We start from the raw sequence: 50,742 nt of genomic DNA on the forward strand, positions 1-50,742 counted from the left end.
CGGGGGCGGCGGGGGTGGCGGGGGGGCCGCCGGGCCGGGGCCGGCCCCCCCCGCCGGGGGCGGGCCCTACCGGGGGGTGGGGGTGGTTGTCTCGCCCCCCCCCCCCCCAACCCCGTTCTCGGCGGGGCGGGGACTCAGCCCGCGGTCGGCTCGTCCGTGTGCTCGACGACGTAGCTGCGGCCGTCGGGACCCGTCACGTACTCGAAGCGCGTCTTGAGCTCGCGGTCGCGCTCGGCCTCGGCCGCGGAGACGCCGCGACCGGGCGAGCCCTGCTTCCCGACCTGGGCGGGGCCGAAGATCGGCAGGAACGTCTCGGTCATGCGCAGGCCCAGGGGGCGTCGTCGCTGCTTGTCGGCCATGCGCCTCTCCTCACGAGAACGGTGCAGTTGCATGGTGCACCAATGATTGGTGTACCAAGCATAGGCGAAGCCTGGCTACCATGGCGACATGACCACCTCGACCGAGAGCGCCGGACGCGCAGCCCAGGCACCCTCGACCGCTCCCCGCGAGGAGACTCCCGCCGCGGGCCGCGAGGGCTCCCGCGCTCCGCGCGACAGCTACGACCCCCTCGCGCTCGAGTCCCAGGTCTGCTTCGCGCTGTCCGCGGGGGCGCGCGCCATGGTCGCCATGTACAAGCCGCTGCTCGAGCCCTTGCGTCTGACCCACCCGCAGTACCTCGTGATGCTGGCGCTGTGGCAGGACGCGGCCGCGGGCGAGCCCACCACGGCGACCTCGCTCGCGGACCGGCTCCACCTGGACCCGGGCACGCTCTCGCCGCTCGTCCGCCGCCTCGAGGCCACGGGGTACCTCACCCGGTCGCGCAACGAGCACGACGGCCGCGTCGTCGACGTCACGCTGACCCCGGCCGGTCGCGAGCTGCGCGACCAGGCCGAGCACATCCCGCCCGCGATCACCGCGGCGACGGGCCTGAGCCTCGAGGAACTCGTCGAGGTCCACGCGGCGGCGTCGAAGGTCGTGGCTGCGGCGCTGCGGGCGGGTGTGATCTAGCGGGCTCAGACGGTCGCGCCCTCGCCCTCGCCGCTGCGACCAGGTCCACGGCGTGCCTAGGGTGCGGTGATGAGTGCACCTGCAGTCCCCGACCGTCCGGCGCGCGTGAGGACCGTGGCGACCGCGGCGCTGAGGCAGTGGCATCTCCATCCGCGATGGGCCATGGCGGTGCGCGGTGCCGTCGCTGCCGCCGCCGCATGGCTCGTGGGGATGGTCCTGCCGGAGCCGTTCTCGGACTACCCCTACTACGCCCCGCTCGGTGCGGTCGTCGCGACGACGAGCACGGTCGCCCGGTCTGTCCGCGAGTCCCTGCAGGCGGTGGGCGCGATCCTGGCGGGAGCGGTCATCGCTCGTCTGGCCGACCTGCTCCTCGCCCCCAGCGCGCTGTCGATCGCACTCGTCGTCGCGGTCGCGATCCTGGTCGCGGGCTGGGGCATCCTGGGTGACATGGGCTCGTGGGCCGTCACCTCGGCCTTGTTCGTCCTGATCATCGGCAACGCGGACAAGGTGGGGTATGTCGGGGCCTACGCGGGGCTCGTGGTCGTCGGGGCCCTGGTGGGGATCGGGATCAACCTGCTGTTCCCTCCCCTCCCGCTCGCTGCCTCGGACGTCGCGCTCGGCAGGCTGCGCGAGGCGCTCGCCGACCAGCTCGACCACCTGGCCGAGGGCCTCGACCGGGGCGCAGCCCCGTCGCCCGAGGAGTGGGACGAGCGGCGCCTGACGCTGGGTCCCGTGATCGACGTCTCGCGGCAGTCCGCGGCGCACACGAAGGACGCGTTGCGCGCCAACCGTCGGGCGAAGCGGTACGCCGAGACGTCGCGCACGCAAGGAGCCCAGGCCGAGGCTCTCTCGCTCACGTCGTCGGTCGTGGGAGACCTGACGCGCCTGATCACGAGCTGGGAGACGCAGGACCGGGAGGACCTCGCCTTCGGAGAGCCGCTCCGCCCTCTGGCGAGGGACACCCTGCGTGCCTACGCGGACGCGGTCCGGTCCATGGCCGGGGCGGTCGCGGACCCCGAGCGACTGACACGCGTCGAGCAGGCGACCGATGCGCTGCGTCAAGCGGTCCGCGACGTGCGGAGCGGTTCGGAGGAGGACTACTTCGTCGCGGGAGCGACGGTACTCGCGGTCCGGCGGGGTGCCGCGGTCATCGACGGGAGGTAGCCCGAGCGTCAGGCGTCGGTCACGCTGATCGACCCGTCCTGCCCGACGGCGAAGCGCACCTCGTCGAGCCCGCTCGCCCCCGCGTCGGGGGCCACGGAGGCTCCGGCGAGCTGCGCGAGCGTGTGCGTGCCCTCGACGACGAGCACCGCGCACCCGGCAGCACGACCCGCGGTCACGCCGGCAGGGGCGTCCTCGACCACGAGGCACCGCGACGGGTCGACGCCGAGCCGCTCGGCACCGAGCAGGAACGGGTCGGGGTCGGGCTTGCCGTGCGCGACGTCGTCGGCCGTGACGACGACCGCGGGCGGCACGAGGCCCGAGGCCGCGATGCGTGCCGCGGCGAGCGGACGCGTGCACGAGGTGACGATCGCCTGCCGGGTCGCGGGCAGCGACGCGAACGCGTCGACCGTGCCGGGCAGGATCCGCACGCCCTCGTTGTCGTTCAGCTCGAGGTCGTGGATCCGCTCGTACGCCTCCTCGACCTGGTCGACCGGCAGGAGGCGCGCGATGAGGGTGCGGGCGGGGGTGCCGTGCTCGATCTGGAACGAGTCGGCGTCCGACAGCCCGTACTCGTGCGCCCACCGGCGCCAGTTGCGGTCGACGGCCGGCACGGAGTCGATCAGCGTGCCGTCCATGTCGAACAGGATCGCGTCGAACGTGCGCCCGGCGAACGCGGCGCCCGGCGTGGGGAGCACGGGAGGCTCGGGGAGGTCGGGGCCGGGGACGGGGAGGACGGACATGCCCCGAGGCTACCGGCCGTGCCGGGTCGCCCGACGGGTGTCAGGCGGCCCGACTATCGTGGGCGCGTGAGCACACCCGGTTACTTCATCTCGTTCGAGGGCGGCGACGCCGTCGGCAAGTCCACCCAGTCCCGCCTCCTGGGGGAGTGGCTGGGGGACCTGACCGGCCGCGAGGTCGTGCTGACGCGCGAGCCCGGGGGCACGGAGCTGGGTGTCGAGCTGCGCCAGGCCGTGCTGCACGGCCGGGACATGGACGCTCGCACCGAGGCCCTCATCTACGCCGCGGACCGTGCGCACCACGTGGCCCACCTGGTCCGGCCCGCGCTCGAGCGCGGCGCGGTCGTCGTGACGGACCGGTACCTCGACTCGTCCGTCGCCTACCAGGCGGGCGGTCGGGAGCTCGGTGTCGACGAGGTCGAGCTCATCTCGTTGTGGGCCGTCCAGGGGCTCATGCCGCACGTGACCGTCCTGCTGGACCTGGACCCGGCCGTCGCGGCCGAGCGCCTCCAGGGGAAGCCGGACCGTCTCGAGAGCGCAGGGCTCGACTTCCACCGCCGCACGCGCGAGGCCTTCCTGTCGCGCGCGGCGGCGGACCCGGAGCGGTGGGTCGTGATCGACGCGACCGCCTCGATCGAGGACATCCAGGCACAGATCCGTGTGGACCTCGCGGCCCGGCTCGAGCTGACGCCCGTGGTCGAGGAGGCAGAGGACACGGTCGAGGCGCTGCCCGACGACGGTTTCGACGACTCCGACTCCGCGATCGGCTACGCCCCGGACCTCGCGGACCTGCCGCTCACGCCTCCCGTGACGCACCCCGCCCACCCGGCCCCCGGCTCGGCCGAGCGGACGAGCGCCCCGTGACGGTCTGGGACGACGTCGTCGGGCAGGAGCACGCGGTCGAGCTGCTCTCGACCGCGGCCACCGACCCCGCGGCCATGACGCACGGCTGGCTCCTGACGGGACCGCCGGGCTCGGGCCGGTCGAACGCCGCGCGAGCCTTCGCGGCCGCGCTGCAGTGCGAGCAGGGCGGCTGCGGGGTGTGCCAGGCGTGCACCACGACCCTCGCGGGCACCCATGCGGACGTGACGGTCGTCGCGACCGAGAAGGTGACCATCGCGATCAGCGAGGTGCGTGACCTCGTGGGCGTCGCCAGCCGCCGGCCCTCGCAGGGACGTTGGCGCGTCATCATCGTCGAGGACGCGGACCGCATGGCCGAGCGCACCACCAACGTCCTCCTCAAGGCCATCGAGGAGCCACCGCCACGCACGGTCTGGATCCTGTGCGCCCCCAGCCCGCAGGACGTCCTGGTGACCATCCGCTCGCGGTGCCGTGGCGTGGCGCTCCGGGTGCCTCCGGTCGAGGCCGTCGCTCGTCTGCTGGTCGCACGGGACGGCGTGGACCCGGTCGTGGCCGAGGCCGCGGCGCGCGCCGCGCAGAGCCACATCGGCCTGGCGCGCCGTCTGGCCCGGGACGGCAAGGCGCGCGAGCGCCGGTCCTCGGTCCTGTCGATCGCGCGCCGGATCCGTGGCGTCGGGGATGCCGTGGTCGCCGCGGGCGAGCTGGTCGAGGTCGCCCAGGCCGAGGCCAAGGCCGCGACCGAGGAACGCGACGCGGTCGAGAAGGCCGAGCTCCTGCGCGCGCTGGGCGTCGAGGCGGGCGGCGTCATGCCGCCCAAGCTGCGCTCGCAGCTCACGGACCTCGAGAAGGACCAGAAGCGCCGCGCGACCCGTCACCAGCGAGACGTCCTGGACCGCGCGATGCTGGACCTGCTCTCGCTCTACCGTGACGTGCTCGTGGTGCAGCTCGGTGCCCACGTGGACCTCGTGAACACCGAGCTCGCCGAGACCGTGCAGGCGCTGGCCGAGGACTCGACGCCCGAGCAGACCGTGCGCCGCATGGACGCGATCGGTGTGGCCCGTGAGCGCCTCGACGGCAACGTGGCACCGTTGCTCGCGCTCGAGGCCATGGCGATCGCCCTGCGCCCGCAGGGCTGACTCGATGGCCGAGCCGCAGTCCTGGGAGGGCCTCGACCGGCTCGCGCTCGCACTGCTCGTCGGCAGCCCGTACTCGGTGGACGGCGTGCCCACGCCCTTGGTGGCCGCGACGTGGCCGAGCGACGGGGAGCACTCCCGCAGGGCCGGTGCCGTGTGCGAGCGGGTCGTGGACATGGTCGGGGCGGGTCAGGTCTCGCTCCTGGACATCCGGTACGCATCGGACCGGGCGACTGCCGCCGCGACTCGGCCGATCCCGGTCCACGAGATCGCCCGGGACGCGGTGAGACTGTTCCCGGCCCGGCCTGTGGATCCTGCAGCGGCTCGCGGCGACGTCCCGCACCTCTTCGCCGAGGAGGCCCTGGGCCTGCTGATGTGGCCCGACGGCGCGTCGGCCGCTCCTGACGGCGAGGGGCGGCAGCGCCTGATCGAGGATCTTGGTCGGCTCCACGCCCTGAGTCTCGCCGCGAGCGCGGTCGGCTGTCCGGCCGCTGATCTCGACGTCGATCTCCTCGCGCTCCTCGACGTGCTCGCGAGCGCGCGCTTCGTCGGGGCCGAACCGCCCGATCCCGCCGTCTCGAGCGTGATGCTGCTGCTCTCCGCAGTCGCCGGCGCGGGGGAGGCGGACGTGCTCCTCGAGGCGGCACGGGTGCTGACGTTCCTGGCGGGCCGGACCGGATGGGTGCCCTCCGCGAAGCCCTGGGCGTCACCCGCAGAACTGTTCGGGGCCGACGCCTGGCTCACGTGCCGTTGAGCGTCCCGCGTCTCAGACCGCAGATGCCTCGCGGGCCGCGGCGATCCGCTCGCCGTTGGCCTCGGACCAGGCGCGGATCGCGTCGACCGGGCCCAGGAGCGAGCGCCCCAGGTCCGTGAGCGAGTACTCGACCCGTGGGGGCACCTCGGCGTAGACGGTACGGGTCACGATCCCGTCGCGCTCGAGCGAGCGCAGCGTCTGCGTGAGCACCTTGGGGGTCACGGCACCGATCTTGTCGCGCAGCTCCCCGAACCGCAGGATCCCGGTCCGCAGCGCCATGAGGACGAGCAGCGTCCACTTGTCACCGAGGCGTTCGACCACGAGCCGCGACGGGCAGGTCGGGGAGAAGACGTCGGGGACCTCGTCGACCGTTCCCACAGTATCCATGAGGTAATAATGGCACGTTGAAGTCATTGGTACCCGTTGGATACCGTTGGGATCGACGCGACGCACCGGGCGTCGTCGGCACCCCGCAGGGGTGGGTTCGAGGAGGCTGACGTGAAGGTTCTGCTGACGGGTCGCACGGGATTCGTCGGGTCCGCGGTGCTCGCGGCGCTCACGGCGCGGGGGCACCGGGTGACCGCGCTCGTCCGCAGCGAGGGGTCCGCGCGCACGGTCGAGGCCGCGGGCGCGACGGCTGTCGTCGCCGACCTCACCGACACCGCGGCGCTCGCCGCGCTGCTTGAGGACGCCGACGCCGCGGTCCACACCGCGGCCGCGAGCGACGGCACGAGCCCCGCGATCGACGCCTCGGTCGTCGACGCGGTCCTCGCGACGTTCGACGGCACGGCCCGGCCGTTCGTCCACACGAGCGGGATCTGGGTCTACGGGAGCGGCGACGCGATCGCCGAGGACTCGCCCCTGGACCCGCCCGCGATCGTGGCGTGGCGTCTCCCGATCGAAGAGCGCCTGCTCGCTGCCGAGGCCCGGGGGCGCGTGGTCGCCTCGGTCGTCGTGCCGGGCATCGTCTACGGCCACGGCGCGGGCATCCCGGGGATCGTCGCGGGAGCCCCGCGCGGCGAGGGGCCCGACGGCGCATCCCTCACCCTCGTGGGCAGCGGCACCCAGCGCTGGGCGACGGTCCACGTCGACGACCTCGCCGAGCTCTACGTGCTCGCGGTCGAGCAGGGACTCACGGGGCGCCTCCTCGGCGCGGCCGGCGACAGCGTCTCGGTCGTCGACCTCACGCGTGCGGCGAGCCGGGCCGCGGGGCTGGGTGGCGCCGTCGGGCCGGAGAGCGACGACGCGACCCGTGAGCGCCTCGGCGCCCCCTTCGCCGACGCCCTGCTGCTCGACCAGGGCGTCGCGGACGTGACGCGCTCGCTCGCCCTGGGCTGGAACCCTCGCCGCCCGTCGCTCGTCGAGGAGCTCGAGACGGGCAGCTACGCCCCCGCGGCCTCGCCGCGCTGAGCGTGGCCGGCCCGGCAGGGCGTCCACGCGGCGTTCACCCGATCGTCGCGCGGGCGCCCGGTGGGGGACATCGCGACGCAGCGGACCGGGGCTAGTGTCGCGAGCGACAAGACACCGGAACACCGGAAAGGGCACTACGACGATGACCCTCACTCTCACGCTCGTCCGCCACGGGCAGACCGTCCTCAACGCACGCCGCCACCTCCAGGGAGCGTGCGACTCGCCGCTCACGCGCACCGGGCGAGCCGGGGTGCGCGTGACCGCGCAGCACCTCGCGCGCCACGACTTCGACACCGCGTACTCCTCGCCCCAGGGCCGCGCGGTCCTCACGGCCATGGAGATCCTGCGCCACCACCCCTACCTGCCCATCACGGTCGACGCCGACCTGCGCGAGCTGTCGTTCGGCTCGTTCGAGCGGCGACCCGAGCACGAGCTCGACGCGGTCGTCCCGTGGTCGGAGCTCGTGCCCGCGGTGCTCGCCGGGACGCACGCCGGGGTCGGCGGGGGAGAGCCGGGGGCCGAGTTCATGGCCCGCGTGCGTGGGGTGTTCGGGCGCATCGTGGCCGCGCACGACGACGCCACGGCATCGGGGGCCGGCATCGACCGCAACGTGCTCGTCGTCGGGCACGGGTTGACGCTCGGTGCCTACCTCGCGACGATCGACCCGACCGGGCTGGCGGCGCTGCCGAACGCCTCGGTCTCGACCGTCGAGGTCACTGACGGCCTCGCGCGCGTCGTGGCCGTGGGGGTCGACGTCGCGGGGCACGGCGCGGTCGCGGCGCGGCCAGCGCCCGTCTCTGCCTGACAGGGACCGGGGTAGGCCCGGCGAGGGGCCAGCCCGGGGCTGGGGCCGGCCCGGGGCTGGGGCCGGCCCGGGGCCGCCACGATCCCGGCGGCGTGCCCTCAGCGCCGCTGAGCCTGTGCGACGGTCGCGGCCGCGGTCTCGGTGAGCGAGAGCCCGTCCTGGTCGGAGCGGCGCACGAGCTCGTCGTAGGCCGCAGCCATGTCGACGCCGAGCTGGTAGGCCAGCACACCCTTGGCCTGCTCGACCACGACCCTGCCCTCGAGCGCCCTGCGCAGGCTGGCGAGCAGGTCGACCTGGTCGACCTGGACCGGCTGGACGATCACGAGCGCCGCGACGTCGGCGAAGGTCTGAGCGAGCTGGCGGGCGGAGTCGTCGAGCGGGGCGTCCGTGGCGGCGAAGAGGTTGAGCCCCCCGATCGTCAGACCGTGCCACCGCAGGGGGAAGGCGTAGACGGAGCGGAAGCCCGCACCGGTGATCTCGGGGCCGATGCGCGGCCAGCGCCGGTCGACCTCGCCCGCCCCGACGACCTCGATCGACCGGCCCGTGCGGACGACGTCGACGCATGGACCCTCGTCGTGCTGGGCCTGGTAGAGCTCGAGCTCGGTCGCCCGGTGGGACGTGGCGCTCAGGACCTCGAGCACGTCGCCCTCGCCCTGCAGCAGGAGCCCGGCGGCATCCGCGGGCACGAACCGGGCGCTGTCCTGCACGAGCTGGGCGAGCAGACCGGTGACGTCGTGGTCCTGCAGCAGGGCCGACGTCACGGCGGCCAGTGCCTGGGCGGACGTGCGCGGGTTCATGTCTCCTCGTTTCCTGGCGTCTCGTGCGAGACGATGCCGTCGGTCAGGTCGTCGTGCCGCGCGAAGTTCAGGCGACCTGAGATGACCACCTCGGCGACCTGGTCGAGAGTCTGGGACTCGGCGTAGGCCGTCGCGCGCAGCAGCGCGAGCGCGTCCTCGGGGGCGACGCCGAGCTGGGCCACGATCATGCCCGTGGCCTGGTGGACGCGTGCGCGCTCGGGCCAGGTGGGGAAGGCCAGGGCGTCGACCGAGTCCGGGTCTCCGAGCAGTGCGGCGCCCACGGCGTCGGCGAGGAACTGGGCGTCCTCGATGCCGTGCGCCAGCGGGCCGCGGACCGTGTAGAGCGTCAGGACACCGAGGGTCTGCCCGGCCGGACGCATGGGCACCGCGAAGAGCGTGACCGGCCCGGTGATGCCCTCGGCGAGGTCGCTGAACACGGGGAAGCGGGCGCTGTCCGACCCGTCGACGACCTCGATCACGGTCCGGCCCTCGGTGTAGGCGACCTGGCCTGGTCCCTCGCCCAGGACCTCCTGCAGGTCCTCGAAGCGCGCCGAGTTCCCGTTCGAGGTGCTGACCGTGAGCCGCTCGGGCGTGGTCGAGGACAGCGTGAGGGCCCCGCCGTCGGCCTCCAGGATCTCCACGCACGCCCTGCACAGCCGCACCGCGAGCGGCGCGGACGTGTCGCCGCGCGCGAGCGAGCGCGCGAGCAGCCCCAGCATCACTGCCTTGCCGTCCATGTCGCACCCGCTCCCGGTCCTGTTCTGCTCCTTCCAGTCTTGCATCGTTCGGACGTTCCGGACCCGCGCCTCGCGACCGTGAGATCGCAGGTCGTGGCTGTGCACGTGCCCAGTGGGGCCACCTGCGAGGCCTGGGCAGGGGAGAGGGACTCCTCTATCGTGGAGAGAGGTCGAGACGAGGCCGTGGAGTTCGTGCCCGCGCACGCGGGCAAGGTGCGAGGTCCTGCGATGTTTCCCAAGATCGAGACGTTCCACGAGGACAGCCGGTGGAAGAACCGCCGGGCCGGGACAGCCCAGGTGTTCGCGGTGTTCGACACCAAGGCGGAGGCCGTGCTCGCCGGGCGCGACACCGCACTGCGTGAGGGGGCAGAGCACGTCGTGCGCGACGCGGGCGGGCGCATCGAGCAGATCATCTTCCCGGGACAGCGGCCGTGGGCGGGCACAGGCTGAGCCGCGCACCCGTCTTCGGGCGCGGGCCACGGCACCGCCGGGTGCTTCGGGCGACGAGGTGGGATGCTGGGGAGGTCGTGGGCCCGTAGAGGGGTGTTCGCAGGGAGATTCGACGTGACGACACAGGACAGAAGAGCGGGGGACGACCGCAGGCTCGAGGCGGTCCTGCTCGCCGGGGGGCCGCAACCGGTCGCGAGGTACGTCCTGGACGTGCCGTCACAGAAATGGTGGTGGTCGGACGAGCTCTTCGAGATGCACGGGTTCGCACCCGGTGAGGTCGTCCCGACGACCGCCCTCATGCTCGCCCACAAGCACCCCGACGACCTCGCTCGGGTCGAGGACGTGCTGGCCGACGTCACGAGCACGGGCGCCCCGTTCAGCTGCACGCACAGGATCATCGACGCCAGGGGACGGACGCGGGTCCTGGGGGTCGTCGGGCAGGGAGATGTCGACGGGGTCACGGGGCAGGTGACCCGGGTCGTCGGGTACTTCATGGACCTCACCGAGGCCCAGGAGGCGCTGGTCCAGGAGCAGGCGACCCGAGCCATCAACGCCTCGGCCGAGCGCAGGGCCACGATCGAGCAGGCCAAGGGGGCCCTGATGGTGGTCTACGGGCTCGACGACGACGAGGCGTTCGAGATCCTCCGGCACCACTCGAGCATCACGAACGAACCCGTCCGCGACCTGGCCGCGAGGCTCCTGGACAGCTTCGTCGGCGGCCCGGCGGGGACCTTTCCCTCGCGCGAGGACCTCGACCACTTCTTCGAGACCCCTCGCCAGGCCCGGCAGGGACGCTCGGCGCGCTGAGCGCGCGGGCCGCGCTCCGTCGTCGGGCCGCGTCGCCGGGACGCCGCAGGCGCCCGTCAGGTGCCCGACGGCGCCGCTCGCCGCGAGCGCGCCACGTCGCCGAGGATCACGGCGAGGAGCACGCCGTTCGAGATCCAGTTGATCGCGAGCGGGGACAGCACCGGGTAGGTCGCGTAGAGCAGCCCGAGGGCCGCGACGCCCGCGACGTGCGGCAGCGACCAGGAGCCGCCCGTCGCGCGACGGAACAGGGTGTTGCCCACCAGGTAGACCATGCCCGCGCCGCAGATCAGCCCGGCCGTCCACGGGTCGGCGTGGCCCGAACCCTCGTGGCCGAGCGGGTGCAGCAGGACCAGCTCGTCGGCCACGGCCGTGAGCACGATCCCGACCACGAGCAGGTACGGCACGTAGGTGTAGGCGGTCTGGGCGATCATCCCGGTCGACGCCGACCCGGCGAAGTACGCGGTCGCGCGCCGTTCCGAACGGTCGAAGTACAGCAGCCACATGAGCACGGTCGAGGCGAACGCCGCGAGGAACGCGAGGACCACGGTCGCGGTCAGCTCCAGGTCGCCGAACGCGGTGCCCGTGACGATGATCGACTCGCCCAGGCTGATGATGATGAACAGGCCGACGCGCTCGGCCATGTGCTCGCCCCGCACGACCCACGTCGACGGGTCGGTGGGGCCCAGCACGGGTACCCGGAAGAGCGCTCGCGGTCCCGAGTAGTCGATGAGCACCGCGACGATCCACAGGATCAGGCGCCACGAGTCGTCGGGCACCAGGGCACCCGCGATCCAGAAGACGCCCGACGTGACCTGCCACACCGTGATGCGCACGAAGTTCGTGCCGTTCTCGGGCCAGTGCCGGTGGAGCGCGTACGTCGTCCAGGCCGAGCGCCCCACCTGGATCGCGACGAACGTCCCCGCGAACAGCAGGGCCTTCTCGCCGAACGCCTTCGGGATGGCGCTCGACATGAGCAGGCCCAGCAGCATGAGCACGAGGAGCATGGTCCGCACCGGGAGGCGCTCGGGGTCGAGCCAGTTGGTGACCCACGTGGTGTCGATCCACAGGTACCAGACCGCAGCGCCCAGGATGAGCGTCTGGACGAGGGTGGTGCCGTCGGGGTGGGCGATGAGCGAGTGCGAGAGCTGGGTGACCGCGAACACGAACACGAGGTCGAAGAACAGCTCGATGTAGCCGACCTTGTCCGAGTCGTGCCCGTGCCCGTGACGCAGGACGTCGGTGCGCATGCCCCACGTGCCCGGCGTGCGGGCGTCGGGCCGGCGGGTGCTGGGAGCGCTCATGGGCGCGATCCTCGCACGCCGCGTGGGCGGCGGCGCGCGCTCACTCGACGGTGAACGCCTTGTCCGGCCAGTAGGCCCACTCCTCGAAGTCCGCGACGCGGCCGTCGTCCGCGAAGCGCAGGATCCACAGGTCCCGGTACTCCTGAGGTGAGGGGCCGCCGTAGCGGACCTCGAGCCGCACGACGGCCGTGGCCCCCTCGACCGCGACGGGCGCGGCCGTCAGGGTGAACGTCTCCCCGGCGTCGACGAGCCAGAAGTCCCGGATCTCGCCGTGACCGTGCAGGGGCTCGTCGTAGGGCGAGCGCGCGTAGCGGGCGTCCTCGGTGAACAGGGCCTCGACCGCGCGCAGGTCCTCGTCGCGCCAGGCCGCCTCGTACGCCGCGACCCAGGTCATGACGGCCTCGTGGTCCATGCGTGCCTCCGCTCGTCGGTCCCTCGACCGTAGTCCGGGCCGTACGCGCCCGCATTCGCCTGGTCGTGGGGGCTCGGTCCCCGGCACAATGACTCTCGGCGGGCCCGGTCCTCGCGACGCGCGCGCCACCCGACGAGAAGGAGACCCGGCATGGTCGGCACGGCAGCGGTCCTGGGCATGACGGCGGTCGCCCTGGGCATGGTCCTGACACCTGGGCCCAACATGGTCTACCTGGTCTCGCGCAGCATCAGCCAGGGCTGGCAGGCGGGCATGGTCTCGCTCGCGGGGACCGCGACAGGGTTCGTCGTCTACATGACCCTGGCGAACGTCGGGCTCGCGGCGGTCTTCGTCGTGGTGCCGTGGCTGTACGTCGGCCTCAAGGTCGCGGGTGCGTGCTACCTCCTCTACCTCGCGTGGAAGACGCTGCGCCCGGGCGGGCGCTCCCCGTTCGAGGCGCAGGACCTCCCGCGCGACTCGCGCGCGACCCTCTTCCGCATGGGCCTGCTCACGAACCTGCTCAACCCCAAGGCCGCGATCATGTACCTCGCGCTCATCCCGCAGTTCATCGACCCGACCGCGGGCAGCGTCATGGGGCAGGGGTTCGTGCTGGGCGGCGTGCAGATCGGGGTGAGCATGGTCGTCAACGCGGGGATCGTGCTGGCCGCGGGCAGCATCGCGGTGTTCCTGCGCTCGCGACCCACGTGGATGCGCTGGCAGCGTCGCGCGACCGGCACGCTGCTGGGCGCCGTGGGGGTCAAGCTCGCGATCGACGCACCTGCCCCGGCGACGGCGTGAGGACACGCCGCGACGAGTGGGTCGTGGACAGCGACGGTCTCGCCGACGAGGAGCGGGTACGCACGACGCGCGAGGTCCTCGCCGTGTTCGCGTCCGACGTTGCCGAGGCGGCGTTCGACGTCGTGACACCGGACGGGCCGACTCCGCCGGGCTACACGGACGCTGCGAACCTCCTGCGCCACCGGGCGGGCGGTCCCGTCGAGGACCCGGGGTACTGGATGTTCGACCGCGCGCCGGTCGACGACGAGATCTGGGCCGCTGTCCTGACCGTCGCCCCGTCCTCGTACTTCGCGGACCTCTACGGCCCGCAGGGCGGGGCGCCGATCGTCTCGCTCGCCGACGAGGCGACGTCGTCGGTCGTCCGGGCGACCGGGGAGCGGCTTGCCCAGGTCCAGCGGGTCGTCGGCAGGGACCGGCTGGTCCCCCTCGCGGAGTGGCGTGCGCGTCGCCGTGCGGCCCGCAGCGAGGCCCGACGGCGCCGCTCACCGCACGGGTCCCCCTCGCCCCGGTCCTGACCAGGGGAGAGGTGCGGTGACGCGCGGCGGCGCGTTCCGCCGTCGGGCAGGGGCTCATGTCTCTGACGACGGCCGCGGCCGCTGGCGGCACCTCGACGGTGCGAGGGGCAAGCTCACGACCCTGAAGAGCTCCCTGCCGCGACGGGTGACGGTGTCAGGTTCTGACGGTGGCCTGCGCGTCTCGTCGCGATAGCAGGTTCGCGCAGCGACCGCGACCCCAGTGCGAGGAGGGGCGCTGCGAGCGTCGCTGCCGCCACGAAGAGCGCGACGCCCGTCCACCCGGCGTGCACCCACGCGACGCCCCCGAGCCATCCGAGCAGGCTCGACGCCGCGTAGTAGAAGACGTTGTAGAGCGACGTCGCCTGCGCCCGCCCCACGACCGCCCGGTGCCCCACCCACCCCGACGCGACCGCGTGCGCCCCGAAGAACGCCGCGGTCAGGACCACGACGCCCACCAGGATCACGGGCAGCTGCGGGGCGAGCGTCAGGAGCGCCCCAGCGCTCATCGCGGCCCCCGCCGCCGCCAGGACGCGGCGGCGCCCCCACCGGATCGTCAGGCTCCCCGCGAGCCTCGACGACACCGTCCCGCCCAGGTAGGCGAAGAACACGAGCGACGTGATCGCAGGCGACAGCAGGAAGGGCGGGGCCTCGAGGCGGAAGCCCAGGTAGTTGTAGACCGTCACGAACCCGCCGATGACCAGGGCGCCGTTGGCGTACAGGACGAGCAGGCCGCGGTCGCGCAGGTTCGCGGTCACCAGCGCGCCCACCTCGCGCAGGGTCACGCCGCCCGGCGAGAAGCCCTGTGCCCGGGGCACGAGCAGCACGAACGCCACGGTCGCGACCGCGCACAGCGCCGACACCGCTGCCAGGCCAAGGCGCCAGCCCGCCGCCTCGGCGACCGCGACCGCGATCACCCGCCCACCGAGCCCGCCCACCGACGCCCCGCCCACGAACAGCCCCGCGACCACGGCCGTGCGCGCGGCGTGGACCTCCTCGTGCAGGAGCGTGACGGCCAGCGCGGGCACCCCGCCCAGCGCAGCCCCCTCGAGGAAACGGCCCGCGACGAGCAGCTCGGTCGTGGGCGCGAACGGGGCCAGGACACCCAGGGCGCTCGCGGCCACGAGCGCGGCCCGCATGGCGCGCACGCGTCCGACACGGTCGGCGACCACGGACCAGGGCAGGACCGCGAGCGCGAGACCGAGCGTCGCGGCCGAGACCGTGAGCGAGGCCGTCGGGGCCGAGACGCCGAGACCGGTCGCGACCGCCGGGAGGACGCCCTGCGGCGAGTAGAGCTGCGCGAACGTCGCGACCCCCGCGCACACGAGCGCCACGACCGTCCGGCGATATCCCCGGGAGCCGCGCCGGTGGCCCGTCCACGCTGCAGGCTGGAGGAGGGCGGGCGCCAGGGTCGTGGTCATGCGCCCGACGCTAGGAAGCGCCGACTCTTGCGTCCAATGCATGTCTTGTGATCAACGCATACGCTCAACGCATGGATGCCGCCCTCGACGAGCAGACCCGCCGCCTGCTGCCCCTGCTGCCCGCGTTCGTCGCGGTCGCCGAGGTCGAGCAGGTGACCCTCGCCGCCGCGATGCTGCGGGCCCCCCAACCCACCGTGTCCCGGGCGGTCGCCCGTGTCGGGGAGGTGCTGGGCGTCCCCGTCGTCGAGCGGCACGGACGCGGCATCCGCCTGACCGACGCGGGCCGCGCCCTGCTGCCCCACGCGCGCCAGGCGCTCGCGGCCCTCGGCGCGGGCGTCGACGCGGTCCGATCGTCCGAGGCGCTCGCGCGCGGCACCCTGTCGGTCGCGTTCCAGACGTCGCTCGGCGAGTCCGTGGTCCCGGCGCTCATCAAGGAGTTCCTCACGGGGCACCCCGCGGTCCGCTTCACCATGACGCAGGGGGCGCGCAGGACGTGCCTCGACGCGCTCGCCGCGGGCGAGGCGGACATCGCCCTGGTCTCGCGCCTCGTGCCGGCCCCGCCCGGGCTCGACACCCTCACGCTCTTCCAGGAGCCGCTGGTCCTCATGGTCCCGGCGGGGCACGAGCTCGCGAGGCGTCCCAGCGCCTCGCTGCGGGACGCTGCGCGCTCGACGTTCATCACGCTCAAGCACGGGTACGGCCTGCGCGGGACGGTCGACGCGCTGTGCGCCGCCGCGGGCGTGCGACCGACCGTCGGGTTCGAGGGCGAGGACCTGCACACCGTCCGCGGGCTCGTGGCCGCGGGACTGGGAGTGAGCGTCCTGCCGCCCGCGCGTCACGCCGTGCACGAGGGCGTCGAGCTCCGTCTCGACGAGCCCGTCACGACGCGCGACATCGGCGCGGCGTGGTCGCCGCAGAACACGTCGCCCACGCTGGCCGCGTTCGTCGCGATGCTCCGGGCAGGGACGTCGGTCGCGGGGGTGGGGGCCGTGGGGGCGCGGGCGGTCGGGGCGCCCGACGGCGGAGCGCCCTCGCGCTGAGGCCTCGCCGTGGTCCCCGGCCGCGGAGGTCGTTCCCGGGTGAACTGCCGGGTGTGATCCGCGTCGCTCCCAGTGTCGGAGGGCAAGAACGACGGGCCGCGCGACATGATGTGGGTGACGGGTGACGCCACCGCGGGCCCGCGACGATGCCTCGAAGGAGTACCGCCCATGACTTCCCTGCGCCGCCTCGCCCCCGCCGTCTCGCTCGTCGCGCTCCTCGCGCTCACCGCGTGCGGCACCGACACCGACTCGGGCGGCACGACGCCCACCGAGGAGAGCAGCAGCGCCGAGGAGACCACGCCGGCCGAGGAGACGCCCGAGGCTCTGCCCGACGCAGCCGACCTGACGATCGAGGCGGGGGCCAACGGCGTCGACCTGCCCGACGGGATCGACGCGCCCTCGAACGGTGGCACGGGGGCGGCCTGGACCGCCGAGGACGGCTACCTGTACGTCGTGACGTTCGGGTCGAGCACGTGCCCGACCGTCGCCGAGGGCGAGGCGACCCTCGAGGGGAGCGACGTCGTCGTGACCTTCGAGAAGGTCGAGGACAACAAGCCCTGCACCATGGACATGCGCGCCTGGACCACGGTCGTCAAGGCGCCCGAGGGCGTCGACGAGTCGGCCGACGTGACCGTGAAGCTCGACGAGGCCGGGTCGGTCGTGCTGACCCCGCGCGCCGCAGCGGGCCAGGTCGGCGAGGCCGCGTGGGTCGAGCAGTCCTGACCTCCTGACGGCGCCGGCGGGCGGCACGGGCCGCCGCCCGTGAAGTTCGCGTGAAAGGGCTGGGCGCGGGGCCTCGAACGAGGTCCCGGCCCAGCCCGACCCGTTACCGTTGCCGGGTGAAGACGCCCTCCCGCCGCACGTCAGCGCTGTCCGCTGCGACGCTCGCCCTCGCCCTGCTGCTCGGCGCGTGCGCCCCCTCGCCCAAGGTGCAGAGCCCCGCACAGACTGCGTCGTCGGGTTCGACGGGAACCGGGGAGGAGGTGCCCGCAGAGCTCGCCGAGTTCTACGGCCAGACCCTCCAGTGGGAGGACTGCGGTGGCGGGTTCGAGTGCACGACCGCGATCGCACCGCTGAGCTGGAAGGACCCCGAGCAGGGCACGATCGAGCTCGCGCTCAAGCGGCTGCCGGCCGAGGGCGAGAAGATCGGGTCGCTGCTGACGAACCCCGGGGGGCCGGGCGGTTCGGGCGTCGAGTACATCACGAGCGCCGCCGCCGGGATCGGGGAGCCCGTGCGCGAGGCCTACGACCTGATCGGGTTCGACCCGCGCGGCGTCGGGTCCTCGACGCCCGTGGTCTGCCTCGACGACGCGGCCAAGGACGAGTCGCTCTCTCGCTCGTTCGAGGACAGCGACGAGGGGCGTGCCGCGATGGCCGCCGACCTCAAGGCATGGGCCGACGCGTGCGCCCAGAACACCGGAGACCTCCTGGGCAACGTCGACACCCAGAGCGCGGCACGGGACATGGACATGCTGCGCGCGGTCCTGGGGGACTCGAAGCTCAACTACCTCGGCTTCTCCTACGGGACCCAGCTCGGCGCCACCTACGCGGGGCTGTACCCGGAGAAGGTCGGGCGCATGGTGCTCGACGGCGCGATCGACACCACGCTGTCCTCCGACGAGATCGGGGCGCAGCAGGCCGTCGGCTTCGAGAACGCCCTGCGTGCCTACGTCGAGGACTGCCAGGGCGGCAAGGACTGCCCGCTCACGGGGACCGTCGACGACGGTATGGCGCAGATCCGCGCGTTCCTGGACCAGGTCGGCGAGCGGCCCCTCAAGACGAGCAGCGACCGACGCCTGACGCAGACGCTCGCGTTCTACGGGATCGCGCTGCCGCTCTACAACAACGAGAACTGGTACGCGCTGACGGCGGCCCTCGACGCCGCGATCAACGGCAACGACGGCACCATGCTGCTGAGCTTCGCGGACCTCTACAACAGCCGCAACGCCGACGGGACCTTCAGCGACAACTCGGCCGAGGCCTTCCGGGCCGTCAACTGCCTCGACGCGCGCGGCAACCCCGACCCCGAGTTCATGAAGGAGCAGGCAGCCCAGATCGAGGAGGCCGCCCCGACCATGGGCTCGTTCTTCACCTACGGCGGCATGGCGTGCGTCGACTGGGCCTACCCGGTCGCGGACCAGGAGTTCGACCTGCACGCCGAGGGTGCTGCGCCCATCGTCGTGATCGGGACCACGAACGACCCCGCGACCCCCTACGTCTGGGCCGAGGGCCTGGCCAAGGCGCTCGACTCGGGCGTGCTGCTCACGTGGGAGGGTGAGGGCCACACTGCCTACGGCCGCTCGAACGCGTGCCTCGAGGACGCCGTGGACGCGTACCTGGTCGACGGGAAGGTCCCCGAGGACGGGAAGGTCTGCTGAGCGGGCGTTCCGGGGCTGACCTGTCGTGGCCGGCTCGGACTCGGGCTGGCTCCGGTAGGCCCCGGCGGGCTCCTGAGGGGCCCGCTCAGCGCCGTCGCGGAGGTCGGTTTGTCTCGACGCCCTCGCGTTGGGTACAGTAGCGACGCTTGCTGAAACGGAGCGCCGCAAGGCGGGACGTCCGGTACGCGCCGCCTTAGCTCAGTCGGTAGAGCGTCTCACTCGTAATGAGAAGGTCAACAGTTCGATTCTGTTAGGCGGCTCAGACAAGAAGGCCCGGAACCTCGACGGTTCCGGGCCTTCTGCGTTGTCCGGGCAGGTGCTCTGGACCTGCTCGGGGCTACAGGCAGCCGCCCGCGACCCAGTCGGAGTTGGCGGCCGCGAAGTCGGGGTCGGCCGTGGGGTGCAGGACCCGCATGAGGACGACCTGCTCCGGCGTCCCTGCCGGCTGGAGCCCGTCCTTGTCGCCCTGGGTCTCGAAGACCAGGTAGCCGTCGGGGCCGGCGAGCCACCAGACGTTCGACACCGGTCCAGGGGTCCCCGCGACCAGGTTCGGGTAGGTGGCCTGCAACGTCGCCAGATCGGTGCCGATGCCGACCCCCTCTGCGGTGCGAGGGCCCGCCTGGAGGACGTCGATCCAGACGACCCCCGAGTCGGTGACCTCGACGGCGGACGGATACCCGCCGTCGGAACCCGGGTAGGTCGTGACCCACCGGCCGGGGTCGCCGTCGCCCATGCCCGCGCACTCGTCAGGTGACCAGCGCAGCATCGCAGCTCCGGGATTCGACTCCACCGGGACCCCGATCGCGAGGGGGCCGAGGCCCGAGGTGCTGATGACGAGGTCCTCGAACGCGGGTGGCGCCTCCGCGGCCGCCTCCGGCTCGGGCGGCTCGGTGGTCTTCGGGGCTTCTGTGGTCGGTGCGGGGGTCTCGTCGCGCGGTGCTGACGTGCTCGATGAGGGGGCGCTCGGCGACGCATCGTCTGCCGGGGTGTCGGGGCTCGCGCACCCTGCGAGCACCAAGGAGGCGACCGACGCGCCGACGAGAACACGCATCCGGATGCCCATGCTGCACCGCCTTCGCTGGTTCCACGTCCAGCGTAAGCGCGGCGCGCGACGGTGGAGCCGACCGATGCGGGATCGCAACCTCGTCCGGACCTCCAGGTGACCCGAAGGGTGGGGGCCGGGACGAGCGACCGCGGGCGGACCTCCGCGAGCCACCACCTAGGCTTGTCCCATGTTCACCTTCGGCCGTCGTCGCCCTGTCACCTACGTCCTGGGCCAGCCGGTCAAGAGCTTCCCGGAGATCGCCCCCCAGGTCGAGCGCGGCACCATCCTGCGCATCACCGAGATCGGTGAGGCGGTCCTGCACACCCCGTGCCGCGAGGTGACCGAGTTCGGCACTCCCGAGCTCGCGCAGCTCGTCGACGACATGTTCACCACGATGTTCGTCGCGGAAGGCGTGGGCCTCGCCGGACCGCAGGTCGGGGTGGACCTCCGGATCTTCGTCTACGACGTCGAGGACGAGAACGAGGACCGCCACGTCGGGCACGTCGTCAACCCCGTGCTCGAGGTCTTCGACGGCCCGGGTGACGAGATCGAGGAGAGCGACGAGGGCTGCCTCTCGATCCCCGGCGCCTACTCGCCGCTGGCCCGCCCCGTGAAGGCGACCGTCCGCGGGTTCGACCAGCACGGCAACCCCGTCGAGCTCACGGGCACGCACTTCTTCGGCCGTGCCCTCCAGCACGAGGCCCAGCACCTCGACGGCACCCTCTACTTCGACCACCTGGCGCCCGCCGCCCAGGAGGCCGTGATCGCCGAGATGCACCAGGAGCGCCCCGGCGTCCTGGAGGAGCGCCGCGAGCTGTCCGACGCCCTGGGCAAGGCTCCCGCCGAGTACCCGGCCGAGCCTCTGCGCTGAGAGCTGCCCGTCCGGGCGGGCCCCGCCCAGGTCGCTCGGCCGGCCGGACCGGGCCGGTCGAACCCGTACGCGCGGGAGCCCCCGCCCGGGGCCGCAGCAGAGGGCTCTGCGGACGGCTCCCAGGCGGGGGCTCCCGTGCGTTCGGTGGGTCAGCCGCGCTGCACGCGACGGCCGACGAGCACCGCGCCGACGCCGGCGGCGAGCAGGGCTGCGGCACCGGCGGCGATCAGCATCGCGTTCGAGCCGGTGGCGGCCAGGCCGTCCTCCTTCTCCGCGGAGACCGAGTTCGACACGAGCGCGGCACCCTCGAGGTTCACCGGGTCGGCGGCGTCGGACACGGGGACCTCGGTCGTCTCGCGGGGGACGGTGATGGGCTCGTCGGGCTCGCCGTCTGCGGCCGGGGGCGTGGTGACCTCGTCCGGGCCCTTGGGGGTCCCAGGGACGGCGGGGCTCTCCTCGTCGGTCGGGAGCTCGGCGCCCGGGACCACGGGGACCAGCGGCGTGCCAGGCGTCTCGGGAGTCGTCTTGTCGGTCGTGCAGACGGGCTTCTGCCCGCCCTCTCCGAAGTGCTCGTCGTACTCGGCGACCTGGACCCAGGTCACGCAGTAGCCGTCGGGGAACGCGGTGGCGGCACCGTTGAAGTCGTAGAAGCTCGTGCCGATGTACTTGCCGGACGGCCGGTTGTTGAGCGACTCGAAGTGGGTGCCGAAGCTCCGGGACCCGGTCCCGTCGAGTGCCGTCGCCCGGTAGTTCACGTGACCGCCGTCGACGTAGGTCGTGCCCGTCGGCAGCGTCACGCCCGCGGCGGTCACGGTGTACGGGGTCGGGGCGTCGGAGCCGCCGGCGATCGCGATCGCGGGGGTGGCCGCGAGGATCGCTGTCGTCAGGAGTGCGACGGGTACTGCGCGCATCAAGGAGGACCTTTCCGGGGGGTGGGGTGCCCTCGGCTCAGGGTGTTCGAGCGGGGCTGGCCAGATACTGAACTGGACGGTTGTTCAGTTCACCGTACTCTTCCGACATGCCTGTCTCCACTACCCAAACCGGACATGTGAGCGTTAAAGGTACCGCTCACCCGGGTGAATGTGGAAGCGCTGCCAAACTGTTGGCAACCCTTCTGGTCCGGGGGGCCTCCTGGCCCTCGACACCGCGCTCGCCGCTCCCGCGCTGCCGCCTCGTCCGGGGCTCGCGCTCCGACGTCGGGCTCGGTGTCCGTGGCCCTGCCGGTCAGGTGGACGCCGCTCCAGGGCAGGGTGGACCGGCCTGCGCGCACGAGCGTCGCGGCGGTCGTGCGCCCCACGCGCGACGCGTCAGAGCGTCGCCAACCACTGCACGACGGCGGCGCTCACCGCCGCGTGGTCGTTCCGCACGTCGTGCGCCCCGGGCAGGCGCACCTGCGTGACAGGGCCGGGGATCGCCGCGACGTGCTCGTCGAACTCCTCGGGCGAGCCGAACGGGTCGGTCGTGCCCGACACGAACAGCACGGGCACCGTGAGCTGCGCGAAGTGGTCGACGCGCAGCTTGTCAGGCTTGCCCGGCGGGTGCAGGGGATAGCTCAGCAGCACGAGCCCGGCCGCGGGCAGGCCCTCGGCCACGGCGATCGAGCACATGCGCCCGCCGTACGACCGGCCGCCGAGCACGAGCCGGTCCGGCGCGAAGCCCTCCTCGGCAGCGAAGCGCCCGGCCTCCTCGACCAGGTGCGCGACGGCGACCGGCGCGCGGTCGGGCATGCGCTTCCCGGCGATCCGGTACGGGAAGTCGACCCGTCGCACGGGCAGCGGCGCGACGGCCTCCTCGACCGCGACGAGCGTCGGGTGGTCGCGACCGGCCCCGGCCCCTGGGGTGAGGAGGAGCCCGCCGACCGCTGGAGCTGGTGATCGCGTCATGGGTCCAGTCTCGCAGCGGCGGGCCGGGCGGTGCCGAGCATGCGGTCGCCGTTCCTCGACCCTGCGGTTGTCGTCCGTCTCCTGGGGATTCCCGACGACAACCGCATGCTCGGCCAGGAGGGCGGGCTCCGGGCGACCATGAGGTGCCGTCGAGCACGAGGTTCCGTGCGGTCGACCACGAGGTTGCGGTCGCCGACGTCCTCATTTCGACCGCAACCTCGTGTTCGGCACCCGGCACCCGGCAGCGCGGCTACAGCCCCGCGAGCAGCTCCTGCATCTCCGCGATCTCGGCCTCCTGCGCGTCGATGATGGCCTGCGCCAGCTCGCGCGCCTCGGGGTTCTCACCGTCGGCGAGCTCGGTCTCGGCCATGTCGACCGCGCCCTGGTGGTGCGCGATCATGCCCTCGAGGAACAGCCGCGAGACGGTCGCAGCGTCGGCGTCCTCGAGCGCCTGGATCTCCTCGTCGGTGAGCATCCCGTCCATGGAGTGGCCCGAGTGGTCGCCCGACGCCTCGGCGCCCCACTCCTCGAGGAACCCGTTCATGCGCTCGATCTCCGGCGCCTGTGCGCCCTCGATGCGCGTCGCGAGGTCGACGACCGCGGGGTCGACGCCGTCGGTGCCGAGCACGATCCGCGACATCACGAGCGCCTGCTCGTGGTGCGGGATCATCATCTGCGCGAACATCACGTCCGCGTCGTTCGCCGATGCGCCGGCGTCCGCGCCCGGTGTGCCCTGCGAGGTGTTCTCGCCCATGTCGTGGCCCTCCATGTCTCCTGTCGTGCCGTCGCGGGCGTCGGAGCAGCCCGCGAGGAGCAGCGTCGAGCCGAGCGTCAGGCCGATCGTGGCCCTGGTCAGGATGTGCTTGTTCATCGTTCGTCCCTCAGGTGTGTCGGTGTGCCGCGAGTCCTCGCGGCTGTGTCGGTGTGCCGCAAGTCCTCGCGGCGGTGATGGCGTGCTGCGGCCCGCGAAGGGCCGAGCTCCTATCTCCGACTGATCCCGAGCGCGACGAGCGACGGCGGGCGCAGCGCCCACCCGAGCCGCCACCAGTGCGCGACGACGCGCGCGAGGTACGTGGCGCCGTCGGGCAGGCGGCGTGCCGGTGCGGGGCCCGCGAGCGACACGAGTGCGACGAGCACCATGAGGCACATCGCCTCGAGCTCGCCGTGCCCCGTGCCCGACGGCGCCCCCTCCTCCGCGTCGACGTCGCCCGCTGCGTGGCTCGCCGGGCCCGCCACGCCTGCCACGACGGGGTGCGTCGCGCCGTGCGCCACGGGGCTGCCCGACATCTGGTGCATCCCGACGAACCCGCCGAGCAGCACCAGCATCCCGAGCAGCACCGCGAACCGCCGGACGGGGCCGGAGGTTCGCGGTGGCCGCAGGGCGGAGGACAGGACGGGCACGAGGATCAGGACGCTGCCACGCGCGCCGGGTCGAGGTCCAGCCTGCGCAGGAGCTGCGCGTTGAGGGCCACGATCACGGTCGACAGAGACATGAGCAGGGCGCCCACGGCCATGGGCATGACGAACCCGACCGGGGCCAGGACGCCCGCCGCGAGCGGCACGGACACCAGGTTGTACCCCGCGGCCCACCACAGGTTCTGCTTCATCTTGCGGTAGCTCGCCCGGGACAGCTCGATCACGGACAGGACCGAGCGGGGGTCGTCGCTCGCGAGGATGACCCCGGCCGACGCGATGGCCACGTCGGTGCCCGCGCCGATCGCGATCCCCACGTCCGCCTGGGCGAGTGCCGGGGCGTCGTTGACGCCGTCGCCCACCATCGCGACCTTGTGCCCACGGTCCTGGAGCTCGGAGACCTTGGCCCCCTTGTCGCCCGGGCGGACTTCGGCGAAGACCTCGTCGATACCGAGCTCGTCCGCGACCGACTGCGCCACGGCCAGGGCGTCGCCCGTGATCATGACGACGCGGATGCCGCGCCGGTGCAGCGCGTCGATCGCCTCGCGGGACTCGGGCCGGATCTCGTCGGCCAGGGCGAACGCGCCCAGGATCTCGGCACCGTCCGCGGACCCGTCGACTGCGTCGTCCGAGAGGGCGAGCGCGTGCAGGACCGTCGCCCCACCGCCTTCCCACGCGGCGGCGTCGGGCAGGGGAGACAGGCCGTGCTCGCGCAGGAGCGAGGGGCCGCCCACCGCGATGCGACGACCGTCCACCAGGCCCGAGACGCCCACGGCCGTCGAGGACCGGAAGCCCTCGGCGCGCGGGACCCGCACGCCCCTGTCCGCGGCGGCGCCCACGATCGCACGCGCCAGCGGGTGCTGCGAGTCGGCCTCGACCGCCGCGGCCAGCGCGAGCAGGTCGTCCTCGCTGCCCGACGCGGCCCTCAGGTGCGTCACGACGGGCTCGCCCTTGGTCAGTGTGCCGGTCTTGTCGAACAGGACGGCGTCGACCGTGCGCATTTGCTCGAGCGCCATGCGGTCCTTGACGAGCACGCCCGCCTTGGCCGCGCGCTCGGTCGAGATGGACACCACGAGCGGGATCGCGAGGCCCAGCGCATGGGGGCACGCGATGACGAGGACCGTGATGGTCCGGATCAGGGCGTTCTCCGGGGTGCCCCAGATGCTCCACGCGACCAGGGTCAGCACCGCGGCGCCGAGCGCGAACCAGAAGAGCCAGCCCGCGGCGCGGTCGGCGAGGCGCTGGGCGTGCGAGGACGAGGCCTGGGCCTCGGCCACGAGGCGCTGGATGCCCGCGAGGGCCGTGTCGTCGCCGACCGCGTCGACCTTGACCCGCAGTGCCTGGTCGGTCGCGACCGTCCCGGCCACGACGTGGTCGCCGACCGTCCGGCGCACCGGGCGCGACTCGCCCGTGATCATGGACTCGTCGACGTCCGCGGTGCCCTCGGAGACCACGCCGTCGGCGGGCACGCGCCCGCCAGGGCGCACGACGACGACGTCCCCCACCACGAGGTCCGTCGGGGACACCGTGGTCACCTGGCCGTCGTCGCCCACGCGCTCGGCCTCGTCGGGCAGCAGGGCCGCGAGCGACTCGAGGGCCGACGACGACTGCGCGAGCGAGCGCATCTCGATCCAGTGGCCCAGCAGCATGATGACGACCAGGAGCGCGAGCTCCCACCAGAAGTCGAGCTCGTGCGACAGGATCCCCAGGCTCGCGCCCCACGACGACACGAACGCGACCGTGATCGCGAGCGCGATGAGCAGCATCATCCCGGGCTTGCGGGCCTTGAGCTCGTCGACCGCACCCGTGAGGAACGGCCGGCCGCCCCAGACGAACATGATCGTGCCGAGGACCGGCGAGACCCAGGCGATGCCCGGCACGTCGGGCAGCGAGTAGCCGAGGATCGACGCGAACATCTCGCTCGCGAGGACCGTCGGGACCGCGAGCGCGAGCATGATCCAGAACAGGCGGCGGAACATCGCGACGTGGCCCGAGTGGCCGCCGTGGCCCGAGTGACCGCTGTGTCCAGCGTGGGCCGAGTGGTCCGTGCCGGGCATCGCGGCCATGTCGTGGCCGGCGTGGTTCGCGTGGGCCGAGTGGTCGCCGTGGCTCGCGTGCGCCATGTCGTGGTCGGAGTGCGCGTCGTGGTGCTCGTGCCCCGGCGCCGTGACCGCCGCGGTGTGCGCGGTGTGGCCGACCTGGGGTGCCTGGCCCGGGCGGGCCCGGTCCGGTCGGCCGTCCCCTGGGTGGTCGTGACCGGAGTGGCCACCGTGCTCGTCGTGGTCCATGGGATTCATCGTCCCGTCCTTCCTCGTATCGCGCCGGGCGAGCCTTCGCTCGGCTATACCCCCCTGGGGTATCGACAACTCACGATCTTGCCGCAGCATTCCCGGTCCGTCAAGAGGGGACGGCGCGTCGTCCGCGCGCGACGCTCGCGGGGGCGTCCTAGCCTGGACGGACCGACGACGGGCGGAGCCGCCATGACCCTGGTCCTTCACGACGAGCTCTTCGACGCACAGCTCGTCCGCGCGCTCGCCTACGTCGCGCAGGGCGGCGCGGAGGTCGGCGAGTGCATCGAGACGGCCCGGCGCATCTCGCACAGCGACGGCGACCGGTGGTACGACGAGTGGTCGGCGACCGCTGCCCGGGTCGAGAAGACGGCTGAGGAGAGCGACATCGCGGGCCACACCGCGAGCGCCCGCCGGGCCTACCTCCGCGCTTCGAACTACTACCGGACGGCCGGCCTCTTCCTCATGGGGGCACCCGTCGACGACAGGTTCCGGGAGAGCGCGCGCCGGCAGACCGACACGTTCCGCAAGGGGGCCGCGCTGCTCGACCTGCCCCCCGACGTGCTCGAGATCCCGTTCGAGGACGGGACGCTGCCCGGGTACTTCTACCGGGCGTCCGACGACGGGCGCCGACGCCCCACGGTCCTCCTCGTCGACGGCTACGACGGCACGGCCGAGGAGCTCTACTTCGCGAACGCGGTCGCGGCGCTCGAGCGAGGGTACGACGTCCTCGCGTTCGACGGTCCGGGGCAGGGCAGCGTGATCCTCGACCAGGGGATCCCGTTCCGGCCGGACTGGGAGACCGTGGTCACCGCGGTGGTCGACCACGCGCTGACCCTGGCCGAGGTGGACCCGCAGCGGATCGTCGTGCACGGTTGGAGCTTCGGCGGGTACCTCGCGCCGCGGGCCGCGTCGGGAGAGCACCGGCTCGTGGCCTGCATCGCCGACAGCGGACCGTACGACCTGTACGACACGGTCACCTCGAGGTTCCCGGCGCTCCTCGCCGGACACCTCGAGGACGACCACGGTGCTGCCCTCAAGGTCGTCGAGGCCACGTTGCGCCAGCTCCTGAAGAAGACCTCGGCAGGGTGGGCGCTGCGCCGGAACCTGTGGGTGCACGGCGTCGACGATCCCATGGAGCTCATCAGGATGACGCGCGACTACACGATGCGCGGGCGCGAGCACCTGATCGAGTGCCCGACGCTGGTCTGCCGCACGGTCGGCGACGACCTCTCCGTGTCCGCGCGGACCCTGGCCGAGAACCTCGGCTGCCCCACCGAGTACGTCGAGCTCGGCCCCGAGGAGGACGTCACGGGTCACTGCGAGATGACGGGCCGGGCCGTGTTCCACCAGCGCGCGTACGACTGGCTCGACGAGACGCTCGGGTACGACGGCGAGCCGTCCGCCCCATGACGGCGCTCGACGACCGGGAGCCTCTTCGTCGCGACCAGCGGGGCGGCATCCAGCAGATCCTGCGCTGACCTCCTGCCGGTTGCCCGCTGCCGACTGCCGGTGGCCGGTTGCCCGCTGCCGACCACCGACCACCGACCGCCGAGCACGAGGTTGCGGTCGCTACCCGCCCGAGAACGACCGCAACCTCGTGCTCGGCACCCAGATGACCGGAGCGCACGAGCCATCACCCCACGATTCATAGCCTCCGCATAGGTTCGTGACAGCACGACCCCAGAGCCGCTCCCTACCGTCGCCCTCATTGACCGTCGCGCCCTCGTGCGCGCAGGACGTGAGGGAGAACATGGGCAAGCTGCTCAGACGCACGAGCACCAGGACGCGGGTGATCGCCGGGGCGCTCGCGCTGGCGCTCGTGGCCGGTGCCGTCTACTGGTTCGTGCTCCGCCAACCCTCGTCGGCCGCCGCCGCACCCGAGGCGACCACGCAGTCGGTCGCCGCGAGCCTCAGCACGGTCCAGCAGAGCGTCACGACGACCGCGACCCTCACGCCGAGCGTCCAGGAGGAGGTGTCGTTCGCCGGGTCGGGCACCGTGACCGCCGTCGACGTGCAGGCAGGCGACACGGTCGAGGCGGGCCAGGCGCTCGCGACGATCGACACCCTGCAGCTCGACGCCGCGGTCCTGTCCGCGAAGGCCGACCTCGCCGAGGCGCAGGCGACGCTCGCCGACAGCCAGGACTCGTCCGACGGCTCGGCCGCCGACCTCGCGCGCATCAGCGCGGACCAGGCGCAGGTCGAGGTCGCGCAGTCAGCGGTCACCGCGGCCGAGGCGGCGCTCGCGGGCGCGACGCTCACGGCCCCTGCCGCGGGCCTCGTGACCGAGGTCAACGTGTCGGTGGGGCAGGCCGTCACGGGCTCGACGACGTCGAGCACGTCCGGTTCCGGTGCGGACTCCGGCACCACGGGCGGAGCCGGCGGGTCCGCCCCGGGGGCGACGAGCAGCACCACGACCACCTCGTCGGGCGCGGCCTTCGTGATCGTGGGCACCGACGCCTGGGAGGCGACGGCCACGGTGGGCGACTCCGACCTGCCCCACCTCGCGGTCGGCAACCAGGTCGAGCTCACGGTCGACGGGCTCGAGGACACGGTCTTCGGCACGGTCGCGACGATCGGTCTGCTGCCCTCGACGTCGTCGGGCACCGCGACGTACCCGGTCACGATCTCCGTGACGGGCTCGCCCGAGGGCCTGCACGACGGTGTGACCGCAGACGCCGAGATCATCTACGAGCGCCGCACCGACGTGCTCACGGTCCCGAGCGCCGCGGTGCGCACGGTCGACGGCGAGTCGGTCGTCACGCAGGCGGGCGAGGACGGCGAGGAGGTCACGACGGTCGTGACGGTCGGCGAGACGACCGGGAGCCTGGTCGAGATCACGAGCGGCCTCGAGGAGGGCGACGAGGTCCTGGTCCAGGTCGTCCAGCGCACCGAGACCGGCACGGGCGGCGAGTCGGGCCAGACCGGGCAGATGCCCGGCGGCGGGGACTTCGACCCGAGCCAGGTCCCCGAGGGCTTCGACCCCAGCCAGATGGGTGGCCCGGGCGGCCAGGGCGGGGGACAGCGCAATGGCTGACCTCGCAGGCCCGACGACGGCGCACACCCTGGGCGCTCCGGCCCGCGCCCGCGAGGGCGAGCCCCGGGCGGCCGGGCGTGCCACCGACGAGCAGGGCCCGGTCATCGAGCTGCACGCCGCGGGCAAGACGTACCGCACGGGCACGGTCGAGTTCGAGGCGCTGCGCGGCGTGGACCTCGCGATCCACCAGGGGGAGTACGTCGCGATCATGGGCCCCTCGGGTTCCGGCAAGTCGACGCTCATGAACATCCTGGGCTGTCTCGACGTCCTCACGACCGGGCAGTACCGCCTCGCGGGCGACGACGTGGGCGACCTGGACGAGGAGGACCTGGCCGCGATCCGCAACCATCAGATCGGCTTCGTGTTCCAGCAGTTCCACCTGCTGCCCTCGCTGTCGGCGTGGCGCAACGTCGAGCTGCCGCTGACCTACCGGCGCGTCGCGCCCGACGAGCGTCGCGCACGGGCGACCGCCGCGCTCGAACGCGTGGGCCTGGGCGACCGGCTCGCGAACCGGCCCGGTGAGCTCTCGGGCGGCCAGCAGCAGCGCGTCGCCGTGGCCCGAGCGCTCGTGGGCGAACCGGCGATGATCCTCGCGGACGAGCCGACCGGAAACCTCGACTCGGCCTCGACCGAGGACGTCCTGGGGCTGTTCGACGACCTGCACGCGCAGGGCCGCACGATCGTGCTCATCACGCACGAGCTCGAGGTCGCCGAGCGGGCGCGCCGGATCGTGCGCGTCCGCGACGGGCTCATCCAGAGCGACACCCTGACGTCGGGGGTGGCCGCGTGACCTGGCGCGAGACCCTCCTCACGGGCTGGACCGCGGTCCGGTCGCACGCGATGCGTTCGCTCCTGACGATCCTGGGGATCCTCATCGGGATCGCCGCGGTGATCCTCACGATCGGGCTCGGGCTCGGGACGCAGAAGGACGTGAGCGAGCAGATCAGCGCGCTCGGTTCGAACCTCCTGATCGTCACGCCCGGGTCCAGCACGGACAGCGAGGGGATGCGCGGCGGTTTCGGTTCCGGCGCGACCCTCACGCGCTCCGACGCCGAGGCGCTCGCCTCGGACGTCAACGCGCCCGACGTCGCCGGGGTCGCCCCCGAGAAGACGTCGTCGCTCTCGGTCGAGACGAGCGAGACCAACTGGACCACCCAGGTCATCGGCACGACCGAGGACTGGACCGACGTCCGGGCGCGCGAGCTCGCCCTGGGTGAGTTCTTCACCGCGGAGGACGAGGCCGACCAGGCCGCGGTCGTGGTGCTGGGTGCCGAGACTGCGACCGAGCTGTTCGGGTCGCCCGACGCCGTCGGGCGCAGCGTGACGATCGAGGGCACGGTCTTCTCGGTCGTCGGTGTCCTGGCCGAGGCCGGGGCCGACTCGTCGAGCGACCTCGACGACATGGCCGTCATCCCGCTGAGCACCGCGGCGAACCAGGTCATGGGTGGCACCACGCGGTCGTCGGTCTCGACCATCTACCTCAAGGCGGCCTCCGAGGACGTCCTGTCCGCGGCCTACCAGGAGGCCGAGGCCGTGCTGCTCAACCTGCACGGCATCACCGACGCCGACTCGGCGGACTTCTCGATCAACAGCCAGGACGCCCTGGTGTCCACGGCGACGTCGGTCTACCGGACGCTCACGGTCCTGCTCACGGGGATCGCGGCGCTGTCGCTGCTCGTCGGCGGGATCGGCGTCATGAACATCATGCTCGTGTCCGTCACCGAGCGGACCCGGGAGATCGGGCTCCGCAAGGCGTTGGGCGCGCCACCGTGGGCGATCCGCCGTCAGTTCCTGGTCGAGGCCTCGATCCTCGGGCTCGCGGGAGGCGTGATCGGCGCGGCCCTGGGCATCGTCGCGGCCAAGGTCCTGCCGGGGGTGCTGGGCACCTCGATCGTGGTGCTGCCCGCCGCGGTCGTCGGGTCCATCGCGATCGCCCTCGTGATCGGCGTCGTGTTCGGCGTCTACCCCGCGGTCCGGGCCGCGCGGCTCGCGCCCATCGACGCGCTGCGCTCGGAGTGACCGTGCTTCCGCCTGCGCGACGACCGTCCGTCCCCCATCCCGGTGCCCGACAGGCACCACCCTGTCCGTCCGTCCCGCGCACCGTCGCGGAGCCGTCGAGGAGAGACTCATGACCACCACCGCACCCGTCCGCCCGAGCCCCGCGTCCCGGCCGACGCGCTCGCGCCGCCTGCTCGCCGTCCCCGCGGCCCTGCTGGGCGCGAGCCTGCTGCTGAGCGCCTGCTCGGGCGGTGACACGGACGGGGCCTCGGACGCCGAGAGCACCGCCACCAGCAGCGCGCAGGGCGGAGCGGGCCGGGGAGGCCAGGGCAGCCAGAGCGGTCCCCGGGGCGTCTCGGGGGAGATCGCGGCGATCTCCGACGGCGTGCTCCAGGTCCAGTCCTCCGACTCCCAGACCGCGGTCGCGTACACCGACGACACGACCGTCTCGCGGACCACGACCACGACGCTCGACGCCGTGACCGTGGGGTCGTGCGTGGTCGCGATCACGGGGAGCGCGGACGACCTGTCGGCCGCCGCGGCCACGAGCGTGGCCGTGACCGCGCCGGTCGACGGTGAGTGCTCGGGCGGGTTCGGCGGTGGCCAGCGCCCCTCGGGCGACGCCCCGGCCGGGGAGGACGCCGGCGACGAGACGGGTGACCGCCCCGAACGCCCGGAGGGGGCCCCGACCGACATGCCCACGGACATGCCCGACGGCGCCGATCGCCCGAGCGGAGGCGGCTTCGGCGGGATCGTGGCCGGGAAGGTCACGGCTGTGGACGGCACCGAGATCACGGTCGAGTCGAGCGGCACGGCCGGGTCGGGAGCGGGCGACGGGTCGAGCGACTCGTCGACCGCCGAGCCGACGAGCTCGGCCGTGACCGTGGACGACTCGACCACCTACACGACGACGGCCGCGTCGGACGCCTCGGCGCTCGCCGTCGGGCTGTGCGTGAGCGTGGGGACGCAACCGGGCGCGGCCGACGGATCGTCCGACGAGTCCACGTCCGGGACGGCGACCGACACCTCGGGCACCGTGACCGCGGCGACCCTGACCCTGTCCGACCCCGTCGACGGCGAGTGCTCGACGGGCTTCGGCGGCATGGGCCAGGGCGGCCCGGCCGGCGACGGCCCCCGTCAGGGCGGCGGCCGCGGTGGGCAGGACACGTCGAGCGAGAGCGGGAGCGACGATGCGTGAGCGGGAGCGGCGGGCCCGCCGGGCCGACCGGGGCGCGACGGAGCAGGGCATGACCGACCAGGACACGACGGAGCAGGGCATGACCGACCAGGGCACGACGGTCGCGACGACGGCGGCCGGTGAGCCGGTGCGGACCCCGGCCTCGGTGCGCCGGGCGGCCAGGCGTCGCCGCAAGCTCGTCGTGTCGGGGGTCTCGGCCGTCGTGGTCGTGAGCCTCGTCGGCGCGGGGGCGGCGTTCGCCGCGAACCGGGGGAGCGCGGGCACCTACCGGACCGCGACCGCGACCACGGGCGAGGTCACCCAGACCGTCGACGCCGCCGGGACCGTCGCGTCGGCCGCGCGGGCCGACGCCGCGTTCTCGGTCGCGGGCACCGTCGCGACCGTGGCCGTGGGCGTGGGGGACACCGTGAGTGCGGGCGACGTGCTCGCGACCCTGGACCTCACCGAGCTCGAGGACGCGGTCGAGTCCGCGCAGGAGACCCTCGCGCGGGCCGAGCAGACGCTCGAGGACGACCTGGCGTCGCAGACGTCGTCGAGCAGCACGACGGCCACCTCGACCGGCGCGACCGCTTCGTCAGGTGCAGCCTCCTCGGGTGCCGCCGCCTCGACCACCCTGTCCTCGTCCACGTCCACGTCCACCGGTACGCCCGGGGTGACGCAGGCCGTCGCGAGGACGTCGGTGTCGTCGACCGTGACGCAGGCCGCCGCGACCACGACACCGTCGGCGACGTCGCCCTCGGCGGGCAGCGCGTCGACCTCGGCCGAGGTGGAGCAGGCGCTCGAGGCCGTCGAGCTCGCTCAGCAGGCGCTGCTCGACGGTTACGACGCCGCGACCGCGGCGCTCGAGACGAGCTCGACGAGCGTCGTCGGCTCGCAGGAGGCGTGCGCCGCGTTCCTCGCCGCGACCGCGGAGGACCTCGCGTCCGCGGCGGCCGACGGCTCCGACAGCGCCGGCGATGCCGGCGATGCCGGTGCGCCCGCCGACCCCGAGGACGACGCGCCCGACGGTGTCGACCTCGCCGCCGAGCTCACCACGTGCCAGGACGCCATCACGGCGACCCTCGGCGCGCAGAGCGACGTCGACGGCGCGCAGCACTCGCTGCTCGACCTCGCGGCCCAGCTCGACGCCGCGATCCAGAACGCGCAGGACGCCCTGGCGGCCGACCGGTCGGGCGGCTCCGGGGAGTGGACCCCGGGTGGCAGTGGCAGCGGGACCGGTGACGGCAGCGGAGGAACCGCGGGCACGCCGTCGGGCCCCTCAGGCAGCGACGGGTCGGCAGGGGGCGGCACGGGCTCGAACGGTTCGGGCGCGGGCGGTACCGGCGGCGCGACGGGTCCGAGCGGCACGGGAAGCAGCGGGACGGGCGGCACCACGGGCCCCACGACGGGGGGCAGCTCGACCGGCGGGTCGAAGGTCGCCTCGGCCCAGCAGATCCTGGCAGACCGTGCCGCGATCGACCTCGCCGAGGCCCAGGTCGCGATCGCCCAGGCCGACGCGCAACGCTCGACCCTGACGAGCCCGATCGCAGGCACGGTCGCGCAGGTCGCGCTCGCGGTGGGTGACCAGGTCGAGGCGTCGTCGACCTCCGCGGTCGTCACGGTCCTGGGGGACGACGGCTACGTCGTCGAGACCACGGTGCCGCTGACCGCGGTGGCGAGCCTCGCCGTCGGGCAGGAGACGGCCGTGACCGTGTCCGACGACCCGACCGTGCGCACGGGCACGGTCAGCAGCATCGGGGTGCTCAGCACGAGCACGTCCTCGACCCCCGAGTACCCCGTGACGATCGCGCTCGACCCGCAGGACGACACCCTCTACGAGGGGTCGTCGGCGCAGGCGTCGATCACGGTCGCGGGCGGCAAGGACGTGCTCGTCGTCCCGACGTCGGCCGTGCGAGCGACGGGGACCGCGCGCACCGTCGCGGTCCTGCGCGACGGGAAGGCGACGGACGTGACCGTGGAGGTCGGCGCCGTCGGGCAGGAGACCACCGAGATCACCTCGGGGCTCGAGGCGGGCGACGAGGTGGTCCTCGCGGACCTGTCGCAGAAGATCGTGACCGACGAGGAGACCTCGACCGGGCTCTCGGGCCTCGGGGACAGCGGGAGCACGCAGCAGCGCGGCCAGATGCCGAGCGGCGGCGCGGGCCAGTTCCCCGGCGGGGGGACGGGAGGCCCGCCGAGCCGGGGCTAGGTGGCGGTCACTGCGCCGAGGGGCACGGGTGTCACTGCGCCGGGGGCACGCTCGTCACTGCGCCGCAGGCACGCTCGTCACAGTGGTCAGGAGGAACGCCGAGTCCTCGAGCGCGGCGACGGCGTGCCGCTCGTGCGTGAGCACGCGCAGCTCGCCGGTCCCGACCTCCTCGTCGCCACCCAGCGCGGTGACGCGCACGCGCCCGCGCAGGACCTGGATGCTCGCGGCCGGGGGAGCGTTGTGCTCGCCCAGCTCGATGCCCGCGAGGATCGCGATGATGGTCTGGCGCAGGACGCCGTCGTGCAGCACGACCTCTGCGCTGCGGCCGTTGTCGCCGTCGCGGGCGCGCGTGAGGTGCGCGTCGGTGAGCAGCTCGAGGTTCGTCATGAGGGGCTTCCGATCGGGTGGGGGACGGGTGGCGGGGGCCCTCCCATCATGGCGGCAGGGCGTCCGGTTCGCCCGGTGTGCGCGAGTGCCCGACGGCGCCGCGCACCTCGCGCGCACGCCGCACCAGGACGTCCGTCGGGCCGCGCTCAGCACTGCCGACCAGGTTGTGACGGCGGTCACTCGATGCCCGACCGGCGTGCGCCCGGGCGGCAGGTACCTGAAACTGGGGAGATGCACGCGCCTACCTTCGTCGACGTCTGGCAGCTCCTCGACGACGCCGACCGAGCACGACTCGCCGAGATCGACGAGACGCAGAGCGAGATCCTGACCTTCCTGCGGACCACGCCCATCGAGGACGTCGACGCACCCATGTTCTCCGAGCTCCAGGTCGAGCGGCTGAGGGTCTACCGGGGCGCGCTCGAGCGCTCGGGAGCTGCGGAGCCGGACACCGAGGACGCTGCGTCGGCCTAGCAGACCGGGAACCGGCGACCCCGCTGGCCGAGGTCAGAGCCCGAGCGGTCGGTCGTAGTACAGGTTCAACCGCACCTCGTCCCCCGTCACGGTGACGTCGGAGCAGACTCGGCGCGCGGTGATCCAGCTGCGTCCGGTGCACGCCTGGCCCGCAGGGGCGACGCTCGCGGCGAGGTCGGTGGGTGACTGCCCCGGCGGGCCGGACAGGGTCAGCTCGCGCCAGCAGCCACCCGAGCCGCACCCCATCCCGTCGGTCGTGATCGTGACACCCTGCGGGAGCGCGGGGACCGCGGACGCGGGCGGGATCCCTCCCTCGTCGGACTCGGCCAGGAGGATCGCCCCTGCCTCGTAGGTCAGCGCGAGACCCACGAGCGTGACGCACGCGACGACGACGGCCTTGGTCCGGGACACCTGAGCATCGTAGGGCGCGCTCCCCGACGACTGCGTGAGGGCCGGCTCGGTCAGGCGGTCGAGGCGCCGGGCCTGTGGGCGGGCGCCCCCGGCCACGACGAGCGTGTCCTCCTGCGCCCGCTCCCGGTGCGCGGGAGAGTAGGGGGCATGCAGATCCTCTCCTCGATCGCGACGGCGCTGTTCACGGCCGTCGCGACGATCGTCATGGTCCTCCTGCTCGCGGCCACGGCGCGCAGGGTCCTGGGCGTTCCGGTCGGGTGGATCCGGTCGATCCTCATGACGATCTTCGTGGTCTCGATCGGGTCGTGGGGGCTCACCGAGGGGTTCCAGCAGTTGGGGGTGCAGGAGGCCGACGGGTCGCTGACGGTCCATCCCGGGGTCGTGCTCGTGATCATCGTCCTCGCGTGGGCGTGGTCGTTCGTGATCGGCCTCGGGCTGCTGCTCGTCCTGGAGCTCCTGGTGCCCACGGGCAGCATCCCGACGCCCTGGCGCGCGGTCGTCGAGCTGCGCCGCGGGTCCAAGGACATGTGGCGGTACGCCCAGATCATGGGGATCATGCTCCGGCACGGGCTGGGCGGGTTCTTCGGCCGCGGGGCGCGCCGACGCAGCCACCAGCGGACCACGGACTCCGAGGAACGGGCCGTGGCGCGCGAGCTGCGGGCAGCGCTGAGCGACGCGGGCGTGACGTTCGTGAAGCTCGGCCAGATGCTCTCGACGCGCGCCGACCTGCTGCCCGCCGTATACGTCGAGGAGCTGGCCCGGCTCCAGAGCCAGGTCCCGCCCGCCCCCTGGGCGCAGATCGAGGCCATGGTCGCGCGGTCGATCGGCGCCCCCGTCGACACGGTGTTCGCGCACTTCGACCCCGACCCGATCGCGTCGGCCTCGGTCGGTCAGGTGCACTGCGCGACGCTCCTCGACGGCCGTGAGGTGGTCGTGAAGGTCCAGCGGCCCGGGGCGCGGTCTCAGGTCCTGGGTGACCTGCGGATCGTGCTGCGGATCGCCCGCCGGCTCCAGCGCGACACGTCGTGGGGTCCGTCGCTGGGGATCATGGACCTCGCCGAGGGCTTCGCGGCCTCGCTGCGCGAGGAGCTCGACTACACGACCGAGCTCGAGAACACGCTCAACGTGCAGGGCGCTCTCGCGACGATCAAGCGTTCGCGGCGGCACCCCCTGCCGGGCGTGCACCAGGTCGAGGACCCCGACGCGAACGTGCCCCTCGTCGAGATCCCTCGCGTCTACCCCGAGCTGTCGAGCTCGACGCTCCTGGTCATGGACCGTCTCGACGGGGTCCCGGTGGGGGACGCGGCCGAGCTCCTCACGACGTTCGACGACGACACGCGCCACGACATCGCGGCCCGCCTCCTGCGCGTCACGCTCGACCAGATCGTCGTGACCGGCGTCTTCCACGCCGACCTGCACCCCGGCAACGTCCTGCTGCGCGACGACGGCTCGCTCGGTCTGCTCGACTTCGGCTCGGTGGGCCGGCTCGACGAGGCCGAGCGTGTCGCGCTCGCGGCCGTGCTGCTCGCGGTCGAGGCCGACGACTCGATCGCGGCGACCGACGCGCTCATCGAGCTCCTCGACCAGCCCGAGAGCTTCGACGAACGCCGGTTCGAGCGTGCCGTCGGCCAGCTCATCCTGCGGTTCCGCGGCGGCGGGACGGCGAACAGCGGCTCGCTGTTCGCGTCGATGGTCCGGCTCGTGAACGACGCCGGCATGGGCGTGCCACCGCAGGTCGCCGCGGCGTTCCGCACCATCGCGTCGCTCGACGGGACGCTGCACCTGCTCTCGCCCTCGTTCGAGCTCGTGTCCTCGGCCCGCGACGAGGGCGAGGAGCTGCTGCGCAACATGGTGAGCCTGCGCAAGATCCGGGCCAAGGCCGGGTCGCAGCTCCTGGCCTTCGCTCCCTCGATCGAACGCCTGCCCCGGCGCCTCAACAAGATCACGTCGGACCTCGAGTCGGGGAAGTTCACGGTCAACGTCCGGGCCTTCTCCGACCCCGGTGACCGGAAGTTCGTCACGAGCCTGGTGCAGCAGGTCATCTCGACCATCATCGCCGCGGCGAGCGTCGTCGGCGGGGTCTTCCTCCTGATCGCCGAGAACGGGCCTCAGCTCACGAACGACCTGAGCTGGTACTCGGTCTTCGGCGCCGTGATGCTGTTCGTCGGGGCGGTGCTCAGCATCCGGGTCCTGATCTACGCGTTCCGCGGTGCGCCGGGGGACCGGGGCTGGTAGCGATGCCGCTCCCGGGGCTCTGCCGGAGGCGAGAAACCGTGCCGACAGGTCCCCGGGCCGCTACCGTGCGCTCATGTCCCGCCGCGAGCTCGTCGTCCTCGGCACCGCCAGCCAGGTACCCACCCGGACGCGCAACCACAACGGCTACGTCCTGTTCTGGGACGACGAGGCCGTCCTGTTCGACCCGGGCGAGGGGACGCAGCGGCAGATGCTCCGTGCGGGGGTGTCGGCGACGGACCTGACGCGGATCGCGATCACGCACCTGCACGGCGACCACAGCCTGGGGCTGGCCGGCGTCGTGCAGCGGATCAGCCTCGACGGCGTGCCGCACACGATCCCCGTGTCGTTCCCGGCGTCGGGCGCGGCGTGGGTCGACCACCTGATCGACGCGACGTCGTACCACCACCGCGCGGACCTGGAGCTCCAGCCGCTGGCCGAGGACGGGGTCGTCTGGCCCGTGCGGCCGGAGCAGGGCTTCACGCTGCGCGCCGAGCGGCTCGAGCACGGTGTCGAGGCGTTCGGCTACCGGCTCGACGAGCCCGACGGCCGGCGCATGGTGCCCGCGCTCCTCGCCGCGGCCGGCGTCGCGGGCCCCGCGATCGGGGTGCTCCAGCGCGAGGGGACGGTGGTCACGGGCGACGGACGGACCGTCCGGCTCGAGGACGTGAGCGCCCGGCGCCCGGGGCAGTCGTTCGCGTTCGTCATGGACACGCGCCTGTGCGACGCGGTGTTCTCGCTCGCGCGCGGGGTCGACCTGCTCGTGATCGAGTCGACGTTCCTCGACCGGGACCGCGAGCTTGCGCACGCGTTCGGTCACCTGACCGCGCTGCAGGCGGCCACGGTCGCGGCGGAGTGCGGCGTCCGGTCGCTCGTCCTCACGCACTTCTCGCAGCGCTACCAGGACGCGGGGGAGTTCTGGGCCGAGGCCAGGACCGTGTTCGACGGCGAGCTCACGGTCGCCGAGGACCTCGACCGGGTGCAGGTCCCGCCGCGCGGGCACTGAGCGCGCTCTCGGCCGGGCGCGCATCCGTGAGCGTCACCCCCGGAGCCGGTCCCGCGCGACCATGAGTGCGAAACCGAGCAGGTTCAGTCCCAGCCACGACGCCGGGTGCTGGGCCCGTTCGTCACCTGCGGCGAGGCCGATGCCCCAGACCCGGTCCCGAGGGCTCGCCTCGACGAGCACCCGGTCGCCCGTCCCGAGCAGGAACGCGAGGAGCTCGGGGTGCGCGGAGAACTTGTGGACGGTGCCCTGGACGACGAGCTCGAAGCGGGCCGCCTCCCAGACCTCGTCGTCGAAGCCGTGGACGGAGCGGCCGACGGCCTTCGCCGCCCCCGGGCTCGCCGCGGCAAGGACCTGCTCGAGAGCCGCCTCGTCCCCGAAGAGGCGCGCCTTGCCGGCCATCATCCAGTGCTCCGCGGTCGGGTAGATGACGCCGTCGACCGTGAAGGGCGAATCCCACCACTGGCTGAAGCACGCGGCGCTGGGCCGTCCGTCGGGGCGCGGGGCGTGACCCCAGAAGGTCACGTACTTGAGTCGCGTGCCGGAGCGCTCGGCGTCCAGGAGCTCCTCGACCGAGGTGGGGGCAGGCATGGGGGGAGTGTGCCACGGTGAGGCCTCGGGAAGCGCGGGCTTTGCGGTTTGTCGGTGCGTTGACGGGGGCGAGCGACCGCTACCCTCGGACGGTGCCCGACCAGCCTGGAGCCCCCGACGACCGCACGCCCCGCCGTATCGGCTGGGGGTGGTTGGCACTGTCGGTGCTGGCCGCGGTCGCGGCGTTCCTGGCCGTCGCGGTCCAGGTGCGGCGGTGCGTCGAGGACCCGTCCGGTGGCGAGGCCCTCTGCACGACGGGCCCGGCGCTCGGGACCGGCGGCTGGATGGTCGGTCTCGCGGGGGCGTGCCTGGCGGTCTACGCGTTCCGCCGGGCGTTCGCCCGCCGGTAGCCCCGAGCACCGCTGCCTGTCGTGCGTCGAGCACGGGGTTGCGGTCGCCCTGGCCGTTCTCACGACCGCGACCTCGTGCTCGACCGCGCGGAACCTCGTGCTCGGCACCCCGGTCCCCGGGCGAACCGTCAGTGCCCCCCGCTACCGTCGCTCGCATGGCTGATCGCACGCACGGCAACCCCACCCCGCCCACCGACTCGTCGGTCGACCGGGAGGACTGGTACGGACGCGACCTCGACGGCGAGGTGTTCGAGCGAGTGGCGTTCGGAGACTGCGACTTCTCGGAGATCACGACGACCGGCGCCACGTTCACGGGGTGCACGTTCCGCAACGTGCGCTTCAACGCGTCGACCCACACGGACTCGGCCTTCGCGAACTGCACGTTCTCGCGCTGCTCGTTCTTCGACACCACGTTCACGCGCTGCAAGACGGTCGGTTCGGTCTTCACCGAGTGCGGCTTCGACCTCATGAAGGTCGTGGGCGGCAACTGGTCGTTCGTGGGCCTCCCCGGTGCGGACCTGCGCAGCGCGACCCTGACCGGCGCGCGGTTCCGCGAGGCAGACCTGACGGGCGCGCGCTGCCAGGGCGCCGTGCTGCGTGACCTCGACCTGTCGGGCGCGTGGCTGCACAAGGCCGACTTCACGGGGACGGACCTGCGAGGCAGCGACCTCCGTTCGCTCGACCCCCTGTCGAGCACGGTGCAGGGCGCGATCGTCGATCCTGCTCAGGCGCTCGTCCTCGCCGAGTCCCTGGGGCTGGACGTCCGGACGCACTGACCGATCGCCCCCACCGGAGCGCAGAGGCGCGCTGAGAGACACGTCACCGTCGCGTCATGATCGTGTCCGAGGCGTGTCTCTCTTCGTGACGGGCACCTCGTGGCAGGCGCGGGGCGCCCCCGATCGTGCGCCCGGCGTCATCACCGGGACGCCGGAGGGACGCCCATGGGGACGACGAGCGAGAAGAACCTCGAGGCACTGGCCGACGAGGAGCTCGTCGACGCCGTGCGCCGGGGCTCGCGGGACGCCTACGGGGTGCTGTGGACCCGGCACGCGGGTGCCGGTCGCGGTGCTGCCCGTCGGGTCACGTCGTCGTTCGACCCGGACGACCTGGTCCAGGAGTCGTTCGCGCGCATCCTGAGCGCGATCCAGGGCGGGCACGGGCCGACCGGTCCGTTCCGGCCGTACCTCTACCAGACGGTCCGCAGCGTCGCGATCTCCTGGTCGCGCGCCCCGAACCCGATCGCCGTGGACGAGGTCCCGGAGGTCGTCGACCCGGTCGACATGGCCGACGGCGTGATCGAGGGCTCGGTCACCGTCACGGCGTTCAAGGCGCTCCCCGAGCGGTGGCAGGCCGTGCTCTGGTACACCGAGGTCGAGGGCATGGACCCGCGGGAGGTCGCACCGTTGCTCGGCCTGAGCGCGGGGTCGGTCTCGGCGCTCGCCTACCGGGCGCGCGAGGGGCTGCGTCGGTCCTGGCTCCAGGCGCACGTCAACACGGCCGGCGTCCCCGCCGAGTGCCGGTGGGCCGTCGAGCAGATGGGCGACTACAACCGGGGTGCCCTGAGCGCGCGCCAGAAGGACCGGTTCGAGGAGCACCTGACGGGGTGCCTGTCGTGCTCGATCCTCGTCGAGGAGGTCGACCAGGTCGCCTCCCGCCTGGGTCTGCTCCTGGTCCCGCTGGTCCTGGGGGTCCCGGCGGTCCTGGGCGGAGGCTCGTCCGTGCTGGGCAGTGCGGCGGGCGCGGCGCCGGTGGGGGCGTTCGTCGGCCCGACGGCGGAGCTCGCCTCCCCGGCTCCCGTCGGCCCGGGCGGAGCGTCGGGTGGACCCGGCCCGCTCGGCGCGGCGGCGTCCGGAGCCGGTGCGACCGGCGGTGGCTTCTCGAGCGGGCTCGTGCTCGCGCTGGTCGGTGCGGGCGTCGCGGTCGCGGCCGGTGTGCTGGTCGTCGCGCAGCCGTGGGCAGCAGCGCCACCAGCGGTCGCCGAGCAGCTGACCGTGGAGGAGTCCTCGCCAGGACCGGTCGGCGAAGAGGCCGAGGACGTCCCTGGCAACGGGGCGACCGACCCCGCGGACGTCCCGGACGGCGCGGCGACCGGGTCACCCGAGCCGGGCACGCCGGAGGCGGGCGCCGGCCCGTCCGGCGGGGCAGGGGCGTCCGGGTCCTCGGGGACGAGCCCGTCGCCTCCGCCGGGCACCCAGGTCGGGCCCGAGGCTCCTGTCGTCCCGGCGCCGCCCACCGTCACCGAGCCACCCGACCCGGTGGACCCGGTGGACCCCGTCGACCCCGTCGACCCGGTGGACCCCGTCGACCCGGTGGACCCCGTCGACGTCCCGCCCGTCGCGCCGACCCTCGTCGCCCCGGCGCCGGGCGAGCTGGTCTTCCTGCCCGAGCTCTCGGGCACAGGAGAACCGGGGGCGACGGTCACGCTGAGCGGTACCGAACCGTCCGGGGCGTCCTCGGTCCTGGCCACCGCGGACGTCTCGCCGGCCGGGACGTGGCGTGCGACGCCGTCGGGCAGCAGGGGAGGCTGGGACAGCCTCACGGTGACCCAGGAGCGTGGCGGGCTGACCTCCGAGCCGACCACCGTCCAGGGGCCGTTCACGTTCGCGCTGCCCTCGATCCTCACGCCGGCCGACGGGTCCGTGCTGTCCTGGACGCCGTCGGTCGACGTCCGGATCGAGGGGCGTGCCGGGCTGACCCTGCAGGTCTTCGTGGACGGTGTCGCCACGGGCAACCTGCACGGCGCGACCGGCCGCCCGCTCGACCGCGTGGTGTCGGGGCTCGAGCCCGGCGAGCACTCGATCGGGCTGCGCTACGTCCGGGCGACCGGTGGCAGCGTGGTCGAGACGGGGCCGACCGTGACGTCGAGGTTCACGATCACCGGCTGACCCGCCTCAGGACTCCCCGGCGGGGCGACGCACGACCGTCACGGGGCACGACGCGTACTCGACGACCTGCCGGCTGACCGAGCCGAGCAGCAGCCGGTCGAACCCGCCCGTGCCACGGTTGCCCACGACCAGGCGCTCCGCACCGTGGGACGCCTCGATCAGGCCCTTGGCCGGGTGCGCGTGCACCACGCTGCGGCGCAGGTGGTCCTCGGGGAGGTCCGCGCCCGCGGCCTCGAGGGCACGGTCGAGCTGCTCGCCCGCGAACTTCTCGTAGTCGTCGATCGGCGGGGTCCAGCCCCACGAGTCCGGCAACGGGGCGAGCGTGACGATCTGCCAGCAGAACACGGCGTCGAGCACGGCGCCCGTGCGCCGGGCGACCTCGAGCCCGTGGCGCAGCGCGTGCACCGAGGTGCGCGAGCCGTCCACGCCCACGACGACGCGCGGCGCGTCGCCGTCAGCCTCGGGAGCGTCGGCGTCCTCGCGGGACCGCACGACCGTGACCGGGACCTCGGTGGCGCCCTGCACCACGGCCGAGGACACCGATCCCAGCACCAGGCGCCCCAGGCGTCCCAGCCCTCGGCTGCCGACCACGAGCATCTCGGCGTGCTCGGCCCGGGCCAGCAGAGCGGCCGCGGGCGAACCCTGGACCTGCTCGGCGTGCGTGATCGCCTCGACCCCGGTCCGGTGCCGGGCCTCGTCCAGGAGCGTCAGGACCTGCTCCTGCTTGAGGTCCGCGAGGTGGCTGAAGTCTGAGGGCTCCGACGGGCGCGGACCGTCCTGCCACGAGGGCTCCCACGCGAGGACCGCGGTGAGCGGCACCCCTCGTGAGCCTGCCTCGGCGAGGGCCCAGTCGAGGGCCTCCTGCGACTGGACCGACCCGTCCACACCGACGACCACGTCACGCATCGACGTCACCTGCTCTCTTGCTCGACGACCGTCCAGTGCGACTGTGCACCGTCCGCACCACCCATCTTGGTCGTTCCCGGCAGCCACGTCACGCCTGGGCGTGTCTGCTTGATCACGCCACGGCGTCAGCACCGCGCGAAGGGTGCGGACGGGTCAGAACCGCGGTCCGTCGTCCCCGTGGAGGAGGTTGCGGATCGGGGCCGTGGAGATGTCCAGACGGTCCACGAGATCGGCCGGGCCGGACACGATCACGGCCCGGTCACCGATCGGGACGTACACCGCGACCGTCCCCCGGACCGTGACCCGCACGCACGGGTGCGAGACGTCGTCGAGCACGAAGGCCGTGCGCTGCAGCGCAGCGAGGTCGACCTCCTCGACGATCGCACGCATGGCCGAGCGGTAGTCCTGGTAGGCGTCGGCGAAGTCTGCGCCGGTCGGGCCCTCGGCCCCCTCGGGGACGTCGTTGTGCAGGGGCGAGGCCAGCGCCCCGCTGAGCGCGGCGCGCACGATGTCGTCGATCTGCTCGGGGTCCTCCGTGCCGACGCGGAGCGTCTCGACGTCGACCGCCTCGCCCACGAACGACACGTAGGCGCGCAGGAACCGCTCCTCGGTGGGGTCGCGGTCGTCGCCCGTCCCGGTGACGGTCTCCTCCTCGAGGTCCAGCCCCCACGTGAGCGGGTCGGAGATCTCGCCCACCACGCCGCTGAAGCGCGCGAAACGGGCGACGATCTGCTCCCACGACTCATGGGCGCCTGCTGGTTCGTCCGGCTTGTGCATCGTCCTCCCTCGGACTGGCGGGTGCCCCTGCCACGAGCCTGCCCTCGCGGTGCTCCCGGGTCAACGATGCTGTCGGCGCGCCGGGAACGCACGTCGGGGACCGGGTGAGTCCACCGGCCGGGACGCGTGGTCCGCCCGCCGGGACGTCCTCGTGGGCTGCGCGGACGCGTGCCAGTCTCGGGGGCATGACCCAGCGGAGCACGCGACCTGAGCGGCGTCCGGCAGGACGTCGACGACGCCGCGGCCCCGGCTGGGTCCCCGACCAGCACGGCGCGTGGGCGATGCTCGCGGTGCCGCTGCTGGTCGGCGTCGTGCTCGGCGGTCCCGCCTGGGTGCACGTGCCGCTCGCCGTCCTGTGGTTCGTGGGGTACTTCGCGTTCTTCGCCGCGGGCCTGTGGCTCAAGTCGCGCTTCAAGGCGCGCTACCTGCCGCCCGTGCGGGCGTACGGGATCGCGACGGTCGTCCCAGCCGTCGCGGTCCTGGTCCTGCGGCCCGACCTCCTGGCCTGGGTCCCGCTGTTCCTCCCCCTGCTCGGGGTGAGCCTGTGGAGCTCGTACCGGCGGCGCGAGCGCTCGCTGCTCAACGACGGGGCCACGGTGCTCGCGGCGTGCCTCATGCTGCCGGTCGCGTTCGCGGCGGGGACGGGTCCGGCGCCGGACCTGTGGCCGGGGATCTCCCTGCCCGACGGCGTCACGGGCCTCGCGGGGATCGGCTGGCCCCAGGTGTGGGCCGTCTTCGTCCTCGTGCTGGCGTACTTCGCGGGGACGATCCTCTACGTGAAGACGCTCATCCGGGAGCGGGGCGAGCGCTCCTACCTGGTCGCGTCGGCCGTCTACCACGTGGCCGCCGGGGTCGTCGTGAGCGCGGCGCTCGCAGCGGCCGGGCTCGCGTGGTGGCCCGCGGCGCTGCTGTTCGCCGGCCTGACGGTCCGGGCGGTGTGGGTGCCGAGGACCGAGGCCAAGCCGTTGCAGTTCGGGATGGGAGAGGTCGCCGCGAGCGTTCTCGTCCTGGTGGTCGCGCTCTGGCTGCCCTCGACCCTCGCGGTCGCGGGGGCCGCCTGACCTCGCCCGACGCCCCCGGGAGACGAGGGGCACCCGGGGCGCGGCGCCGTCGGGCAGGGGCCCGGACGAGCCTCCTCGGCCGCCCACCGACGCTCGGCCGAAAGGTCACGGACCGAACCCCTCGTCACGCCCCTGGCGAACAAGGGCATATCCGTGGGGTCGGCCCCGTTGGTCACGGATAGAGTCGTTGCGGTCAGGCCTGAGCACCACCGGTGCGGGTGTACGCCGCTCGTGAGGAGCAGCACATGTTCGAGAGATTTACCGACCGAGCCCGTCGGGTCGTCGTCCTTGCCCAAGAAGAGGCACGGATGCTCAACCACAACTACATCGGCACCGAGCACATCCTGCTCGGCCTCATCCACGAGGGAGAGGGAGTCGCAGCCAAGGCGCTGGAGTCCCTGAACATCTCCCTCGACGGTGTGCGCTCGCAGGTCACCGAGATCATCGGCGAGGGCCAGCAGGCCCCCAGCGGGCACATCCCGTTCACGCCGCGCGCCAAGAAGGTCCTGGAGCTCTCGCTCCGCGAGGCCCTTCAGCTCGGCCACAACTACATCGGCACCGAGCACATCCTGCTCGGGCTCATCCGTGAGGGAGAGGGTGTCGCAGCCCAGGTCCTCACCAAGATGGGCGCCGACCTCAACCGCGTGCGCCAGCAGGTCATCCAGCTGCTGTCCGGGTACCAGGGCAAGGAGCCCGTCGCTGCGGGCGGCCCCGCCGAGGGCCAGCCGTCCGGCTCGGCCGTGCTCGACCAGTTCGGCCGCAACCTCACGCAGGCCGCACGCGAGGGCAAGCTGGACCCGGTCATCGGACGCACCTCGGAGATCGAGCGCGTCATGCAGGTCCTGTCGCGCCGCACCAAGAACAACCCTGTCCTCATCGGCGAGCCCGGTGTCGGCAAGACCGCCGTCGTCGAGGGCCTCGCCCAGGACATCGTCCGCGGCGACGTGCCGGAGACGCTCAAGGACAAGCAGCTCTACACGCTGGACCTCGGCGCCCTGGTCGCCGGTTCCCGCTACCGCGGTGACTTCGAGGAGCGCCTGAAGAAGGTCCTCAAGGAGATCCGCACGCGCGGCGACATCATCCTGTTCATCGACGAGATCCACACGCTCGTCGGTGCGGGTGCTGCCGAGGGCGCGATCGACGCGGCGAGCATCCTCAAGCCGATGCTGGCCCGTGGCGAGCTCCAGACCATCGGTGCGACCACGCTCGACGAGTACCGCAAGCACATCGAGAAGGACCCGGCCCTGGAGCGTCGCTTCCAGCCGATCCTCGTCTCGGAGCCGAGCCTGCCGCACGCGATCGAGATCCTCAAGGGTCTGCGCGACCGCTACGAGGCGCACCACCGCGTGTCCATCACGGACGCCGCACTGGTGGCCGCCGCGACGCTGGCCGACCGCTACATCAACGACCGGTACCTGCCGGACAAGGCGATCGACCTGGTCGACGAGGCCGGTGCGCGCCTGCGCATCCGTCGCATGACCGCCCCGCCCGAGCTCAAGGAGCTCGACGAGAAGATCGGCGAGGCGCGTCGCGACAAGGAGTCCGCGATCGACGAGCAGGACTTCGAGAAGGCCGCTCGTCTGCGCGACACCGAGAAGCAGCTCACGCAGCAGCGCGCGGACAAGGAGAAGGCCTGGAAGGCCGGAGACCTGGACACCGTCGCCGAGGTGGACGAGGACCTGATCGCCGAGGTCCTGGCCATGTCGACCGGCATCCCGGTCCTCAAGCTGACCGAGCAGGAGTCCGCACGCCTGCTGAAGATGGAGGACGAGCTGCACAAGCGCGTCGTCGGCCAGGAGACCGCCATCAAGGCGCTCTCCCAGGCGATCCGCCGCACGCGTGCAGGCCTCAAGGACCCCAAGCGTCCGGGTGGCTCGTTCATCTTCGCCGGCCCCACGGGTGTCGGTAAGACCGAGCTGGCCAAGGCGCTCGCCGAGTTCCTCTTCGGGGACGAGGACGCGCTCATCCAGCTCGACATGTCCGAGTTCTCGGAGAAGCACACGGTCTCGCGTCTCTTCGGCTCGCCCCCCGGCTACGTCGGCTACGACGAGGGTGGCCAGCTGACGGAGAAGGTCCGTCGCCGTCCGTTCTCCGTGGTCCTGTTCGACGAGGTGGAGAAGGCGCACGCCGACATCTTCAACTCGCTCCTGCAGATCCTCGAGGACGGTCGCCTGACCGACTCGCAGGGCCGCGTGGTCGACTTCAAGAACACCGTCATCATCATGACCACGAACCTCGGTACGCGGGACATCGCCAAGGGTCTCCAGACCGGCTTCAACGCCGGCGGCGACCTGGTGACGAGCTACGACCGCATGAAGGCCAAGGTCAACGACGAGCTGAAGCAGCACTTCCGCCCGGAGTTCCTCAACCGCGTCGACGACGTGGTGGTCTTCCCGCAGCTCTCGCAGAAGGAGATCGTCCAGATCGTCGACCTCATGGTCGCCAAGCTGGACAAGCGCCTGCAGGACAAGGACATGGGCATCGAGCTCACGGACGCAGCCAAGGCGCTGCTCGCCGAGAAGGGCTACGACCCGGTCCTGGGTGCTCGTCCGCTGCGTCGCGCGATCCAGCGCGACATCGAGGACGTGCTCTCCGAGAAGATCCTGTTCGGCGAGCTCAAGGCTGGCCAGGTCGTCCTGGTCGACGCCGAGGGCGAAGGCCTGCTGGGCGAGTTCACGTTCCGCGGCGTCTCCAAGGACGACCACGAGCGTGGCCCGGTGAGCGTGGCCGCGACCGCGGCGCTCAACGCGCCGACGGGCATCTCCACGGCAGACCTCCCGCCGACCGGCGAGCTGCGAGCCGGCGCCGAGTGATCCTCCCGGCAGCCACCGGCTGTCGATCCCCGGTCGTCTGACGCCGACCGGACGAAGGGCCCCGATCCACACGGATCGGGGCCCTTCGTCGTCCCCGTGGTCCGTGGTGCCGGGCCGAGCCCTCGCAGCGTGGGGACCGGCGCCTCCTGCAGGCAGACTTGTCCGATGGAATGCAGCCCTCTCGACGGTGGTGCGGTGTCCGGCTCGGCGTCGCGGCACCGTTCTCCCGGGGACCAGCTCGGTGCCCCGGATCACGACCCTGCGGTGGCGGGGCTCACGCGCTGGATCGAGGCTCGGGCCCACGCCGCCCGACATGCACAGCGGTGGTGGTACCTGTCCTGCGGGCGCGAGCTGGACGGGTGCGCCTACGCCTACGCTTGCGTGCGCGTCGGGGGCCAGATCGTCGCGGTCCGTCAGGTCGTCGGGTTCGAGGACGGCACGTGGCACCGGTACGCGTACGACGAGATCGTCGTCGATCCACGCGGCGGGCTCACCGACCAGCCGTTCGTCGAGGCCGACGTCGACGGCGTCGGAGACCATGTACGGCCGATCACGCCCGAGTCGTTCGCACGGACGTGGGCCCTCGCGGAGGGCTCGGCGAACCCGACCTAGTCGTGCCCCGCGAGCGAGGCGAGCGCGGTGCGCCAGAGCTCCTCGGAGTGCTGGACCGCCTCGGGGGTGTCGTTGTTGTCCTGCCGGATCGTCACGCGGGTGCCGTTGGGGTCCGGGGCGAGCGTGATCGCGACCTCGTGGTGGTTCTCCGGGACGTCGGGCACGCCGCTCGCGGGGGAGTAGTGCGTGAAGCGCAGGGTCCTCGGCCGGTCGACCTCGAGCACCGTGCCGTGGTCCTCGAAGTGCTTGCCCTGGTACTGGCCCTCGAACGTGATGGTGCTGCCCGGCTGGTAGTCCGTCTCCACGTTCGCGCCCAGCATCCAGGTCGCGGACGGGTGGACCAGCTCGGCCCACACCCTCTCGGGGCGGGCGGCGATGTGGATCGAGGCGGTGGCGACGAGTCCGGTCATGGGACCTCTCCTCCGTGAGCGGTTTCCTCGACCGTAGCGCCCTGCCCGGCGGTCGGCACGGGCGGCGTGGCAGAGACCGAACGGGCAGATGGTCACCGAGCGTGCAGCTCGGGCTGTGAATGGCCGCCGGGAGACGACCCGAACTGCACGTTCGGCGTGGCTCAGAGGGCACTCGCGAACGGCCCGGCCAGGACGTCGCGGACCAGGGCGACGACTTCGGCAGGTCGACGGAGCTGCGCCCGGTCGACGACGAGAACCGTCCACCCGCACCGACGGAGCGCGTTGAGGCGAGCACGGTCCCGACGGATGCGGTCGGGAGAGTCGTGGTGCGCGCCGTCGTACTCGAGGGCGACCCTCAGGTGCGGCCACGCGAGGTCGACGCGCGCAACGAACCGACCGGTCGCGTCGCGCACCACGTACTGGGTCACGGGCCGCGGCAACCCTGCGAGGACGAGAGTCAGCCGGAGCGTGCTCTCTCGCGGAGATTCCGCTCCCGCGTCGCACAACGCGAGCACGTGCGGTACGCGGCGGACTCCCCGTGCCCCACGGTGCTCGACCGCCGCCGTGCGGACCTCCTCGGCCGAGACCCGGGAGAGTCTGAGCAGCGCGTCGATCAGCGGTACCGCCACGTCGAGCGGTTCGAGCCGGGCCAGGTCGATCATCGTCCGCACGGGGGACGTGACCCGTCCGAACCCGTTCCGGCGCCACACGTCGTCCGGCCCGAAGGTGGCTGAACGCATCGCCACCTGGGGGCGTGACCTGACCCGACGGGGGGTCGGGACCGCCATCTCGACCGGGTCGTCGGCGTCAGCCTGACGAGCGCCCCAGCACCACGCCGCGCTGCGACCACAGACGACGGTGTCGCTTCCCAGGGCCGCCCGGGCGCCGAGGATCATCGTGCCGTGGTCGAGGGGCTCGGTGGCGGCGATGTGAACACCGCGCAGGAGGCGGCGGTAGCCCGGCCCGCGGAGCTTCGCGGGTGTCGTCAGCGACGGGGCGGTGTCCCGCCGGAACGGATCGCTGCGCAATGGTCGAGGAAGTGGAGAGGTAGGCATCGCGCAGTCTTGCGCGTACGGTGACTCGGGCCGGCAGGTCTGCTCCTAGCCCTGTGGGGAGCGGGGCACGGGCGTGCCCTGTGGACGGTGCAAGCGGGGGCCGCCGAGGGGGTCTTCTCTCCGAGCGTGCAGTTCGGGCTGTGCGTGAACTCCCGGTGCAGCCCGAACTGCACGCTCGACGAGTCTCGCCGCGCCGGGCCCCCGCGAGGCGAGCGACGCCCACGGGGTCGTTCCGCGGCGCACCGCCACGGCTGCTGTCTCTTATACACAACAGACGCTGCCGACGAATCCTAGGGTGAAGAACTCGGGGGTCGCCGTAACATAAAAAACGCGGG

The 50,742-nt window shown here is 73.1% G+C and carries 50 protein-coding genes, 1 tRNA gene and 1 pseudogene; 31 read left to right on the forward strand and 21 right to left on the reverse strand.

The window, feature by feature from the left end; all coding sequences use genetic code 11:
- Nucleotides 1-134 precede the first annotated feature (134 nt).
- On the reverse strand, nt 135-359 hold the full coding sequence (locus tag ACFWGN_RS16825; RefSeq protein ID WP_056762982.1) for a hypothetical protein: 225 nt from the start codon (nt 357-359) through the stop codon (nt 135-137).
- Nucleotides 360-447: 88 nt separating this feature from the next.
- On the opposite strand from ACFWGN_RS16825, the gene ACFWGN_RS16830 reads away from it, so the two are divergent.
- Both ACFWGN_RS16830 and ACFWGN_RS16835 read left to right on the forward strand, forming a co-directional pair.
- On the forward strand, nt 448-1,008 hold the full coding sequence (locus ACFWGN_RS16830) for a MarR family winged helix-turn-helix transcriptional regulator (protein ID WP_377618404.1): 561 nt from the start codon (nt 448-450) through the stop codon (nt 1,006-1,008).
- A 69-nt stretch (nt 1,009-1,077) separates the two neighbouring features.
- Entirely contained in the window at nt 1,078-2,172 is a 1,095-nt protein-coding gene (locus ACFWGN_RS16835; RefSeq protein WP_377618406.1) for an aromatic acid exporter family protein, read from the forward strand.
- 8 nt (nt 2,173-2,180) lie between these two features.
- On the opposite strand, the gene ACFWGN_RS16840 is transcribed toward ACFWGN_RS16835, so the two are convergent.
- A complete protein-coding gene (locus ACFWGN_RS16840; protein WP_377618408.1) occupies nt 2,181-2,912 on the reverse strand; it encodes an HAD-IA family hydrolase in 732 nt (243 codons plus the stop codon).
- 66 nt (nt 2,913-2,978) lie between these two features.
- Here ACFWGN_RS16840 and tmk point away from each other — a divergent pair.
- From tmk to ACFWGN_RS16855, 3 genes and pseudogenes are all read left to right on the forward strand, one after another.
- Nucleotides 2,979-3,599: pseudogene (gene tmk, locus ACFWGN_RS16845) on the forward strand (dTMP kinase); the annotation flags it as partial.
- Between the two features lie 170 nt (nt 3,600-3,769).
- A complete protein-coding gene (locus tag ACFWGN_RS16850) occupies nt 3,770-4,906 on the forward strand; it encodes a DNA polymerase III subunit delta' (protein WP_377618409.1) in 1,137 nt (378 codons plus the stop codon).
- A gap of 4 nt (nt 4,907-4,910) precedes the next feature.
- Nucleotides 4,911-5,657 carry a hypothetical protein gene (locus tag ACFWGN_RS16855; RefSeq protein ID WP_377618411.1) on the forward strand — a complete coding sequence of 249 codons (747 nt, stop codon included), beginning with the start codon at nt 4,911-4,913 and terminating at the stop codon, nt 5,655-5,657.
- A 12-nt stretch (nt 5,658-5,669) separates the two neighbouring features.
- Here the strand turns inward: ACFWGN_RS16855 and ACFWGN_RS16860 are convergent, their stop codons facing one another.
- The gene (locus ACFWGN_RS16860) at nt 5,670-6,044 is read right to left on the reverse strand and encodes a winged helix-turn-helix transcriptional regulator (RefSeq protein WP_377618412.1); all 375 of its coding nucleotides are present in this window, start codon (nt 6,042-6,044) and stop codon (nt 5,670-5,672) included.
- A 111-nt stretch (nt 6,045-6,155) separates the two neighbouring features.
- Between ACFWGN_RS16860 and ACFWGN_RS16865 the strand changes: the two genes are divergently transcribed.
- Together ACFWGN_RS16865 and ACFWGN_RS16870 are read left to right on the forward strand one after the other, a co-directional pair.
- The gene (locus ACFWGN_RS16865) at nt 6,156-7,067 is read left to right on the forward strand and encodes an NAD-dependent epimerase/dehydratase family protein (protein WP_377618414.1); all 912 of its coding nucleotides are present in this window, start codon (nt 6,156-6,158) and stop codon (nt 7,065-7,067) included.
- 142 nt (nt 7,068-7,209) lie between these two features.
- Nucleotides 7,210-7,872 (forward strand): histidine phosphatase family protein, encoded by a 663-nt coding sequence (locus tag ACFWGN_RS16870; protein WP_377618416.1) that lies wholly within the window; start codon nt 7,210-7,212, stop codon nt 7,870-7,872.
- A gap of 98 nt (nt 7,873-7,970) precedes the next feature.
- Here ACFWGN_RS16870 and ACFWGN_RS16875 read toward each other — a convergent pair whose 3' ends face one another.
- Entirely contained in the window at nt 7,971-8,669 is a 699-nt protein-coding gene (locus ACFWGN_RS16875; RefSeq protein WP_377618418.1) for an ANTAR domain-containing protein, read from the reverse strand.
- Nucleotides 8,666-9,451: a GAF and ANTAR domain-containing protein gene (locus ACFWGN_RS16880; protein WP_377618420.1), complete on the reverse strand. Its 786-nt coding sequence runs from the start codon at nt 9,449-9,451 to the stop codon at nt 8,666-8,668. The genes ACFWGN_RS16875 and ACFWGN_RS16880 overlap by 4 nt, the downstream gene beginning before the upstream one ends.
- 183 nt (nt 9,452-9,634) lie before the next feature.
- Between ACFWGN_RS16880 and ACFWGN_RS16885 the strand changes: the two genes are divergently transcribed.
- Nucleotides 9,635-9,856, forward strand: coding sequence for a DUF2188 domain-containing protein (locus ACFWGN_RS16885; protein WP_377618421.1), 222 nt, complete (start codon nt 9,635-9,637; stop codon nt 9,854-9,856).
- A gap of 114 nt (nt 9,857-9,970) precedes the next feature.
- Nucleotides 9,971-10,663, forward strand: a complete 693-nt coding sequence (locus tag ACFWGN_RS16890; protein ID WP_377618422.1) for a PAS and ANTAR domain-containing protein — start codon at nt 9,971-9,973, stop codon at nt 10,661-10,663.
- A 56-nt stretch (nt 10,664-10,719) separates the two neighbouring features.
- Here the strand turns inward: ACFWGN_RS16890 and ACFWGN_RS16895 are convergent, their stop codons facing one another.
- Nucleotides 10,720-11,964, reverse strand: coding sequence for a low temperature requirement protein A (locus ACFWGN_RS16895; RefSeq protein WP_377618424.1), 1,245 nt, complete (start codon nt 11,962-11,964; stop codon nt 10,720-10,722).
- Nucleotides 11,965-12,004: 40 nt separating this feature from the next.
- Nucleotides 12,005-12,376, reverse strand: coding sequence for a YybH family protein (locus tag ACFWGN_RS16900; protein ID WP_377618426.1), 372 nt, complete (start codon nt 12,374-12,376; stop codon nt 12,005-12,007).
- A 150-nt stretch (nt 12,377-12,526) separates the two neighbouring features.
- Between ACFWGN_RS16900 and ACFWGN_RS16905 the strand changes: the two genes are divergently transcribed.
- Together ACFWGN_RS16905 and ACFWGN_RS16910 are read left to right on the forward strand one after the other, a co-directional pair.
- Nucleotides 12,527-13,171, forward strand: coding sequence for a LysE family translocator (locus ACFWGN_RS16905; RefSeq protein WP_377618428.1), 645 nt, complete (start codon nt 12,527-12,529; stop codon nt 13,169-13,171).
- A gap of 23 nt (nt 13,172-13,194) precedes the next feature.
- The gene (locus ACFWGN_RS16910; protein WP_377618430.1) at nt 13,195-13,686 is read left to right on the forward strand and encodes a hypothetical protein; all 492 of its coding nucleotides are present in this window, start codon (nt 13,195-13,197) and stop codon (nt 13,684-13,686) included.
- 113 nt (nt 13,687-13,799) lie between these two features.
- On the opposite strand, the gene ACFWGN_RS16915 is transcribed toward ACFWGN_RS16910, so the two are convergent.
- Nucleotides 13,800-15,104 carry an MFS transporter gene (locus ACFWGN_RS16915; protein ID WP_377618432.1) on the reverse strand — a complete coding sequence of 435 codons (1,305 nt, stop codon included), beginning with the start codon at nt 15,102-15,104 and terminating at the stop codon, nt 13,800-13,802.
- Between the two features lie 71 nt (nt 15,105-15,175).
- Between ACFWGN_RS16915 and ACFWGN_RS16920 the strand changes: the two genes are divergently transcribed.
- The 4 genes from ACFWGN_RS16920 to ACFWGN_RS16935 all read left to right on the forward strand — a co-directional run bounded on the left by ACFWGN_RS16920 (nt 15,176) and on the right by ACFWGN_RS16935 (nt 18,782).
- Nucleotides 15,176-16,144: a LysR substrate-binding domain-containing protein gene (locus ACFWGN_RS16920; RefSeq protein ID WP_377618434.1), complete on the forward strand. Its 969-nt coding sequence runs from the start codon at nt 15,176-15,178 to the stop codon at nt 16,142-16,144.
- Between the two features lie 168 nt (nt 16,145-16,312).
- Entirely contained in the window at nt 16,313-16,867 is a 555-nt protein-coding gene (locus ACFWGN_RS16925) for a hypothetical protein (protein WP_191800830.1), read from the forward strand.
- A gap of 116 nt (nt 16,868-16,983) precedes the next feature.
- Nucleotides 16,984-18,522, forward strand: a complete 1,539-nt coding sequence (locus ACFWGN_RS16930; RefSeq protein ID WP_377618436.1) for an alpha/beta hydrolase — start codon at nt 16,984-16,986, stop codon at nt 18,520-18,522.
- A gap of 187 nt (nt 18,523-18,709) precedes the next feature.
- Nucleotides 18,710-18,782: transfer RNA gene (locus ACFWGN_RS16935), tRNA-Thr, on the forward strand.
- A gap of 77 nt (nt 18,783-18,859) precedes the next feature.
- Here ACFWGN_RS16935 and ACFWGN_RS16940 read toward each other — a convergent pair.
- Entirely contained in the window at nt 18,860-19,585 is a 726-nt protein-coding gene (locus ACFWGN_RS16940) for a hypothetical protein (protein WP_377618438.1), read from the reverse strand.
- Nucleotides 19,586-19,754: 169 nt separating this feature from the next.
- Between ACFWGN_RS16940 and def the strand changes: the two genes are divergently transcribed.
- Nucleotides 19,755-20,438, forward strand: a complete 684-nt coding sequence (gene def, locus ACFWGN_RS16945; protein ID WP_377618439.1) for a peptide deformylase — start codon at nt 19,755-19,757, stop codon at nt 20,436-20,438.
- Nucleotides 20,439-20,587: 149 nt separating this feature from the next.
- Here the strand turns inward: def and ACFWGN_RS16950 are convergent, their stop codons facing one another.
- From ACFWGN_RS16950 to ACFWGN_RS16970, 5 genes are all read right to left on the reverse strand, one after another.
- Nucleotides 20,588-21,349, reverse strand: coding sequence for a hypothetical protein (locus ACFWGN_RS16950; RefSeq protein ID WP_377618441.1), 762 nt, complete (start codon nt 21,347-21,349; stop codon nt 20,588-20,590).
- A 396-nt stretch (nt 21,350-21,745) separates the two neighbouring features.
- Entirely contained in the window at nt 21,746-22,321 is a 576-nt protein-coding gene (locus ACFWGN_RS16955; protein WP_191800836.1) for an alpha/beta family hydrolase, read from the reverse strand.
- 250 nt (nt 22,322-22,571) lie between these two features.
- Nucleotides 22,572-23,192: a DUF305 domain-containing protein gene (locus tag ACFWGN_RS16960; RefSeq protein WP_377618443.1), complete on the reverse strand. Its 621-nt coding sequence runs from the start codon at nt 23,190-23,192 to the stop codon at nt 22,572-22,574.
- Nucleotides 23,193-23,302: 110 nt separating this feature from the next.
- The gene (locus ACFWGN_RS16965; protein ID WP_377618445.1) at nt 23,303-23,722 is read right to left on the reverse strand and encodes a hypothetical protein; all 420 of its coding nucleotides are present in this window, start codon (nt 23,720-23,722) and stop codon (nt 23,303-23,305) included.
- A 5-nt stretch (nt 23,723-23,727) separates the two neighbouring features.
- Nucleotides 23,728-26,022: a heavy metal translocating P-type ATPase gene (locus ACFWGN_RS16970; protein ID WP_377618447.1), complete on the reverse strand. Its 2,295-nt coding sequence runs from the start codon at nt 26,020-26,022 to the stop codon at nt 23,728-23,730.
- Between the two features lie 192 nt (nt 26,023-26,214).
- Here ACFWGN_RS16970 and ACFWGN_RS16975 point away from each other — a divergent pair, with 192 nt between their 5' ends.
- The 6 genes from ACFWGN_RS16975 to ACFWGN_RS17000 all read left to right on the forward strand — a co-directional run bounded on the left by ACFWGN_RS16975 (nt 26,215) and on the right by ACFWGN_RS17000 (nt 34,443).
- Nucleotides 26,215-27,435 (forward strand): alpha/beta hydrolase family protein, encoded by a 1,221-nt coding sequence (locus ACFWGN_RS16975; RefSeq protein ID WP_377618449.1) that lies wholly within the window; start codon nt 26,215-26,217, stop codon nt 27,433-27,435.
- 298 nt (nt 27,436-27,733) lie between these two features.
- Nucleotides 27,734-29,059, forward strand: coding sequence for an efflux RND transporter periplasmic adaptor subunit (locus ACFWGN_RS16980; protein ID WP_225219872.1), 1,326 nt, complete (start codon nt 27,734-27,736; stop codon nt 29,057-29,059).
- Entirely contained in the window at nt 29,052-29,849 is a 798-nt protein-coding gene (locus tag ACFWGN_RS16985; RefSeq protein WP_377618451.1) for an ABC transporter ATP-binding protein, read from the forward strand. The genes ACFWGN_RS16980 and ACFWGN_RS16985 overlap by 8 nt, the downstream gene beginning before the upstream one ends.
- A complete protein-coding gene (locus ACFWGN_RS16990) occupies nt 29,846-31,078 on the forward strand; it encodes an ABC transporter permease (RefSeq protein WP_377618453.1) in 1,233 nt (410 codons plus the stop codon). The genes ACFWGN_RS16985 and ACFWGN_RS16990 overlap by 4 nt, the downstream gene beginning before the upstream one ends.
- Before the next feature lie 109 nt (nt 31,079-31,187).
- Complete coding sequence (locus ACFWGN_RS16995; RefSeq protein ID WP_377618455.1) at nt 31,188-32,255, forward strand: hypothetical protein; 1,068 nt, start codon at nt 31,188-31,190, stop codon at nt 32,253-32,255.
- A 49-nt stretch (nt 32,256-32,304) separates the two neighbouring features.
- Nucleotides 32,305-34,443, forward strand: a complete 2,139-nt coding sequence (locus ACFWGN_RS17000; RefSeq protein WP_377618457.1) for an HlyD family efflux transporter periplasmic adaptor subunit — start codon at nt 32,305-32,307, stop codon at nt 34,441-34,443.
- A 54-nt stretch (nt 34,444-34,497) separates the two neighbouring features.
- On the opposite strand, the gene ACFWGN_RS17005 is transcribed toward ACFWGN_RS17000, so the two are convergent.
- Nucleotides 34,498-34,830: a cupin gene (locus ACFWGN_RS17005; RefSeq protein ID WP_377618458.1), complete on the reverse strand. Its 333-nt coding sequence runs from the start codon at nt 34,828-34,830 to the stop codon at nt 34,498-34,500.
- A gap of 231 nt (nt 34,831-35,061) precedes the next feature.
- On the opposite strand from ACFWGN_RS17005, the gene ACFWGN_RS17010 reads away from it, so the two are divergent.
- Nucleotides 35,062-35,301, forward strand: coding sequence for a hypothetical protein (locus tag ACFWGN_RS17010; RefSeq protein WP_377618460.1), 240 nt, complete (start codon nt 35,062-35,064; stop codon nt 35,299-35,301).
- Between the two features lie 33 nt (nt 35,302-35,334).
- On the opposite strand, the gene ACFWGN_RS17015 is transcribed toward ACFWGN_RS17010, so the two are convergent.
- Nucleotides 35,335-35,712: a hypothetical protein gene (locus ACFWGN_RS17015; RefSeq protein WP_377618462.1), complete on the reverse strand. Its 378-nt coding sequence runs from the start codon at nt 35,710-35,712 to the stop codon at nt 35,335-35,337.
- Nucleotides 35,713-35,859: 147 nt separating this feature from the next.
- On the opposite strand from ACFWGN_RS17015, the gene ACFWGN_RS17020 reads away from it, so the two are divergent.
- Together ACFWGN_RS17020 and ACFWGN_RS17025 are read left to right on the forward strand one after the other, a co-directional pair.
- Nucleotides 35,860-37,947, forward strand: a complete 2,088-nt coding sequence (locus ACFWGN_RS17020; RefSeq protein WP_377618464.1) for an ABC1 kinase family protein — start codon at nt 35,860-35,862, stop codon at nt 37,945-37,947.
- A gap of 73 nt (nt 37,948-38,020) precedes the next feature.
- Nucleotides 38,021-38,950, forward strand: a complete 930-nt coding sequence (locus ACFWGN_RS17025) for a ribonuclease Z (RefSeq protein ID WP_377618466.1) — start codon at nt 38,021-38,023, stop codon at nt 38,948-38,950.
- A 33-nt stretch (nt 38,951-38,983) separates the two neighbouring features.
- Here ACFWGN_RS17025 and ACFWGN_RS17030 read toward each other — a convergent pair whose 3' ends face one another.
- On the reverse strand, nt 38,984-39,538 hold the full coding sequence (locus ACFWGN_RS17030) for an NADAR family protein (RefSeq protein WP_377618468.1): 555 nt from the start codon (nt 39,536-39,538) through the stop codon (nt 38,984-38,986).
- Nucleotides 39,539-39,630: 92 nt separating this feature from the next.
- On the opposite strand from ACFWGN_RS17030, the gene ACFWGN_RS17035 reads away from it, so the two are divergent.
- The 3 genes from ACFWGN_RS17035 (at nt 39,631) to ACFWGN_RS17045 (ending at nt 42,773) form a co-directional block, all read left to right on the forward strand.
- Complete coding sequence (locus ACFWGN_RS17035) at nt 39,631-39,888, forward strand: hypothetical protein (RefSeq protein WP_377618469.1); 258 nt, start codon at nt 39,631-39,633, stop codon at nt 39,886-39,888.
- 155 nt (nt 39,889-40,043) lie between these two features.
- Complete coding sequence (locus ACFWGN_RS17040) at nt 40,044-40,664, forward strand: pentapeptide repeat-containing protein (protein ID WP_377618471.1); 621 nt, start codon at nt 40,044-40,046, stop codon at nt 40,662-40,664.
- A gap of 165 nt (nt 40,665-40,829) precedes the next feature.
- Nucleotides 40,830-42,773 carry a sigma-70 family RNA polymerase sigma factor gene (locus ACFWGN_RS17045; RefSeq protein ID WP_377618473.1) on the forward strand — a complete coding sequence of 648 codons (1,944 nt, stop codon included), beginning with the start codon at nt 40,830-40,832 and terminating at the stop codon, nt 42,771-42,773.
- Nucleotides 42,774-42,779: 6 nt separating this feature from the next.
- Here ACFWGN_RS17045 and ACFWGN_RS17050 read toward each other — a convergent pair whose 3' ends face one another.
- Together ACFWGN_RS17050 and ACFWGN_RS17055 are read right to left on the reverse strand one after the other, a co-directional pair.
- Nucleotides 42,780-43,679: a universal stress protein gene (locus tag ACFWGN_RS17050; RefSeq protein WP_377618475.1), complete on the reverse strand. Its 900-nt coding sequence runs from the start codon at nt 43,677-43,679 to the stop codon at nt 42,780-42,782.
- Between the two features lie 153 nt (nt 43,680-43,832).
- On the reverse strand, nt 43,833-44,456 hold the full coding sequence (locus ACFWGN_RS17055) for a hypothetical protein (RefSeq protein ID WP_377618477.1): 624 nt from the start codon (nt 44,454-44,456) through the stop codon (nt 43,833-43,835).
- Between the two features lie 185 nt (nt 44,457-44,641).
- On the opposite strand from ACFWGN_RS17055, the gene ACFWGN_RS17060 reads away from it, so the two are divergent.
- The 3 genes from ACFWGN_RS17060 to ACFWGN_RS17070 all read left to right on the forward strand — a co-directional run bounded on the left by ACFWGN_RS17060 (nt 44,642) and on the right by ACFWGN_RS17070 (nt 48,942).
- Nucleotides 44,642-45,517: a YwiC-like family protein gene (locus tag ACFWGN_RS17060; RefSeq protein WP_377618478.1), complete on the forward strand. Its 876-nt coding sequence runs from the start codon at nt 44,642-44,644 to the stop codon at nt 45,515-45,517.
- A 245-nt stretch (nt 45,518-45,762) separates the two neighbouring features.
- Nucleotides 45,763-48,330, forward strand: coding sequence for an ATP-dependent Clp protease ATP-binding subunit (locus tag ACFWGN_RS17065; protein WP_191800869.1), 2,568 nt, complete (start codon nt 45,763-45,765; stop codon nt 48,328-48,330).
- Nucleotides 48,331-48,495: 165 nt separating this feature from the next.
- Nucleotides 48,496-48,942, forward strand: a complete 447-nt coding sequence (locus tag ACFWGN_RS17070) for a hypothetical protein (protein WP_377618480.1) — start codon at nt 48,496-48,498, stop codon at nt 48,940-48,942.
- Here the strand turns inward: ACFWGN_RS17070 and ACFWGN_RS17075 are convergent.
- Both ACFWGN_RS17075 and ACFWGN_RS17080 read right to left on the reverse strand, forming a co-directional pair.
- Entirely contained in the window at nt 48,939-49,352 is a 414-nt protein-coding gene (locus ACFWGN_RS17075; protein WP_377618482.1) for an SRPBCC domain-containing protein, read from the reverse strand. The genes ACFWGN_RS17070 and ACFWGN_RS17075 overlap by 4 nt on opposite strands.
- A gap of 161 nt (nt 49,353-49,513) precedes the next feature.
- Entirely contained in the window at nt 49,514-50,092 is a 579-nt protein-coding gene (locus tag ACFWGN_RS17080) for an endonuclease domain-containing protein (RefSeq protein WP_377618484.1), read from the reverse strand.
- Nucleotides 50,093-50,742 lie beyond the last annotated feature (650 nt).

Source organism: Oerskovia sp. NPDC060338 (assembly GCF_042726295.1).
Classification (GTDB): Bacteria; Actinomycetota; Actinomycetes; order Actinomycetales; family Cellulomonadaceae; genus Oerskovia; species Oerskovia merdavium.

Bases quoted from the DNA above. Each gene is read 5' to 3' on its own strand.
- ACFWGN_RS16825 (WP_056762982.1), bottom strand. From the start codon at position 359: ATGGCCGACAAGCAGCGACGACGCCCCCTGGGCCTGCGCATGACCGAG.
- ACFWGN_RS16830 (WP_377618404.1), top strand. From the start codon at position 448: ATGACCACCTCGACCGAGAGCGCCGGACGCGCAGCCCAGGCACCCTCG.
- ACFWGN_RS16835 (WP_377618406.1), top strand. From the start codon at position 1,078: ATGAGTGCACCTGCAGTCCCCGACCGTCCGGCGCGCGTGAGGACCGTG.
- ACFWGN_RS16840 (WP_377618408.1), bottom strand. From the start codon at position 2,912: ATGTCCGTCCTCCCCGTCCCCGGCCCCGACCTCCCCGAGCCTCCCGTG.
- ACFWGN_RS16855 (WP_377618411.1), top strand. From the start codon at position 4,911: ATGGCCGAGCCGCAGTCCTGGGAGGGCCTCGACCGGCTCGCGCTCGCA.
- ACFWGN_RS16860 (WP_377618412.1), bottom strand. From the start codon at position 6,044: ATGGATACTGTGGGAACGGTCGACGAGGTCCCCGACGTCTTCTCCCCG.
- ACFWGN_RS16870 (WP_377618416.1), top strand. From the start codon at position 7,210: ATGACCCTCACTCTCACGCTCGTCCGCCACGGGCAGACCGTCCTCAAC.
- ACFWGN_RS16875 (WP_377618418.1), bottom strand. From the start codon at position 8,669: ATGAACCCGCGCACGTCCGCCCAGGCACTGGCCGCCGTGACGTCGGCC.
- ACFWGN_RS16880 (WP_377618420.1), bottom strand. From the start codon at position 9,451: ATGCAAGACTGGAAGGAGCAGAACAGGACCGGGAGCGGGTGCGACATG.
- ACFWGN_RS16885 (WP_377618421.1), top strand. From the start codon at position 9,635: ATGTTTCCCAAGATCGAGACGTTCCACGAGGACAGCCGGTGGAAGAAC.
- ACFWGN_RS16895 (WP_377618424.1), bottom strand. From the start codon at position 11,964: ATGAGCGCTCCCAGCACCCGCCGGCCCGACGCCCGCACGCCGGGCACG.
- ACFWGN_RS16900 (WP_377618426.1), bottom strand. From the start codon at position 12,376: ATGGACCACGAGGCCGTCATGACCTGGGTCGCGGCGTACGAGGCGGCC.
- ACFWGN_RS16905 (WP_377618428.1), top strand. From the start codon at position 12,527: ATGGTCGGCACGGCAGCGGTCCTGGGCATGACGGCGGTCGCCCTGGGC.
- ACFWGN_RS16915 (WP_377618432.1), bottom strand. From the start codon at position 15,104: ATGACCACGACCCTGGCGCCCGCCCTCCTCCAGCCTGCAGCGTGGACG.
- ACFWGN_RS16920 (WP_377618434.1), top strand. From the start codon at position 15,176: ATGGATGCCGCCCTCGACGAGCAGACCCGCCGCCTGCTGCCCCTGCTG.
- ACFWGN_RS16925 (WP_191800830.1), top strand. From the start codon at position 16,313: ATGACTTCCCTGCGCCGCCTCGCCCCCGCCGTCTCGCTCGTCGCGCTC.
- ACFWGN_RS16940 (WP_377618438.1), bottom strand. From the start codon at position 19,585: ATGGGCATCCGGATGCGTGTTCTCGTCGGCGCGTCGGTCGCCTCCTTG.
- def (WP_377618439.1), top strand. From the start codon at position 19,755: ATGTTCACCTTCGGCCGTCGTCGCCCTGTCACCTACGTCCTGGGCCAG.
- ACFWGN_RS16950 (WP_377618441.1), bottom strand. From the start codon at position 21,349: ATGCGCGCAGTACCCGTCGCACTCCTGACGACAGCGATCCTCGCGGCC.
- ACFWGN_RS16955 (WP_191800836.1), bottom strand. From the start codon at position 22,321: ATGACGCGATCACCAGCTCCAGCGGTCGGCGGGCTCCTCCTCACCCCA.
- ACFWGN_RS16960 (WP_377618443.1), bottom strand. From the start codon at position 23,192: ATGAACAAGCACATCCTGACCAGGGCCACGATCGGCCTGACGCTCGGC.
- ACFWGN_RS16970 (WP_377618447.1), bottom strand. From the start codon at position 26,022: ATGGACCACGACGAGCACGGTGGCCACTCCGGTCACGACCACCCAGGG.
- ACFWGN_RS16975 (WP_377618449.1), top strand. From the start codon at position 26,215: ATGACCCTGGTCCTTCACGACGAGCTCTTCGACGCACAGCTCGTCCGC.
- ACFWGN_RS16985 (WP_377618451.1), top strand. From the start codon at position 29,052: ATGGCTGACCTCGCAGGCCCGACGACGGCGCACACCCTGGGCGCTCCG.
- ACFWGN_RS16995 (WP_377618455.1), top strand. From the start codon at position 31,188: ATGACCACCACCGCACCCGTCCGCCCGAGCCCCGCGTCCCGGCCGACG.
- ACFWGN_RS17000 (WP_377618457.1), top strand. From the start codon at position 32,305: ATGACCGACCAGGACACGACGGAGCAGGGCATGACCGACCAGGGCACG.
- ACFWGN_RS17005 (WP_377618458.1), bottom strand. From the start codon at position 34,830: ATGACGAACCTCGAGCTGCTCACCGACGCGCACCTCACGCGCGCCCGC.
- ACFWGN_RS17010 (WP_377618460.1), top strand. From the start codon at position 35,062: ATGCACGCGCCTACCTTCGTCGACGTCTGGCAGCTCCTCGACGACGCC.
- ACFWGN_RS17020 (WP_377618464.1), top strand. From the start codon at position 35,860: ATGCAGATCCTCTCCTCGATCGCGACGGCGCTGTTCACGGCCGTCGCG.
- ACFWGN_RS17025 (WP_377618466.1), top strand. From the start codon at position 38,021: ATGTCCCGCCGCGAGCTCGTCGTCCTCGGCACCGCCAGCCAGGTACCC.
- ACFWGN_RS17030 (WP_377618468.1), bottom strand. From the start codon at position 39,538: ATGCCTGCCCCCACCTCGGTCGAGGAGCTCCTGGACGCCGAGCGCTCC.
- ACFWGN_RS17040 (WP_377618471.1), top strand. From the start codon at position 40,044: ATGGCTGATCGCACGCACGGCAACCCCACCCCGCCCACCGACTCGTCG.
- ACFWGN_RS17045 (WP_377618473.1), top strand. From the start codon at position 40,830: ATGGGGACGACGAGCGAGAAGAACCTCGAGGCACTGGCCGACGAGGAG.
- ACFWGN_RS17050 (WP_377618475.1), bottom strand. From the start codon at position 43,679: ATGCGTGACGTGGTCGTCGGTGTGGACGGGTCGGTCCAGTCGCAGGAG.
- ACFWGN_RS17055 (WP_377618477.1), bottom strand. From the start codon at position 44,456: ATGCACAAGCCGGACGAACCAGCAGGCGCCCATGAGTCGTGGGAGCAG.
- ACFWGN_RS17060 (WP_377618478.1), top strand. From the start codon at position 44,642: ATGACCCAGCGGAGCACGCGACCTGAGCGGCGTCCGGCAGGACGTCGA.
- ACFWGN_RS17065 (WP_191800869.1), top strand. From the start codon at position 45,763: ATGTTCGAGAGATTTACCGACCGAGCCCGTCGGGTCGTCGTCCTTGCC.
- ACFWGN_RS17070 (WP_377618480.1), top strand. From the start codon at position 48,496: ATGGAATGCAGCCCTCTCGACGGTGGTGCGGTGTCCGGCTCGGCGTCG.
- ACFWGN_RS17075 (WP_377618482.1), bottom strand. From the start codon at position 49,352: ATGACCGGACTCGTCGCCACCGCCTCGATCCACATCGCCGCCCGCCCC.
- ACFWGN_RS17080 (WP_377618484.1), bottom strand. From the start codon at position 50,092: ATGCGTTCAGCCACCTTCGGGCCGGACGACGTGTGGCGCCGGAACGGG.